Raw genomic sequence first — 43,467 nt, 5'->3', positions numbered from 1 at the left:
CGCCCGTCGATCTTCCGGGGGAAGAGCGCAATGCCCTTGTTCGTGGCGCTGCTGCCGTTGAGTGTGGCGACCCGAAACGAGACGAAGTCGTGGGTCTCGATCAGCTGCGGCAGGATCTTGTAACCGTCGTAGGCGGTGTAGGTGGCAAAGTACGTCACGCTGCCGTCGTCGTCGGTGAAGCGCACGAAGCGGGCGTCTTCCATGCCATGACTCTCGGTCGGTCCAGCGGGAAACAGGACCCGCTCGGAGATGTGGGAGCTGGCGTCGAAGGTGCTCTGGTAGTTCGAGCTCGCCAACCAATGAATGGTTCGCGTGGCTTGCAGCATGCCCTGGTCCTTGCCATGGGCAGCCTCGACCTCCCGAACCGCCTGCTCGAGCGCCTCCAGGCTGAAGCGTTCGGGCAGGAGCTCCAACACCTGCCTCGACGTATCGGTGAACGCCTGAATTTCCCGAAGCTTGGTGATGAAGACCCCTCGGTGATAGATGGGCGCGTTGCGACGGGCGGTCGTGACCCGGGGACTCGTCGGTTCCATGGTCACCCTTCCGTGCGCGTCGACGACTCCGGAGCGGAACTGAATCGACGAGACGTGGCCTTCCCCGATCGCCCGCAGGCTCATCACGAAGCGCTGCTCGCCCGGGGCCAGGCGCGATTGGTCTGGTGCGGCGACCATCGAAGGGTTGCTCAAGGCCGCGGCGTCCACTGAATACTCGTGAGTGAAGTAGGCGCCGATCAGTCGCCGGCGTTCGGTGGACAAGTCACCTGGCGTTGCGAAGTGATGCGCGACCGAGGCGAATCCCTGCTCGAGCACGGCGGTCAAGTCCGAGTGCCTCGACGAAAAGCGGCCGTAGGTCCCGGCCAGGGTCGACTCGACCGTCGCGTCCGACAGCTGAGAGATCCGCTCCAAGATCCCCTCGATGCGCGACCTCCCGTTGGGTTCGACGCCGGCTGGCAGGAACGGTTTGGTGATCACGCGCCGCGGATCCGGGCGAAAGGTGAGCTCGGTCTTCACGACGGAAATTGGGAGCATGGGTTCAACTTGCTCTAGCACCCGCCCGGGAACCGCGTTGCCTTCAACGCACTGACCCAGGGAATGACGGGCAAAGAGCCTGCCTGGCACGACGGCGCGCCAGAGCCAGGGCGAACGCTGCAGCGAACGCGGTGAGCACGCCGCGCGTGTGTGCGCTCACGGACAGCTCGTCCCGGCGGGAAGACAGGTCGTGTCGCCGAGCACCGTGCAGCAGACGGGCATCGTGTTGCCGTTGCCGCATTCCCAGCAGCCGGCGGCGTAGAGGAAACTCTTGCAGCTGCCACCCGCGCAGACCTTGCCGGCTCCGCAGGAATTTCCGCAGCTGCCGCAGTGCTCTGGGTTCGTCTTGACGTCCACGCAGGCGAACCCCGACAACACGTTCCCGCAAGCCTGGAGGCCCGCCGAGCACGCAGACTTGCAGGCACCGCCTTCGCAGCGATTGTTCGAGCCGAGGCATCCGCTTCCGCACCCGCCGCAGTGTCCAGGATTGGTCTTGGGGTTGACGCAGCCCGAGAGCCCGCACTTGCTCATCCCGAGCGCGCAGTCGTCAGGCGAACAAGCGCCGCCGCTACACCTGCCTCCGTTGCCGCAGCTCTTCCCGCAGCTGCCGCAGTGCTGCGGATCCAGCGTCGGGTTCACACAGGCGGCCCCGTTCGGAGTCGGGCATTGACTGGTCGTCGGCGAGCTGCACGTCACGTTGCAGTTTCCGCCGCCGCATCCGCGCGAGCCGGTCGATGCTCCCGAGACGGGTCCGGGGCAACTGGTGCCACAGGCACCGCAATGATCGACGTCGACCTGCAAATCGAAACATCCGGTGGGAGGACACGATGCGGGGAAGCTGGGACTGTCGCAGGCGAAACCACACGAACCCGCGGAGCACACCGGCGTGCCGTTCTGGGCAGCCGGGCACTGGTTGCCGCACGAGCCGCAGTTCTTGGGGTCGCCGTCCAGCTTCACGCACTCGGTGCCACACTGCGCGTAACCCGAGTCGCAAACGAAACCGCACGAGCCGTTGCTGCAGAGCGCGGCTCCGTGCGCGGGCACCGGGCAAGCCTTGCCGCAGCCGCCGCAGTTCAGCACGTCCGTCTGGGTGCCGACGCACGCTGCGCCACACTTCACGAACCCACCGTTGCACGTGAACGCGCAGCTGCCCGCGAGACAGACCGGGCTGGCGTTCGCAGGCGCCGTGCAGACGCTGCCGCACCCACCGCAGTTCGAGGAGTCCGCCTTGACATCGACGCAAGAGCCGCCGCAGTTGGTCGTGCCAGACGGACACGATGTCGTGCATACACCAGCGGCGCACACCTGATTCACGCCGCAAGCACTGCCACAGGCGCCGCAGTGTGCGGTGTTGCTCGCCAGGTTGACGCACGCAGCACCGCACTCGGTGTAGCCGCCGTTACAGGCCAAGGCGCACTGCCCGTTGCTGCACGCTGCCGTGCCGTTGCTTGGCGACGGGCATTGGTTGGTGCAGGTGCCACAATGATTCGGATCGCTGGTCGTGTTCAAACACACACCGGAGCACGCGGAGTAGCCGCTGTCGCAGCTGACGCCGCAGACTCCCGCGGCGCAAAGAGCCCCACCGTTGGCTGGGTCGGCGCATCCAAACCCGCAGCTTGCACAGTGACTGGGGTCGGTCTGGGTGTCGACGCATTGACCGCCGCAGCTCGTCTGCCCACCCGAGCACGAGCTCGAGCAGTTACCCGCGGAACATACCTGCCCCAAGGCGCAGCTCACGCCGCAGCCACCGCAGTGCTTGGGACTCGACGAGAGATCCACACACTGACCTCCGCACTTGACGAATCCGGGTTTGCACGCGACGCCACACTGTCCAAGGCCACAGGTCGCCATACCGTTGGCTGGTGTCGCACAAGCAGCGCCGCAGCTGCCACAGTTGGCCGGGTCCGACTGATTGTCCACGCAGCTGCTGCCGCATTTTGCAAGGCCGGTCTTGCACTCGAAACCGCAGCTGCCGCTGGTACATTTGCTGGTGGCGTTCGGAAGGACGGGGCAGGCGTCGTTGCACGCGGAGCAGTGCTCGGGGTTCGTGCTCAGATCGACACAACTTTGCCCGCAAGCCGTCATGCCCGACGGACACGAATCCGAGCAAATTCCCAACGCGCACAGCTTGCCCGGCGCACAGGTCGTGCCACAACCTCCGCAGTTCTTCGGGTCGGTCTTGGAGTTCGTGCACACGCCGCCGCACTCCGTGAATTCCGTTCCGCAGTCCACGCCGCACGCGCCGGACACACACGAGGCCGACCCGACCGTGGGGATCGGGCAGGCGTTGCCACAGGCACCACAATTGGAGGGATCGGAGTCGAGCCCGACGCAGGCCCCTCCGCAGGCCTTCTTGCCGGCATCACACCCGAAGGAGCACTGGCCGGACACACAGGTCGGCGACCCGCCCGCCGGTGCGCTGCACGGTGAGTCACAACCTCCGCAGTGAGAAGTGTCGACCTGGGTGTCGACACATTGGCCGCCGCAACTCGTCAGTCCGGCATCGCAGCTGCTGCCGTCCGCGTCCGCCGAAGCGTCGGCGTCCGAGCCGCCATCACTGCCGGCGCTGCCGCTGGCCCCACCCGCGCCGCCAGTTCCCGAGTTGCCACCGGTACCAGCGGTGCCGCCCGAAGCGTCGGGACTGGCGTCGCTCTGATGTGATGCGCTCACGCAACGCCGGAGCGCCGGATCACACACGTAGCCAGCGAGGCACTCTCCGTTCGGACCACAAGCCTTGCCCGCACCATCGGCATCCAGGTCGCTCGCGCAGCTCGCGCCGAGCAGCCAGCACACGACGAAAACCAGCGGCATGAATAGGCGGCGCATCAGAAGCTCCCTCGTGCCGAGACGGCGCAGTCGGTGGCTCCACACGCCAAGAGCACTCGGGTGCGATGCGCTGCTCTCTTCCGGTTCCGAGTGAGGTCGAAGTAGAGGAGCACCCCACCGGCGGTGACCCCAACGGCGCCTACCGCAGTCAGCACGCGCGCCGTCGTCTGCCGGCTCTTCATCGTGTCGTAGCGCTCGCGGTGCTCGAGCTGCGTGGAGGCGTCACGGGCGTCGCGCTCGGCACTCGCCCGCGCCAACTCGAAACCGAGCCCGGTGCCCAACCCCACCACGCCAACGCCGAGGGCGGCCCAGGTGATCAGCCCAACCTGAGCGGGGCTGCCGGTGTCCGCGCTCGCCTCGGCGCTGGTTCCGCGTGGCTCTGAGCCTGGCTGACCGCGGGCGGAACGCGCCGGAGTGGCGCTGCCTTTGCCGAGAGAGATGTCGAGCTCGAGCGATTGCTCCGCGCTGAGCAAGAACTCCTTGGTGAGGTCCGGCAGACCCGGCTGACGCAACACGATGACGTGACGGCCGGGTGCGATCTCTGCGCTCCAAGGTGTCTTGCCGGCCGGTTTGCCGTCGAGCTCGACCTCGGCTGCCGAAGGGGTCGAGAAGACGCTCACTTGTTGCACGCCCTGCTGGCGCAGGCGCCCCTCCAAATTTTTCACGCGCAGCTCGACCGTCGGGCGATCGTCGGCATCGGGTGAGAGCCGAAGAAACCGCCGGTACGACCGGAGCGCATTGGGCACGTCTCCCGCCTTTTCGTAGGCCTGCGCGGCGTTGTAGATGAGCGCGGGCTGACGGTCTTCCTCGTAGGCCTCGAGGAAGTGCCGGACTGCGTCTGGGTATCGTCCTTCCCGGTACGCCTGGGCTCCAGCCTCGAAGGCTTTTTTCGCGGCCGTCGTGTCGGCGTTCGCAGGCCCGTGCCAGAGCGAGAGCAGCAGCAGTGCAAGAATGGACACTGTCAGTCGGATCGTCATCGGTACTCCTTCAGATCCTCGTCGAGCGAGTAATTCGGCGGCGGTTCGGGCGGGCTGGCGTTCGTGCTCGGAGCACCGCTCAGCCGGCGAGCGCGCGTCTTGGTCTTGACCGGCTCGGGGAGCACGGTCGGTGGTGGCGCTTCGCGCGTGGACGGCTCGGGGAGCCCGGCGCCATCTCGGGTCGTGGCCGGGGAGGTTTCACCGAGCGCGCTCGTGGCGGGCCGAGCGAGCACTGGAGGCTCGGCCGGCGTGGGTTGCCTCTGACGGGTCAGCAAGAACCCGAACGCCAAGAGGGCCACCGCGCCGCAAAACACGCCGACGCCAACCGCGCGACGTCGGTTGACGACCGGGAGGACCGGTTCGTCGTCGGGAATGAGTCCGCGCCAGAGCTCATCGCAAAATTCAGCTACCGTCGTGAAGCGGGCCGCCGGATCTTTCTGCAACGCGCGCATGACGGCTCGCTCGAGCTTCACCGGCACGCCGCGAACGCGGCTGCCCAGCGGGTCCGGCAGATCGGCAAGGTGGCGCGCGACGAGGGCTTCCCAGGTCGGTGCCGAAAACGGCGGACTGCCGCAGAGCATCCAGTACATCAAGACGCCGAGCGCGTAGACGTCGGCGCGTACGTCCGGCTCCGCGCCGTAAGCGAGCTCGGGGCAGAGCGCCTCTGGAGTGCCGTAGAAGACGGCGGGGCGCTCGCGCTTTGCGGCGCCGGCGAGCCCGAGCAGCGTGCGCCGGGCGTTCGCATCTTTCTCGACGTCAGAGAAGGCCATGGGCATCGCCATGCCCACACCGATCAGCTTGATGTCGCGTCCGCCGCCGTGATTCGGCACGAGGAAGACCCCGCTGACGCTCAGGTTGTTGTGGACGATGCCCTCGGCGTGGAGCGCACCGAGCGCCGAACCAATGGACGCTCCAATCTCGACGGCCTCGGCGGGCGTGAGCGGCCCGTCCTTCAGCAACCGTCGCAGGCTGATTCCGCTGAGCAGCTCCATCGCGACGAAGTTGAAGCCCGAGTCAGTGACGGCGTGTTCGTACATCTCCGCGACTCCGCGGTGCCGCACCTTCACTGCGCGATGGACCGTACGCGCAAGTCGCTGACCGAGCTCGGGGAACTCACTGGACCGAAGTGCCAGCAACTTGACCGCGACGTCGCGATCGAGATCGAGCTGCTTCGCACGGAACACCACACTGCGCGGACCCTCTGCCATGATCCCCGTGAGCTGATAGCGTCCCTTGAGGTAGCGCCCCAGAAGTGACGCTCCGAATTTGGATTCGTCTTCCACGCCCGCTCAGCATGACCGGCGGACAACTCCGGCGTGAGCGTCGGGTTCCGACGGGGGCGTCGGATAACGACGCTCACGCCGATCGGAGTTTGTCTTCAAGCTTGGCAGTGAGGTGACGAATGAAAAACTACTTTCCAGTCTTGATGTTCGTTGGTTGCGCGCTCTGCGTGGGCTGCGGGGGCAGCGACGACACGGAGTTCTCGAGCGGCGGCTCGGGTGGCAAAGGCGGGAGCGGTGGCACCAAGGACAGCGGCGCGGGTGGCGCCGGCGCCAAGGATGCAGGGAGTGACGCCGCGGGCGGCGTCGCGGGTGCAGGCGGAGTCGCCGGTTCGGCCGGTGCGGACGCCGGCGACGGCGCGGCGGGCGACGCAAACGTCGGCGGCGCGAGCAGCGGCGGAACCGGCGGAGCTGCCGGCGCGGGCGGTACCGGCACCGGTGGGACCGCCGCGGGCGGGAGCGGCGGGAGCACCTCGTGCCCGAAGCCGTGCGACTGCGATAACGACGGCCACAACGCGAAGGGAGGCACGTGCGGCGGGGATGACTGCGACGACACGGACGCCGACGTTCACCCCGGTCAGACCGCGTACTTCACCAAGCAAACCAAGAATGGCGGCTTCGACTACGACTGTAGCAGCAAGACCGAGCCGCAGTTCTCGACGGTGCTGAACTGTGTTGTGGCGCTGTGTCCGAGCGGTCAGGGATATTTCGGCAGCGCTCCGGCGTGCGGCTCGGCCGCCGACTTCGGGGTCTGCACCGGCGCGCTCTGCAGCAAACAGGTCCTCGAGCAGAAGACCCAAGGCTGTCACTGACGCGACCCGCGCACGGAGCTCGGGCCGCTCCAAGGTCGATCAGCGCTTTTTGGGCGTCTTCGCGGGCTCAGGGGCGGGTGGGTCGCCCAGCATCAGCCCCTGCCAGCGCCGCCTGAGCGGTGTGCTCGATCGCAGCTCGGGAACCAAGGCTCCGGCCATCGAGATCCCGGTCACGAACGCCGCCGCGCTGACCGCATCCGGCGAGAGTGCTCCGGCGCCATCACCCAGCCGTCGCAGACGGCCGAGCACCTCTCGCGCTTCGGTGCGGATGGCCGTCAGCTCGGCGGTGGCAAACACCGGTTTCGGGTTTACTGAAGCATCGAACAACAGCGCGAACGCGGCGGGGCGTGACTGAGCGAGCCGCACCGGCACATCGAGGGACTCGGCCAGCCCTGGCGCCGCTGCGAGCCGGGTCTGAAGCTCGTCGAGCGCCTCCTGCGCGAGGACGTGCACCAGGACGTCCAAATTCTCGAAATAACCGTAGACCGTTGCGCGGCCCAGCTCCGCGCGGGACGCCACTCGCTCGACGCTGAACACCGCCCAACCGAGCTCTTCGGCGACCTGCCAAGCGGCGTCCAAGATCGCACGTCGTCGATCCTCACGTTCACGCTGGCGGCGCTCGTTGATTCCCACCGTGTGATCGAACGCCAAGAAGCAGACGGGGTCAAGCAGCCTACTTGACGTAGGGATTGGCTTTTGTGACCTCGTCCGGGGGCTTCGGCGTGCCACCGGTCGCTGGTTGGCTCGACGGCACCGAGCGTGGCAGCGGCTCGCTCGGGCGCGAGGGTGTTGGCCTCCGCGTCGGCGGAACGACGCTGGGAGTTGCGGAAGCCGACGGGGCGGCGGTGGCGCTCGGCTCGGGTTCAATCACGCTGACCGGCGTCGTCGGGGTCGCGGCGGCGGTCGACGCGGTCGACGCGGCCGGCGCAGCGGCCGACGCGGGCAGCTCACTCGGCAGCGCTCTACGCAGCGCGTACACCACCAGACCCAACGCGAGCGCTGCGAAGAGCAGCACGCCCGGGACCATCAACTTGCGCCGCGGCTCGACCAAAGACTCGGCTACGACTGCCGTGTTCGAACCGTCCGCACCCAGAGCCGCGTCACCAACCAGCTCCGCGACGCGTGCGCGACGCGCCGCCATGTCTCGCCCGCACAGATCTTCGACGAGCTCAGCCACCTCCGCGTGACTCGCGAGCCATCCGGTCTCTCTTGCGATGCGCTCGATGTCCGCGGCCATCTCCCGCGCGCTCAGGTAGCGAGCCGCGACGTCCTTGGCGCAGGCCTTGGCTACCAGCTGTTCGATTTGCGGAGGGATGGTGAGCGCGCCGCTGGAAATGGGCGGCAGGGGATCCGTCAAGATGTGAGCCAAGAGTTGGGCATCGCTGGCCCCGGCCCACAGCTCGCGGCCAGACAAGACCAACCACAACGTGACACCGAGCGCGTACACGTCGAGTCGCGCGTCGATCGCGCTTCGGCGCAGATACTCCGGGGCCATGTAGAGCAATTTGCCCACCAGGTAACGATCATCCGTGACAACGGAGCCGAGCGCGCTCTTCGCGATGCCGAAATCGGCGATGCGCGAGACGCCGTCGCGGCCGACCAGGACATTTTGCAGCGTCACGTCGCGATGCAACATGCGTAGCTCGCGAGCCTTGGCATCACTAGCGGTGTGCACCGCCTCGAGACCCGCCAACGCGTCGAGCACGATTCGTAACGCGATGGGCAGCGGAAACGCTCGCCCTCGTAGCGCCTGGCGATCGACCAAACCTTCGAGGCTCGACCCTTCGACGTAGTCGAGCACCAGATACGGACCCAGCGCGTCGCGCCCGACGTGCTGCGTACCCACGACGTTTGCGTGATGGACGTGCGCGGCCAGTCTGGCCTCGTCGAGAAATCGTTCGAGGGCTTGGGGCACTTCGACGAGGTGCTCCTGCAACCGCTTCACGACGACCAGACGCTCGAACCGGTCGGCACCCTTAGCTCGCGCCAGGTACGCGGTCCCCATGCCTCCCCGACCGAGCTCCAGCAGAGCGTCAGGAGCCGCGCCGGCGCGCGTACCCGGCATCAGAAACGCCCGACCGCGGCAACACCCAGCGACGCGGTCTCCGGGCTGCTCCCGCCAAAGTCGGCCCAGAATACGCCGACGAGGCCCGTGCCGGCCGCGAGCACGAGCGTCCCCGCGAGCAGGTAGTCCGTCCTGCGGATCTTGGAACGAACGCGATCCACCTCCGCGCCGGTGGGCTCGTTCGGCAGCTCGTCGCGCGCGGAGAGTGTGTCGATGCCAGACCATGCGGTGACCGCCCCGAGCGCAACGGTTGCCACGGCGCCCACGTAAAAGACACTCGCCGGCAGCGGCCGATGCATCCCGCGCGCCCCGGAGGTCGAAGGACGTGGAGCAGGCGGCCGTGCGCGGGGTTTTGCGGCCGGCTCCACGACTCGAAGCACGATTCGATAGGTCGCCCCGGGCTCCAGAACCAGCTCGCGCACTTCCCTCTGCTTCTCGTGCCGCGCGACGATGCGCCGAGTGCCGGGCAGCACCCAGTGTTCGCCGGCAGGGGCGAGCTCTTCGTCCACTCGCAGCTCACACGGCGCGGGCTCACAACTCAGCTGCAGCCGCCCCAGGTGTGGCCCGGCTTGCGACAGGGCCTCTCTGGCCGCTGCGAGCAACTCCGCGCCCGTCGTCTGGCGTTCGATGGCTCGACGGCTGGCACGCGCGACCAGGAGATGGTCGCTGGCTTTGCGCCCAGCGGCGATGGCGTTTCGCAAGGCATCTTCGCTGGGCGCGAGCTTGTCGGCTCGCAGGAATGCCTGCGCGGCATTGGCGTAGTCGGCTCGCTCGTACAGCTTCAAACCCAGCTCGAACTCCGCCGCCGCTCGCACCCGTGGTTCGTCCGCGTGCGCCGCCCGAGGGAAAAGTGTCAGGGCCAGGACGAGACCAAAAACGACCCGAAGCAGAGCGCTCTGTGCGGTCACTTGGGCTACCATGAGGTCATGAAAGGCCGCACCTCGGTGAGCGTCGGTCTCGGGGCGTTGCTCGGGATCCAAGGGTGCGCGCTGTTGGTCGATCTACCCGAGGGCAGCGACTCCGTGAACACGGGCGGTGCTGCCTCGGGCGGGGCCGCGTCCGGTGGGGCCGCGTCGGGCGGAAGTGCAGGAACGAGCGCAGGGTGCAAGGTCGCCTGCGACTGCGACGACGACGGTGCCAAGAGTGAGTCTTGTGCCGGCACGGACTGCGCTGACGATGACTCGGAAGTGCATCCAGGTCAATCGGCCTACATGCTCACACCGAGCAAGAATCCCAAGATCGGTTTCGATTTCGACTGCTCCGGTTCTGCTGATCGTGAGTTCACCACGCCGCTCGAGTGCGTAGGACTCTCGCTGACCAAGTGCGACTCCGTCTCGCAGGGGTTTCTAGAGTCACTGCCCGAGTGTGGCCAGCAGGGCGAATGGGGGACTTGCAAAGCGGGTAGCGTGGTCTGCGAGAAGGACGTGCTGCAGATGAAGACGATGGCGTGCAAGTGAGCGACCGTCTCTCGCTGGCGCCATCCGACCGCCAGTGAGTTTCGGGCCGGGCGACGAGCTCGAGGGCGAAGCTCGAGTGACCGTGTGTCAGCAGACATGTCAGACACCGGGGCGAGCACAAACGGCTTGCAACTGGCTGGTCTCTCCGCGCGAGGGTGTCGGTGGCATACGGCGAAGCGCGGCGATCTCAGGAGCAAGACGTCCTGGAACGAGAGCTGCAAGTGCGTCCACTCGGAGGTCTGCTCATGCCGCTTCGCTGCCCGTCTCGTGGTTCGTCATCGTGGTTCGCCGGTCGGATAGCCGGCGCACTCTTGGCCTTCTCGTGCTGGGCGCTGACTCCGGCCTGCGCCGTCGAGGCGCTCGACGAACAGGCGTTCGACGCCGAACCAATCGACACGGAGGGATTGGCCGTCGGAGTCGGCTGCGACACGAAGCTCGTCAACTTCCAGCTCGCGGGCAGCTCCCATCAGGTGCACGAAGTCCGGAGCGACTACACCTGGCACAAGGTCAACCCGTGCCTCGAGCAGCTGCAAGGCGCCGCTGGGAAGGACGGCCCCGCGAGCGCGTCCGCCGACCTGCTCTACCAGCAGACGCTGTACCTGCTGTCGAATCCCAATGTCCGCTTCTACAAGCAGGGCAAGACCGACTACCTGAAGCTGAAACACGTGGTGAATGGTAAGGAAAAGCTGGACCTCTCGAAGTTCAACCGCCTGGTCTACTGGAACGAAAAGCACATCGCGTACGACTCCATGTCGCAGGTCGACTTCGGGCTGCGCATGCTGCGGATTTACCGCCTGTTCCTGAAACAGGAGGGCAAGCTCAGCGAGCGCGGGCGCGTGTTCCGTGAGCTCGGACTCGCTGCGCTCGGTGTGATCACCGACCCCATCGCGGACGGTGGGCTGCGCAGCCGGAGTGAGTGTGCACACTGGAAGGGCAAGGCGTGCGCCTGGTTCCACTCGGTGACGCGACGGGACTTCGACGAGACGAACGCGGGCGCGACCTTGAACAAGAGCCTCCATCCCGTGCGCGACATGTACGAAGCCGCGCAAGTGCTCGCCGAGGTCGATGCCCTCGACACGACGACATCCCATTCGTCCCGCATCGACGCGCTGCGCCAGGCGTCGTTCGAAGGGACCTACCAGCTGGTGTACGGCAAGGGGAGCGACGGGAAGGGCTCAGCGCCCAACCTGTTCGACTTCATCGCGACGACCCCCGGGGGGAAACCGATCCAGAGGAGCTGGCTCTACTACGGCTTCAACCCGGAGCTCGGCAAAGCGCATTTCTTGGGCAACAAGGGCAACGACTGGAAGAACTGCGGCTACCACATGCACGTGATGCAGCTGCTCTCGGCCATCTTGCCCCGGCTACCCCAGAGCGAACGCGCCGGATTCACGAAGGTCCGAGCGTCGCTTGGAGTGTCGGTCGTCGACTTCATCGTCAACGCCTACCAGGTGAAAGCCGGTGAGGGTCTGGGCGGCGACTCCAAGACCCAGACCAACGGAGCGTTCGGCAGCTGCGGCGAGAAGGCAAAGACGCCGCTGAGCCCGGCGGTCATCAGCGCGCTCAGCGGTCTGTGAGACCGCCCAAGGAGAATCGGACGGGGCTACGGTACCGTCCAGCTTGTCTCCACGCTCAGCTTGCCGGTCCAGATGTGTGGGATGTCGCCACCGTCGAACAGCGCCTTGGTCGGGCCGTCCAGAGTTTGGACGCCGGCCTCCCAACGCCGGATGGAGTTTTCGTAGGTCCAGCGCAGCGCCACCTTGGCGCCCGCCTCGAAGCCGGGCAGACGCTCGGTGGCGGTGCCCGCGCCGGGTTTCATCGGATCGAGACTGAAGGTCTGCGTGAAGGTCTTCTTCTCGCCGGGGGCGAGCAGCGGAAAGTCATTTTCGGTGACCACGTAACCGTGCGGGCGAGGCTCCGGAATCAAGAGGGTCGTGCCGCTCGGCGCTCGCATCACGATCCCACTGATGCCCCAGCGAAAGGCGTCGGGCGTGGGCAGGTAGATGCGCAGCGGCTCCGCCGTCAGATTCCTGAAATGGAGGCGCGCCGTCCGCATCGGGATGCGATCCATTTTCACTTCGTCCGTGATCTCGAGCTGAACTTGAAGCCGTGAGTCGCTTGCGGCAGCGAGCGGCTGTGGGTGCTTTTTTTCGGCGCTCATGGCGGTCTCCTGGGGCGCATCGACATGGCTCGGTTTGGCGCTGCGGCAACCGGCGATCACGAGGGGCAGGAGGGCGAGCAGCGGGCTCGCCCGTAGCGAGAGAGGCGTGATGGCACGACGGTCCATGGTCTTCACCCAAACGTCCCCCGAAGCTCTCCCCCGGCAGGCCGCCGACCAAGGCTACCTCCAATCCGGACCCGAGGTGAGCAGGGCTGTGCTTCCTGGTAGTCTCGATCGGTTCTTCCCAGGCCGCGCGCGATCGTCCACCGTCAGCTCGGAGCGGCGGCCCGAGCCGAGGCGGGGGAAGGGCTTGCCGGCCGCCTAGGGCGCACGCGCCTCGCCGATGCGCTTCTGCAGCACGCCGATGAGCCTCTGCTCGATGCGTCCCCTTCGAGTCATGATGCGCTCCTCTCTCTCGCTCGCATTCGTGCCCACGACGCTGCCGCTGCCGAGACCACGAGCACCTGCCGGCACACCCTTTGTGGGGGTGTGCCCGGACTGTCTCAGGGCGTGAGCGCGGCGATCGCGGCGCGAAGCAGGGGTTCGGGCCGAGGCTCGACCCCGCGCAGTCGCACCTGCTCGACGGCTTGCCGAGCCTGGGCCCGCTTGAACCCCGAGAGCACCAGCGCCGAGCGCACCTTCTCGAACACCTCGGGCTCGGGCGCGGCCGCGACCGCAGGCGGCGGCACCGGCGGCGTTGGCGACGCGGACTGCACCTCAGGCGTGCGGATCGCTTCGCGGCGAGCTCGAGCCCCCGCGATCTCGTTCTGGATGTGCTCTTCGCCGAAGACCTGTCGCGCTCGGTACGAGTTGTGAGCCGAGCAGAGCAGGCAGCAGTTGTCCACGGTGGTCGGCCCGCCCTTCGCGAAGGGAACGATGTGCTCGATGGTCAGGAAACGGGTCTCTGAGCATCTGCGACCGGCAGCATCGGTGAAGGTGCACCGGTCAGCGTCCCGCTCCCGCACCTCCCGCTGGACATCGACGGGCACGTGCCGTGAGCCCGGCTTCGTCTCGCGACGCTTGCGCGGCTTGCCCGCGCCCGAGCGACGCTGGATCGCGTCCGCGATCAGCAGGTCCAGGCCGAGCTCGAGGAGCGTCGCCAGGTCGCCGCTGGGGATCTCGTGGCTGAGCAGGTTGCGGGCTTGCTCGAGCTTGTCGCGAAACGCGGTCCGAGCGGTGAGCTCCAATCGCACACTCTCCGGCGAGAGGGGCTCGAGACGAGCACGATTCATCGAGGGCCGAGGCGCTGGCACGGAGTTACCTGCCCCAGACACTGTTGGTAACTCCGTCTGCGCGGGCTCGGGCGCCATCGTGGTCAAGGTGGTCGGCACGTCCGGCTGCGGAGACCAGCGGGCGATGAGCTCTTCGAGCTGACGCTTCGACTTCCCGCGCGCTTCGGCCAGGAGCTGCTCGACGTTGTCCTCCGTGAGGTGCCTGGAGAGGAGGAACAGCCCGGTCAGGTGCACCTCACCCGACGCGAGCTCGTCGAGGATCTGAGGAAAGCGCTGTGCCAGGCGGGCAACGCGCACGCGCTTGTTGGCTCCGTCCTCGGAGTACCCCCAGGCGCTCCACGCAGTAAGCGAAGAGTGAGGAACACGCGTCCTCGAGATAGAGCTTACGGCGGTCGAGCTCCGCCAGGTGGAAGACGACGTCCGTCGATGCGGCGCGCTCGGTGCTGACGGCAGCCGAGAGGCGTTCGCGGAGGTCGAGATCGGAGACCGAAGAGAGGAGAGGCATGCTTTCTCGCATACCACGCGATTTTTCGCCCTCACCGCTGCCACCAGGCGCGACGCTCACGACGTGGAACGCTTCGAACGTCATCGCGACGCGCAAAGCGCGCACAGCGCGCATCCTCGTGGCAGGGCGTGAGGGTTTCCTCGTGACTCGTCGCTCGCGCGCGCTGCGTGCTCGAAAACCCGTCAAGAAAAATGTGAATCGAATCGTCGCGCGACCGCTCTTTTCAAGCACGCGCTTCGCCACGGCGCAGAGCTCGGAACCACGCCGCTCGCACCCCTCGAACAAAGAGGGGTGCAAGGATTGCCCTCGGTGGTCTTGGCAGCGGCAGCGTCCTCGAGCTCGCGCGCTCGCGCGGAGTGCGAACCGCTGGCGGTTCCACGCATGCGCCGGCAGTGCGCGACGCACACGGTAACGACGCGCGGTCGCTCGCATGCGCTGACGGCACCCGGCGCGCTCACGCCAGCACGCCGCTCTCCTCGCGGCCCGCGCACCCTATCCCTGCGCCGCGGGGGACCGGCTTCTCTCTCTCTTCCTTGCTCTCTTCTCGCGGCCGCTGGCTTCGCCGACCGCTCGGTCGCCGGCCCATCCCCTCGGCCCGACTGCCAATCGACATGCCTCCTGGTAGAGTTCGCCGGACCGCCGGACCACGACCGAGGCACAGCCTGGCACACGATAGGATGAATCGCATGAGCTCCACGACGACGCGCTTCCTGGGCGCCGCGGCGTTGGTTCTTCTTGGCTCGAGCGCCTGTGGCTCCACCAGCAGCGACAGCGAGGCGACGGGCGGCGCGGCAAGCAGCGGCGGCGCGGGCGGCGGCGGCGGGACCGGCGGCGCTTCCGAGCCCGCGCTCTGCGACGGAAGCGCCAGCATTCGTTTCTCGGCGACGCTCGGCGGCGGCATGGTGATGCCGTCCTACGTCTTCACCAACCCCTATGGTTGGAGCTTCTTCTACGTGACCGGCGGCTGCGAGTACTTCCTGGGCGGGAGCGTGCAGGACGGGGTGAAGAGCGGAAAGTTGGACCCCGCGCGCGCGCAAGAGCTCGCAACCGCGGTCCATCGGAGCAACATCCCCAGTTACTCGAGCTGGCTGGACATGGGCTGCCCAGACGCCGGCAACGTGGCCATCAGCGACGGTACGAGCTCGGCGTATTGCAGCTGCGGTTGTGATCCAGATGCACCCAAAGGACTGGAGTCCGCCATCGACGCCGCATCCCAGTGGAAAGAAAAACTGTGGAACGAAGGCTCGCCCCTCGATGGACCGGTCGCCGCAGCCGCTCAGACGAAGGAAGTCACGGCGCAGCCGGCCAAAGCCTGGCCTCTCAGCTGGCCCATCACCGACCTACCCTTGCCCAACGAGCCGGGGGGCAAGGTCGTCACGGACGCGGGTGACGCGGCGAAGCTCCGGGGTTTGCGCGAAGGCTCGACGTTCGAAGGTGTGCTGATCGACGTCGGCGGTTTGCGCTACGAGCTATTCGTGCGCGACGAGTTCCCGACGCCGTGAAGACCGCCATCGCAGCTTCGAAGTAGCAGCCCACACTCACTTCCCCCGAGCTGCTCCAGCTTGCCGGGTTTGCCGTCTTCGTCCCAGTGCTGCCAGGCGCCGACCGCTTTCCCATCGCGGTACTCGCCTTCCATTTCACGCCGGCCGCTCGAATAAAAGAAGGTCGCGCGCCCGTGCGGTGTGCCATCCGCACGGCTGCACAAGATCACGGGATCTCCTTCTTCGGACGGATCCTTGTTGAGCGTCGAGCCCTCCGGGCAAGCCGCCTCGCCCGCCTCCCACCAGTTCTGCTCCGGCACGGGTGCAGCGGCTGCGGCGCGCGGCGGCGCGCCGCGCGGAAGCTCCTCACACAACCCCGACTTGCGATTGCAATAGCGGCCGGGGGTGCACTGCGCCCAGCAGCCGCCCGTCGTTGCGCGATACACTCCCGCCGTGACCAGCGCCGCCCCGGTCACCACCGCGGCGTCCCGCGTCCGGTTCGGCTTGGAGCCGCAGCCTGCGGTCAGACCCAGAGCCAACCCAACCATGACGAGCCGCGCGAGCAGCGAAGGACTCTTGTTGCCGGCGCTGAGCATGGGGTCCGGGCGAAGCCTAGCGCAGTGGTCGAGAGGGTCACCTCACAACAACAACCAAAGCGCGACGACCCCGCCAATGACCACGAGCATCACGACTGGCACCAGGAATGCCACCGCCGTGATCCAGCCCGCCCGTTTGATGGCGTGGCCCACCTGATCTTGCTGAAACTGCTGGAACTGCTGGAAACCCGGCGACATGGGCGCGCCAAAACCGTAGCCGATCTGCGGCACCTGGCCCGGCGGTAGGCCGGGGTACTGGCCGCGGATCCGGTCGTCGAGCACCTTGTTCACCAGCGCCGCGTGTTCGGCGGCGCGCGCGTGGTGTTTGAGTACGTTCTTGCAGTACGGACAGTTCGGCCGCGTCATGTCGTCGAGCGACAAGGTCGCGCCGCAGGTCTCGCAGTTCACGCCTTGCTCACGGCGTTGGACGGCACCCACTGCTGCGAGCCGTTGTCGAACTGCACCAGGTACTGGTTCGGGGCCGCTTGCATCACGGACGCCGCGTAGTGCTGACCGTCAGACCACGCGACCTTCACCTTGGAGCCGGCGACGATGCCGCCGGTCATGAACGACGCGGCTTGCCCGAGGCCGAACCCTAGCGGGTTCTGCATGATCGACGCGGCGGCGGCCTGCGACTGCTGGTAGGCGGGGTTCATCATCGCGGCCTGCACCGGATCCATCATCGCCTGCTGCTGCAGAGCTTGTGCGTTCGGCGCCGCCATGGCCCCTGCGCTCGTGTCGCGGGTCACCTGAACCTGGCGCGGGCCGCCCCCACCGCGAATGCGGGTCTCTTCTTGCGTGACGAAGTTGTGATGCCCGGCGTACTGCATCATGTTCGCCGACATCTGCCCGGTCCAGTAGCCACCGGCCTCGGTCCAATCACTCATCGAGACGCCCGCCGCCTGAATCGCGGCCTCGAAGCCGTAGATCTTGATCAGCGCGCTGACGTGCACGTAGTCGTCGTAGCTGCAGCGAGCGGCTCCGCCTTTTCGCCGCGCGAGCGCCGCCTGATACATCGGCATGAACGCCGTGGCCACACGACCCATGAGGGACATGTCCTGCATGCGGGCGGTCCAGCCGGCCTTCGCAGCCTCGTAGTCCGCAACCGTGACTCCTTCGCCACGCAGCACCTCCTCGGTCTTCGCCTTGTCCTTGTCGAGACCGTCGAGCGCAGCGCCGAGATCTGCGTAACGTTCCAGCGAAATCCCATTGATGGGGGCGAACGGATCCATGCTCCCTCTCTTTCCGGGCGGAAGGGGGCCAGAACTCGCGCCCGGCGTAAAGAAAAACGAGAAAACCCCGCCGCTGATTGCTCAGCCGCGGGGCTTTTTCATCGCTGGCCCGGTGGGGCGTTGCTCAGAGCGCCTTCTTCTTCGCGGCCTTCTTCTTCGCGCCCTTCTTCCCACCCTTGCTGAGCTTCGTTGCGCCGCCGGCCTTCTTGCCGTGTTTCTTTCCGGACGAGAGCGCCGCGCTCTTCTTGCCAGACTTCTTCTTGTGCTGCTTCGGCTCCGCGTCGGCGCTGGCCACGGCCTTTGCGCCACCCTTCTTGCCCGGCGAGCTGATCAGGAACTCGACCGAGTCCTTCTTCAAGCGGACCTTGTAGCCCGGGATGCCGTCCTTGAACTGGAAGCTGATCTCGGCTCCGCTCGTGCCGTTGCGGGTCTTCACCCGCGCGATGCGATTGTCGCGCTTCATGATCCCGTTCGGTGACTCCATCACCTTCACACCGGGGAGCACCACCGTGAAACCGGTGGCGTTCACGGCGCCCTGGAGCTTCGTCGCCGCCTTGTCGAGGCGCAGCCGGTGAACGACCGGCTCCGAGAGAGTGCCGTGACCCCACGGCGCCGCGCTGCCTGCGCTTCCCTTGCCCTCCTCGTCGTCCGAATCACCGGAGTCACCGGAGTCGCCGAAAGCCTGGTCGTCGACCGCAGCTCCCGCCGCCGCCTTCTCCTTGGCCTCGGCGCCCTTCGCGTCGTCCGCCTCGTCGCCTTCGTCGGCGGAGCCGGGGGCCGAGCCGAGCGGCGCGGGTTCCATGGTCGCCATCGGCGTCGGGCCAAACAGCGGGACGTCCGCGTTGGCACCGGTCGAAGCGGGGGCCGCGGTCGGGTCCGCGCCCTTGGCCGGATCCGCGCCCTTCTTCGGGTCGACGGGGTTGCCCTGCTCGTCGACCTTGATCACGTCGCCAGCGGCGACCGCGACCGCCGCGGGCACATCCTTCTTGCCCTCGGCACCCGGCGGCGCCGTCGGCTTCTTCATGGCGATCACACCCACCGTGAGCAAGAGCACTCCAACGGCGCTCAGCGCGGCGACCTTCTTCGCACGCTTCTTCTTGGCCGCCGGATCGAGCTCGACCTCCGCCGGCATGGCCTCGGCGGTACCCGACTGCGGACGCAGCTTGCGACTGCCAGCCGACATCACACCGGACGGCGGAGCCGCCGCGGTGGTGCGCCTGGGTGCGTTGCCCTGTCTCTTCTGCCGAAGCTCCATCATTTTCGCGCCTGCCCCTTTGAACAGCCTGCCGACGTTGGTCGCCGCCGCCCCACCCAGCTTCGCCATCATCTTTCCACCACGTTTTGCGGCGGCGCCGGCGTCGACCGCCATGTTCGCCACCTTGCCGCGCATGGCTGCGGCCTCCTCGTCCATCTCGGCTCCATCGACGAAGTCGTCGTCACCGAGCGGCGCGTCGTCATCCGTGTGGGCAGCGGCAGCCGTGAAGCCGCCGATGGCCCCAGCATGACCGCCCAGCAGCTCATCACCCTCTTCGGAGTCGATCACACTCGGCTCCGGGGTGTCGTCTGCGCCCCCGTCGTAGCGCAGCGCCACGACCAATTGCGGGACCTGGGTCCGCGGGTCGATGACCACGTCCACGCCGTCGATCTGAGCACCGCGGCGCCCGCCCGCGCCGACGTCTTCGATCTCGAGGTGGCGCCCCACCCTCAGGAACTCGAGGTTCGATGCCACCTCGACCTGCTTCGAGCCGCCAGCTCGGACACATGCTTTCATCGGTGAGCCAAGGCCGTCGATGTGCAGGCGGACTCGCACGCCGGTGCCGCCGGGGGGCTGGCTCTCGTCGGGGTTAGAGTGGGTCTCAGCAGCTGCCTCGGCTGCGGCGCCGATCCCGCACAGCTCCTTCAGCGCCTCCACGCTGCCGCTGTCGAGGGCCGTGAACGCAACGCCGAACTCACCACCGCGGTCGGCCTCGCTTCGCCAGGCGACCTTGCCTTCGACGACGATTTCCTGACCACCGTTCTCGAAGCGACAGACCAATGGCGCGCCGACCTCGGGCAAGTACGCGGTGCGCAGATGCATCCCGCGACCGCTGACGTCGACGCTCTCGGCCTCGAACGCAGGGGCTCCACCGACGTCGCGACCACAAATCTCGACTAGCGCCTGCACGGGCACACGCTGCAATCCGTTGGCGCGCCGTTCCTGTTCGTAGCTCATGCTGCCTCCCGTGAGCCCGCGCCCGAAATACGGAGCGGGGGCCACGCTCGGGAGGTAGGGCCCCCAGCCGACTTTGGCCAAGTTTCGGGGGCGAGAACCGGAAACGTTCACCCGGCAGCGGGTGCGACCAGGCCGCGAGCCGAGAGCGCGACTTCAGCCGATCTCGACGCGATTCCGGCCGCCGTTCTTGGCCGCGTAGAGCGCCGCGTCTGCTGCAGCGAGCAGCTCTGCCCCGTTGGGGAAACGGCGCGCCGCCGTCATCGTCGCGATCCCCAGGCTGGCCGTCACGGGGATCCGTTTGGCTTCCCATTCGATGACCAGGGACTCCAACAGGGCGCGGGCGCGCTCACCGAACTGTCGGGCTTTCTCCGGAGTTATCCCCCGGAGGAGCACCACGAACTCCTCACCACCAAAGCGGGCGAAGACGTCCTCGACCCGCAGCGAACGGCTGATGGCCGAGGAGACCTTCTTCAGCACGAAGTCGCCGGCGGGGTGACCGAAGCCATCATTGATGCGCTTGAAGTGGTCGATGTCGATCATGGCCAGGGTCAGATCCGCCCCGTGCCGCTCGGCGTAGGCGAGCTCACTGGCCAGGCGTTCCTCGAGGTAACGGCGGTTGTGCGCCCGGGTCAGAGGATCCCGAACCGTCGACTCGTACAGGGTGCGCTGCGCTTCTTCTTCCAGCACGTCGAGCAAGGCGAACTTCAAGACGACGTTGCGCCCTAGCCCCACCCGGTCGCCGTCCTTGAGCGCTTTCGGAGCCGAGAGGCGCTCGTCTCCCACGAAGGTGCCGTTGGTGCTGCCCAGATCTTCGACGAAGGTGACCCCGTCCTTGCGAAACGCCCGCGCGTGCCGGCGCGACAGACCGTCGTCCAACAAACGCCCGGCCGCCGTGTCGTCCCGCCCAAAAATAACCTCGCCGTTCTCGAGGGAGAAGATCCGACCGGGCTCCGGCCCGGCGAGCACGGTGAACACGCTGCGGTTCTTCGGCAGTGTCTCGCTGGAAACCGGCCCGAGCCCCGCCTGCTGAACCGTGGTCGAGTGGAGATCCTTGGGCTGGCTCATGAGCCTGCCATGATACGCGCGAGTCGGCGCCATCGGAAGACTTGGACTTCCGACGGGCAAGGGTCAATATCCGCGCGATGGCGCTCACGGTCGTGGTGCGCTCCGGCGATCTGAAGTCGGCGCCAAAGGTGACCTTCGATGCGCCCCGGATCGTGGTCGGTCGCGGGGAGGGCTGCGATGTGCGCCTGCCGGACGCCAGCGTGAGCCACCGGCACGCGTCGATCCAGCAGCGTGGAAGTGAGTACCTGATCGTCGACGAGGGCAGCACCAACGGCACCTTCGTCGGTCCGGTGCGACTGTCGCCTCACTCGCCGCGCGTGATCCGCTCCGGCGACATGTTGCGGGTCGGGCGCATCTGGCTCGAGCTCCGCGTCGAGCACATCGTGCCGACAGCAGCGGCGAACGTTGCCACCAAGGAGATCGCGCTCGGGCTCGTGGCCGAAGCGCTCGAGGCTCAGGGTGATCCTTCGGCGGTCCGTGTCTTCGTCACGGAGGGTCCGGACGCGGGGCGTGAGGTGAGCATCCGTGAAGCCGGTCGGCCCTACGTGCTCGGTCGCGGCCAAGGTGTGGAGCTATCACTCGACGACGCGGACGCGTCGCGCCGTCATGTCGAGATCACCCGCAAGGGTACCCAGCTTCTGGTGCGTGACCTCGGGAGCAAGAACGGCGCGTCGCTGGGCGGCAACAAGCTGGACGCAGGCAAGGACGTGGTGTGGCCCACCGGAGTGCCACTTCAGGTTGGCACCAACGTGCTCAGCTACGAAGATCCAGTGAGCGAAGCGCTGGCCGAGCTCGAGCGCGCCGCGGACGAACGCATGCGCGACGACGATCTCGTGGATGCGCCAAACACGTCACCGGATCCCGGCGCCGCTGAAGGGCCAGACTCCGGGCTCGGTGATGGCCCGCTCCGGCCGGATCTCGTGGGCGGTGCCACGTCACCCATTGCCAAGACACCGGAACGCAAGACCCAGCGTCCGGCAGCGCGGCGACCGGGGTGGGCGCTCGCCGACGTGGTGGTGGCGCTGATTGCCCTGACGGTGCTCGGGTTGAGCATCGTCGGACTGATCTGGCTCTTCAAAGCGACTTGAGCGGTTCACCCCCCCGTGCTTCGGTTGCGCCGCCGAGCGCCGCTCGGCGCCGATTCACCACCGAAACGCGAGGCGACCCATGAAGCTAGAAACCGAACGCGACGCGACACTCTGGCTCTGGTCCGCGAAAGCCCTGGCCGTCGTCTCGGCCTGGAACTCCCTCGGACTTTTTGCGAAGTTGCGCAAGGGGCCGATCTCTCCGGACGAGCTCGGCGTCGACCCGCGCGCGATCGCCACCACCCTGCCGGTGTTGAAGTACATCGGTCTGGTCGCGGGAGACGGCAAGCGCCTCGTGCTCACGGACGCCGGCGCGCGCTTGCTCGACGAGGGTGGCATGCCGACGGAGCGCAACCTCGAGCAATTGCGCGATCTCGGCCGCATGAAGGAGGTGCTGCAGAACGGCGGACCAGTGCTCGACGACAAGGGCAACTCGAAGGCAACCACGGGTGGCACCCGCGCCGACAGTGGCGATCACACGAAGAAGTTCCTGGACATGCTCTACTCGAGCAGCGGCCCCGCCGCTCAGAGCAGCTTCGACTGGCTTGCGCCGCTCCTGCCCAAGGGCGGGCGCGTGCTCGACGTGGGTGGGGGTCACGGGCGCTATGCGCGGGTGTTCGCCGACGCGGGTTTTGTCACCACGTTGTTCGATCTGCCGCACGCGATTGAATACGCAAAGAACAAACACGGCACGGCCCTCGAGTACGGCGAGGGAAACTTTCATCAGACCGAGGATTTCGGCGGGCCCTTCGATCTGATCTTCCTGGCGAACGTGGTGCACGGCGAGTCGCCCGAGGACAACGCGCTGCTCATCGCTCGCATGGCCAGGAACCTGCGCCCGGGCGGCTACGTTGCGCTGAAAGACATGTTCCTGGACGCCCACGGCAAGGGCCCGGAGAACGCCGTCTTCTTCGGCCTGACGATGCTCTACTACACCGAGAAGGGTCGCAGCCCCACGCTGGGCCAGGCCCACGAGTGGTTCCGCCTGGCCGGACTCGAGGGGCCCGAGATCACACTGCTCGACACCCAACAGCTGGTGGTCGGTCGGAAGCCGAGCTGAGGGCGTCCGTCGCGGCTCGGCCCGCCGTGGCGGCAAGGTGCACTGCGCGAGGCTACGGCTCGCTGGAAGTTCCTTGGGAAAATCGAAGCATGCTTGAGCGCGCCGCCCATCGAGCCGTAGACTCGGTCTTGGTCCCTTCATGATGGTCGGCGTGCGCGAGGGCGAGGTGCTCGCCGGCAAGTTCCGGGTGGAGCGTGTGCTCGGCGTGGGCGGCATGGGGGTGGTGGTAGCCGCCCGACACATCCAGCTCGACGAGCGGGTTGCACTCAAGTTCCTGCTGCCCGAAGCGCTGGCAAGCAGCAACGCCGTCGAGCGGTTCATTCGCGAAGCTCGCGCGGCCACCAAGATCAAGAGTGAGCACGTCGCGCGAGTGATGGACGTGGGGACCTTCGAAACCGGCCAGCCGTACATCGTGATGGAGTACCTGGACGGCGTCGACCTGTCGCAGCTGCTCGAGAGTCAGGGGCCACTGCCGCCAAACGAAGTGGCGGACCTGGTGCTCCAGGCCTGTGAGGTCATCGCCGAAGCTCACGCGCTCGGAATCGTCCACCGCGATCTCAAACCAGCCAACTTGTTCCTCACGCGCTTCCTCGACGGTTCGCCGTGTATCAAGGTGCTCGACTTCGGCATCTCCAAGGTCACGCTGCCGGGACAGGACCAGGCAGCCCTGACCAAGACCAGCGCCATGATGGGCTCACCCCTCTACATGTCACCGGAGCAGATGTCGTCGGCACGCAGCGTGGACGCGCGGACCGACATCTGGTCGCTGGGAGCGATCATGTACGAGCTCTTGACCGGTGGCCCTCCGTTTTCAGCCGAGTCGTTGCCCGAGCTGTGCGCGAAGATCCTTCAGGAGGAGCCACCGCCCGTGCTCACGCGACGCGCGGACGTTCCCGCAGCCTTCGCCGCCGTGGTCGAGCGCTGCCTGACGAAGTCGCGAGAGCAGCGTTATCAAACCGTTGGTGACCTGGCGGTGGCGATGGCCGAGTTTTCACCGCAAGGCGGAGAGTCGGTGCGACGCGTCACCCGCATGTCTCGGGTTACCGACTCGGTCCCGAAGCCAGAGCCGAGCATGCTCGCTTCGGCGCCGACCTTGGCGCAGCCTGCCGTGGCAGCTCCGCAGCAGCCGGCATCGACCGGGGTTGCCTGGGGCGAAACGAAGCCCGGTGACAAGCCGAGGCGCGGGCCGCTGTTGATTGCCGCGGCACTGTTCGCTGCGACAGCCCTCGTGAGCGCCGGGGGGCTGGGCCTTTGGCGATTCCGTTCGGTCCAGGCGGAGCCTGCCGCGCAACCATCGACGGTTGCGGTGATGGACTCCGCGCCGCTGCCCGAAGTTGCGGAGGAACCTCCGACCTCGACCAGTGGGCCAACACCGGAGACCTCGACGAGCGCGCCGAGCGCTAGCGCCGAGCTCGCTCCTCCCGCGCGCGACGCCGGCGCGGCCCAAGCCACTGCGCCTTCCGTGCGCACGAAACCGAAACCCAAAGTGGAGGCCCCGCCGCCCGAGCCCAAGGCCGCGCCCAAACCGCCCACCCCACCCGCCGTCGAACCCAAAACGCCGGCGGACAAACCCGGAAAGCAGCTCGGGGGCAGGACTTGAGGGCGTCTCGCTGGCTGGCGCTCGCGGCGCTGATGCACGTGATGCTGTGCGCGCGACAGGTCCCCGCCGGAGCCGCCGAAGTGGCGGCGGCGGTCGCGCTGTATGACGAAGCAGAGAAGTTGATGACGGATGGGAACTACCTGCGAGCCTGCGCGAAGTACGCAGAGAGCCACCGCCTCGACCCTCAACTGGGTGCGCTGCTGCACCTGGCTGATTGTTACGAGAAGGCCGATCTCCTGGCCAGCGCCTGGGCCAGCTGGCGAGATGCGGTGGAGCTGGCGGAGAAGCGGGGTGATCCCAGGAAAGACGTGGCTAGCGAGAGCGCGGCAGCGCTCGAGCCAAAACTCGCCAAGCTGATCGTCCGCGTGCCCGCCAGCTCCGAGCTGATCGACATCGAGGTGCGCCAAGATGGACGCCCGTTGGGGCGCGCGCTCTGGGGTAGCGCCATTCCGGTGGACATCGGCGCCCATGAAATCGAAGCGAGGGCACCCGGCATGCAGACCTGGCGCGGTTGGGTTCGGGTGAAAAAGAACGGGGTCATCGAGACGCTCACGGTGCCGAAGTTGCAACGTGATCCCAATGCAACTGCGGCCGCCGGCCCGCGCTCCAACGGCAGCGCAGGTGCCGCGCCAAACAACGACGGCTCACGACGCGAGTCGAAGAGCGTTCAGTCCAGCCTCGGGTGGGCCAGCGCGGGGCTGGGAGTGATCGGCATCGGCCTCGGCTTCTATTTCGACGCGCAGCGGCGCGGGAAGGTCGAAGACCGCGACGCGATCTGCCCGACGGGCAAGAACTGCGCTGACGGCGACCAAGCCCGGATCAACGGCTTGACGGACGACGCGCGCAACGCGGCGACGGCGGAGACGGTTTCGTTCGTCGCCGGCGGATTGTTCGCGCTCGGCGGGGTCGTGCTTCTGGCAACTTCGCCGTCCACTCAGAAGGCGGCGCGTTCGCACTTCAGCGCCGCACCGCTCGTTTCGAGGAGCAGCGTCGGCGCAGCCGCCGCGGTCAGGTTCTAGTCACTGACACAAGAACGTCAGGGCGATCGCTCCCGGCAGCGCCTTGTCGCGCACTTGTTTGCACAAGGCCGGGCACGCAACGATCTTGGTCGGCGCCTTCGGGTCATCGAAATACCACGCCGTGTCGGTGCCGCAGCTGGAGCTGGAGGACACGTATTGCAGCGACTGCGACTTGCTGGCGACCTGTACCAGCTTCTTGTCGAAACCGGCAGGGGGGTTCGGGATCACCCAATAACAGCCGATGCCCGGCGCGTAGTTGATGGCATTGGCCAGTTTGGCGATGAAACCGTCGGGGTCTTGGCTCACACTCTGGAACGCGGGGCACACATCGCCGAGTACACCTCCGTAGGTGCCAATCAAGCTGGTGTATTCACTCCCGACGGTGCTGCCAGAGCAGGTCGACTGCGCGACCAGCGCCGCATAGATCCAACCGCTGTTCGGTGGTGTCTTCCCCTTCTTCAACCACTCGGTCACGAAGCTCGTCGCACCCAGGGACGAGTTGTCGTCAGCGACGAAAACGAGTGCCCGTGCGACCGCGTTCGGGCGCAGGTAACCCTCGAAAGACGAGAAGTTGTCGAGCACCATCTGGAGCAACTGCGCTCCAACCACCGGCACGGTCAGCGGGTTGTAGGTTGGTGGGTTGGCTCCAGGGCACGACGCCCCAGTGGTGAGCGGGGGCGCCGCACAGAACGCGGGCGTGTGGAGCGCCACGAATCTCAGATCGATCGGGAAATGGTTGAGCTTCTGGAACAGGTTGTTCATGGACCACTGGACCGTGGTGAGCGCGTTCTGGTTCTTGCTCGGCGCCTCGTCGATGGCCCAGACCACGTCCACGGGAGCAACGGTTTCCGCGACGGCCTGCTCCACGGGGACACATCCAGCGTCCGGCGTGGTCCCGCCGGTGCCGCTTGCCCCGCCCACCGCGCTGCCAGCGGAGCCACCGCTGCCGAGGGTGCCGCCTGCGCCGCTCGCCCCGCCGGCGCCGCTGACGCCTCCGCTCGCGCTCGCGCCCCCGGTGGCGAGCGTGCCGCCTGTCGCGCTCGAACCCCCGCCGCCATCGGGTGACGGCGCTTCGACCTCGCGGCGGTCCACGGAGCAGCTCGAGAGGAGCAGCGCGACTCCCCACAACCGATGAGTCTGCCTCGAAACCGCCGGCGAGCTCACGGGGTGAGCTTTCGTGTTGGACATCCGTAGAGCACGCTCAGCTTGCCCTGGGGTTTGTCGCGAATGAACGCGCAAGTGGAGGCGCAGACCTCGATCTTCTCGGGAGTGGTCGGGTTGTCGTAGAACCAACCGCCCTCGATGCCGCAGGCCGCGGCGCTGGCAACTTGTTTCAGCGCGTTGACGACCCCCGCCGTGGGCTCGAACGACAGGTTGATGTCCTGCCAGCCGTACTTCACACCGGACGGGCCGGGCGGAATGCTCCACTTGCAGTCGACGGTGGAGTTCTTGATGATTCCGTCGCCAATCGACGCGAGCACCGGTTTGAAGTCCACGATCGGAACTCCGTTCGCATCGCAGATGTCGCTAGCGGTGCCCTTGGTCTGTGTGACGAGCGCTTCGTAGACCGAACCCACGGCCGCCACTGCAACGCAGGCTTTGCGGCCGAAAATCCCAGAGACTACCCAGTTGGTGGTCCACGGAGAATCGGTGTTGGGCCACTGGGACAGGAAGGCTTGCGCCGACATCACCGAGTTGTCGTCGGTGACGACGATCAGCGTCTTCGACGATTCGACGCGCAGCACCTGCTTCCACTTCGGGTAGCTGGTCATGAACACCTGGAGCGCGTCGACGCTGCCGACCGAGGCCGGCACGTGAGTGTAGCCAGGCGGCTTCGAGTCGGCGCCATTGCTGTCGCAAGGAACGGGCGGCGGAGGGCAGCTGCAGTTGCCGGAGCCCAGAGGACCGGGCAGGCAGACGTAGGGCCCCGGCGCCTTGGTCGCCCCGAGCAACACGACCCGCGCGTCGATGGTCGCCTTCGCCAGATCAGAGACGAGCTGGTTGAGCGCGACCTCCACACCCGTGGCTTCCTCCACCATGCTCGCGGACCCATCGATGATCCAGACGATGTCAGCGGGCTGAAGCTGCTTGTTGATGGACACGGCGGCGCCGACACACGCGCCCCCTGCGCCACTCGCGCCGGCGGCACCGCCCGTCGCCGACGGACCCGCGCTTCCACCGGTCGAGACACCACCCGTCGCGCCCGTGCCCTGAGCGCCTTGCCCACCTTGACCTGCCTGACCACCCGTCGCCGAATGTTCGACGGGGCGTTCGTCCACCGAGCACCCCACGTGGACCGCAGCCAGCACCAACACCCAACGCGCCGGCCTTCGCCCCATCGCGCGATGATATCACCGGACTTGGCCGGCGACATGGTCGCTAACCGGTCAGGGGCACTGAAACGTCACCTTCACCGCTCCGGTGGTCTGGCGGACCTGGTCGCAGGTGCTCGGACAGGCGACGACCTTCTTCTTGACGGTCGTCTCATCGTACCACCAGCCACCGAGGGGGCTGCACTTCGCCGCGCTGGAGACATGCGGGACACTGGTCTTGACGCCGGCCTTGGTGGTGAACTCGACGCCGAAATTCTCGGGGTCGAACTGCGAGCCTTGCGGCGGGTAGGGCACCTGCCATTGACAGCCAGCGTCGTTTGCAAACGCCAGGCCGAGCTTGCTACCAAACCCCGCCGGGTCGGAGCTGGGTTGTGCAAACGCAACACACAAGTCGACCTCCGACCCGCCCGTCGCCGCGATCAGCTTGGAGTACTCCACGCCGACGCCGCCGCTCGAACACTGCGTCTTGGTGACGAGCCCCGAGACCCGCCAGCCCGTCGTGAGGGGTGGGTCCTTCTTGCTCCATGAAGTCTGAAACGTCTGGTAGGGCACGGCCGAGTTGTCATCGCTGATGATCACGAGGTTCTTGGTCACAGCGTCGGGGCGCAACGACGTTTTCCAGGTGTCATACGTCGTGAGGATCTGGTCGAGCGCGTCGTAGTTGTCGATGGCCACGCCGTGGTGCACGTAGCCGTAGAGCAGAGTGTCAGCGTTGTTGTTGCACTGACCCGAACCCAGTGGCTTCGGTACGCAGAACCAGTGCACGGCCAGCACGATGATCTTCGGGTCGACGTGATACTGGGCAAGTGTGCTGGCAAGCACGGGGATGCCGGTCTCGATCTCGTCGAGCAGCTGGACCATGCTGGCTGTGGTGTCGACTGCGATGACGATGTCGACCTTCACGCTCAGCATCGGAACCGACTGGGACGAGACCTGGCACACCTCGGCGTCCGGGGTCGTTCCCCCGCTCCCTCCCACGATGGTGCCGATGCCGCCGGTCGACGAGCCACCGCTCGGGGAACCGCCGGCTGGTGCACCCCCGGACGCTTGGCCGCCCGCCCCAGCGCCGCCGAGTCCGGCCCCCGCCGTTCCAGCCGACGCGTCCGGCGTCGCCGCATCGACCTGGCGACGATCGACGGAGCACGACCAGAGTATGAGCAAGGCCACTCCGCCCAACCGGACCATGCCGGAGCGAGTCATGGAACGAGGTTCTTCGTGGGGCAGCCGTAGAGCACGTTGAGCTCACCCTTGCTGTTGTCTCGGATGTACGTGCAGGTCGTGTTGCAGACGTAGATGCGCGTGGGTGAGGTCGGGTTGTCGTAGTACCAACCGCCTTTGATGCCGCATGCCGTCTGATCAGCGACGTGAAGGATCTCGTCTGACTGCCCCGCCTTCGGAGAAAACGCCAGGTTGATCTCCGACCAGTTGTACTGCACGCCTGGGGGCCCCGGCGGGATGTCCCAGTTGCAGTCGATGTTGGTGTTCGAGATGATGCCGGCGGACAGCGGACCGACCAGCCCCGAGAAGTTGGTCTGCTGCTGGCCGTTGTTGCACAAATCCACCGCCACACCCTGGGTCGACGTGACCAGGCTGTCGTAGACGGGGGCGAGATTGACGCCTGGGCACGCGGATCGCCCGAAGATGCCGGACACGACCCAGCCGACGGTCCACGGCGAATCCTTCTGGGACCAGTTCGCCGAAAAAGTGGCGGCGGGAAGCCCGGAGTCGTCGTCGCTGACGACAACCACGGTCTTGGACGACCCGGCGCGCAAGAGCGACTTCCACTTTGGGTAGCTGTTCATGAAGACCTGCAGCGCGTCGGTGCCACCGACCGTGTCGGGGATGTGGGTATAACCGGGCGGTTTGCTGTCTCCATCCGGCTTGCCGCAGCTTCCAGAGCCTAGCGGTTGCGGAACGCAGATGCCCATCCCTTGTGTGTTCGAGAGCGACCCTCCCAAGAGGATGATCCGAGCGTCAATCGAGCTCTTCCCGATCAGCGTTGCGAACTGGTTCAGGGTCTTCTGAACGGCAGCGGACTCCTCCCCCATGCTGCCCGATCCGTCGACTACCCATACGAGGTCGGCGGGCTGCTGTTTGGGCGTGGCAACGACGGAGCTAGGGCTGCAAACGCCGGCGTCGGAGCCAGCGCTTCCCGCTTGGCCGCCACTGCCGGCCTGGCCGCCGGAGCCCCCTTGTCCCGCGACACCACCGACACCACCGACGCCACCGACACCACCCCCGCCACCCGCGCCGCCCTGGGCAACGCCGCCGGTGCCCGCCGCCCCGGACGAGCCACCGACCGCACCCGCGCCCGCAGCTCCGCCCGTGGATTTGGGCCCAACCTCTCGTTCATTCACGCCGCACGCGCCGAGCAAGAAGCTCAGCAACACCACGGCGCCGCCCCGCCACATTCGTGAAGACATCTCTGGCCCACGATAACCGCGTTGCAGCCTTGAGCGAAGCGAGTTTCGAAGGCAGCGCGGTCGTCCGGTCATTACCCGCCGGTCACGGGGTTGCGACGCGGACCTTCAGCCCCTCAGCACCACTTCACCCTCACCTTGTAGCGGATCTTGGTCTTGCCGTTGGCGGGCACGTTGACGTCGAAGCTGAAGGTGAAGGCGTCCTTCTTGTCGTGTTTGTGGGTGCTCTCGATGATGGTCCAGTCGCCGCCGATGGGTTCGTAGATCTCGACCTGGCTGGCCTTGTCCTTGTGGTTGCGCAGCTCGATCTCCCAAGTGCTCTCCGACGTGCAACCCCCGAGCGTGCGCCACTCCATCTGTTTGCGGTCACCCACCACGTCGAAGGCCTCGCCCATCTTGATGCGGATCTTCTCGTCCCGCGGGGTGTGGTCGATGCTGTCCTCACCGATGAACTGCTTCGCCCCGCTCTTGTCCGCCTTGTAGACGCGCACGGTGCCCTTGGGCAGCGGCATGCCGAGGCCGTTCTGCTTCGAGTTCTCGACGTCGAGGTAGACGCCGACCTTCTGGTTCTTCTGCACCTCGCCGTACTTGCCGCGGTACCAGTACTGCTGCCCGAAGTAGATCAGCTTCTTCTTGACCTTGGCGTTCTTCGCCTCGAGCAGCGTCACCTGCTTCTGCTCGTTCTCGAGCACGTCCGTCGGCTGCTGCAGGGTGTACAGGTGGTACTCGAAGAACCCCTCCTCCTTGAAACGCTCCTCCTTCGAGACGTCCTTCGCGCTCATGGCCTTGCGCCCGTAGCCGGCGGCCATGCGCCCGCTCACCCGCTGCACGTCCCCGGCAACCAGCTTGAGCTTGGCGTTCTTGTAGGTGGCGCCGGACTGGTTGACCAGGGTCACCCAGCCGGTGAGATCTCCCGCCGTGTCCGCGTCATTGATCACGAAGACGTAGTCGCTCTTCCAGTTCAGGTTCTGGGTCAGGTACGTGGCCTCGATCTTCTGCTTGGCCAGCTTGCTGTCGAGCTTCCACACCAGAGTGGGCTTGCTCATCAGGTTGTCCGGCACGCTGGGGAAGGCGATGCGCCCGGGGAAGTTGTAGGTGATCTCGCCGCCGATCTTCATCACGGTCTGGCCACCGGCGACGCTCAGCACCTCGGCGTCGAACGCCTCGTCCTTGCCCAATTTCTCGTTCCAGCGCCAGACCCGCACCTTCTTGCCCACGTGTTTCTCGAGCAACTTCTGGGGCGTGAGCAGGTCGTAGCGGTAGTTCTGCTCGAGCACACTCAGTGAGTCGCCACCGGACAGTGACTTGACGGACACGGTCTCGGGCTGGATGTTCGCCGACACGTCGCGGAACTCCAGTGCAACGGTCCCGGTGCCGACGTCGAGCTCACGGATCTCGCGCACCAGACCGAAGTTCTGGTTGTAGACGGTGATGCTCACCTCCTTGCGCTGCTCGGCGGTGGAGACCTTCTTGGTCTGGGCGAGCGCGCCGGGTGTCAGTGCCGCGAGCACCAGCGCGCCGAGCAGGGCCTGTGAACCGAGTCTGAGCTTCTTCATCGCATTGGCCTCCGCGCGCACGCGAGATCTCGTTCCTAGCACCAGCGCACCCGCACCCGGTACGTGACCTTGGTCTTGCCTCGTGAGGGCACGGCCACGTCGAACGTGAACGTGTGGGCGTCTTTCTTCACGTGAGGGTGGCTCGAACGGACCATCTCCCAGTCCCCACCGATGGGCTCGTAGACCTCGACCTTCTCGGCCGTGTCCTTGTGATTGCGCAGCTCGATTTCCCACGAGCTCTCCGAGACGCAGCTGCTGACGGCGGTCCACTCCATCTGTTTTCGGTCGCCGACGACGTCGAAGGCCTCCCCCATCTTGATGCGGAGCTTCTCGTCGCGGGCGGTGTGGTCGATGCGATCTTCCCCGATGAACTGCTTGGCGCCGCTCTTGTCGGCCTTGTAGACGCGCACCGTTCCCTTCGGCAGCGGCATGCCCAGACGGTTCTTGGCGCTGTTCTCGATGTCGAGATACACACCGACCTTCTGGTTCGAGACGACTTGCCCGTAGTTGCCCCGGTAGTAGTACTCGGCGCCCCAGAAGATCAGCTTCTTGTCGATGCCGATGTCGTGCGCCTCGAGCAGCGTCACCTGTTTCTGCTCCTTGTCGATGAGCGTTGCCGGGCGCTGCAACGTGTACAGGTGGTACTCGAAGAAGCCCTCTTCCTTGAACTGCGGACGCACGCGGATGGTGGCGTCGTTGGGGCCAAAGCCGCCCGCAGGCTCTTCATCGGGCGGCGGCTGGAGGCGCTGCACGTCGCCCGCCACCAGCTTCAGCTCCGCGTTCTCATAGTCCGTGCCGCTGTTGTTGGTCAGCGTGACCCAGCCGTTCAGGTCGCCCGCCTTGTCGTCGGCACCGACCACCATCACGTAGTCCGCAACCCAGTTCAGGTTCTGGCTCAGGTAGCTGACCTCGACGCGCTGTTTGGCCTTCCGGCTGCCGAGCAGCCACACCAGGGATGGTTTTGCGATCAAGTTCGGCGGCACCTCGGGGAAGGCGAACCGCCCCGGAACGCCGTAGGTCACCTCGCCGTCGATCTCCAGCACCGTGCCTTGCTCCACCGCCAGCACCTTGGCCTCTTTCATCTCTTCGCGGCCGAGCTTCTCGTTGTAGCGATAGACCTTGATCTTCTTGTCGACGTACTTCTCGAGCAGCTTCTGCGGGCTCAGCAGGTCGTAGCGATAGTTCTGCTCCATCACGGTCAGCGCGTCGTCCCCGTCCAGCGACTTGATGTGCACCGTCTCGGGCTGGATGTTCGCCGACACGTCGCGATACTCGAGCGAGACCTTGCCCTCGCCGAGGTTGAGCGTGCGGATCTCGCGCACCAGCCCGAAGTTCTGGTTGTAGACGGTGATCGCGACCTGTTGCCGCTCCTTGGCGGTCGATTTGCTTTGTGTGGTCGGGCCGGAGAACTCGCCCCCCTCGGCGAGCTTCGGCTCCTTGCCTGCGCAGGCCGGCAGCGCAAGCGCGCACATCACGAGCGCCGCACGCCAGGCAGGCGCAGATGTTCCGTGGTTCATCGGGAGTCCTCGGGATGCGCCCCGGGAGACGCATCAGAAACAGAAAAGATTTCGACCGAAATCTGAGGGTTCCGGGACGGCAACGCCCCGCGCGGCCGGGAGCTTACAGACGCCGCGCGATTCGGCGCAACCATCGGACTGGACTTGCTTTCGACGGGCAGAACCTCGGAAGCGAACCTCACGCTGATTTCAACCGCGCCGTTCGTGTACTCTGCTCGGCATGCGGGGCATTCCCTTCGTGGCGTGGGTGATGGTTGCAGCAGCGTGTTCGAGCTCGAGCACGAACCAAGCCCCCGGCGGCGGCGGCAGCGGAGCCGTAGGTGGCAGCGCAACGGGCGGCGCGTCGGGCTCTGGGGGTGCGGGCGGCGTGGGCGGACAAGGTGGCGGCGGTGTTGCGGGTTCAGGGGGTGCTTCCGGTGGCAGCGGTGGCGCGGCAGGAGCCGGCGGCGACGCGTCACTCGGCGGAGCGGCGGGGACCGCAGGTGGCGATGCTTCGCTCGGCGGAAGCGCGGGGACGGGTGGCGCAAGTGGCAGCGGCGGAGCCGGTGCAACGGGTGGCACGGGCGGAGCCGGTGCAACGGGCGGCACGGGCGGAACCAGTGCAACGGGCGGAGCGGGTGGTGGAGACGCTTCGGTCGATGGTTCAGCGGGCGACGCGAGCACCGATGCCGCATCCGGTGGGTCGACCGCGGACGCGGGCGGCGACGCTTCGAGCGACGCCCCGAGTGATGCCTCGAACACGGACGCGAGCGATTCCGCGATTGACGCTCCGCCCGCCGACGCGGGCGCCTGTCCACTCGGCGCCACCGGTGGCGACGGGACCGCGCACTACCCGCTCTGGAAGATTGCGGGCGACGCTCGGCCGGACTCGGAGTTCACCACCTCGCTCTCGACCAACGTGGCGCTCGATCACACCACCTGCCTGATGTGGGAACGCTCGGCGGCGACCGGCGGGTCCGACTGGACCACCGCCGATTCGAACTGCGCCGCATCGACCGTTGATGGGTACAGCGATTGGCGCCTACCGACCCGAGCAGAGCTCATCAGCCTGACGGACTTCACTCGCATCTATCCTGCGCTCAATCCGACGGTGTTTCCGGGGGTGTCGAACGCTACCGCCATTGGCGCAAGGTTCTGGAGCTCGACCCTGCTCGCGGGCTCGACCAAACGCTGGGTCGTGGTCCACGGTGGGATCGGGCAGATGTCGTACATCGATACCAGTAGCGCGGACCTGGCTGCCTATCGGTGTGTTCGTGGCACGGGCGCGCCCAGCGGACCGCGCTTCGATTCTTCGACGAACGGCGTGGTCAAGGACAACGAGACTTCGCTGACGTGGGAGGCCGCTCCAACAAACCAGGTCTACACACAGGCCACCGCGACGAGCTATTGCGCTGGGCTCGGTCTCCTCGGCGGGGGCTGGCGCTTGCCGACCATTCGAGAGCTGGCAACCCTTCCGGATCCGACCCTTACGTCGCCAGCGCTTCCGCCCGCCTTCACCTCGGTGAGCACGTGGTACTGGTCGGGAACAGTTGGGTACCAAACGAGCCAGAACTGGGCGGTCCTGATTGGAGCGGGCTTCTCACAGCCCCAGGCGTATACGAACGAGCGAGTGCGCTGCGTGCGCTGAGCGCAGGCGACCCTGTGCTTCTCATTGCGCTGACGGAGAGCGGCGGCGAACGCGCTGCCGGTGAAACGGCGCCCCGGTGTGCGACGCGCGGCCTGCTGGCGGGACGTCCCAACACTTGGCCCATCGATCGATCCTTCGCTACCGCTCGAATCGGGCGGCTCCCCCGAGAGCCGAGGTCGCAAAACGATGAGCTCACAATTCCGGTCGTTCGACGAATACTGGTCCCAGTTCCTGCGCCGAAGCCGCCCACTGGCTCACGGCCAGCTGAGTCTCGGGCGCACGACCCTCGGCCTGGCGCGCGCCGCGCTCGTGACGCTGGCCGCGCGGCAGCCAGCTCAGCGCACCCGCAGGCCGGTGGAGTTGCGTTGGGCCATTGCCGCGACGCTGCTGTCGTGGGGGAAACTCCTGGCGGGGACCTTCGAAGCAGAGCTCGACGACGCACTGCGCGCGGACGCCGCGAACTGGCCCTCCGTCGAAGCCGTCGGCACGCTCGAAGGCCACACGGTCGCGGGAGGGAGCAGCTCGCGTCGGCCGGGCAGCACTCCGCCCGCCGGCAATCCGTGGGCTGTCTGGATGTGACTCGACCCGCAACCAACGCGAACGAGGGCTCTGTAGGTGTGGCATGGCCGCGATCCGGAAACTGATCTACTGCTTCAGCGGCGATGACCTGGGAGCCACCGCTCGGGCCATCGTCGAGCAGGGCTTGACCCCTGTGGGCCTGCCCGAAGAGGTCGAGATCGACATGCAGGCGGTCAGCGTGGACGACGAGTGGGTCGACACACTCGTCGCCGGCATCGGCAGGCGGCCCAGCGCCAGCTGGAACGGCATGGTGGACAGCTTCACCATCGAGCGCGATTGCGTGCGTGGCCTCAACCACAGCTACGAGCTCGACCCGCCATCGCTGGTACGGCGCCTGGGTCGCATTCCGTTCACGGTGGCGTCGTTCGCCACCTTCCACGACTGGAGCTATCGGTCGCCATCGTTCGGCGAGCTGCACTACCGGCTGGGCTGGGGCTGCGCCTTCCAGGGCACCGGCCACGAGCGGCTCGTGTCGCGACGCTGGCTCGCCACCGGACCGTCGCGCATCCTGCGTGGTCCGAACGACACGACGCTGGTCCAGCTGCACGACTTCTCACTCGACCTCGAGGACGCGCTCGCCCAGGCTCAGGGCACCCACTCCGATCTGATGTCGGGTTTCATCACCTTCGCGCACCAGTTCAAGACCCAGCTCGAGGGGTTGCACAAGGGCAACGACCGCTCCCTGGTGTTCGTGGTCCATGGGCGCGTGGTGTCTCGACAGGAGATGCTGGACGCGGCGGCCGCCCGCTTGCTCCAGCCGTTTGGCCCCGACAAGCCCATCGACAAGGTGCTCTATGTCTTCATCGATCGCGCTGCGGCCGAAGCCCAGATGCCGGCGCTGTGGCGCTACGGGCACCACGTTCACCTGATCGGCGACGATGGGGTCGAGCGCCGCATCGACGAAAGGTACGTGCCCAGCGTCGAACGCCCGGCCTGGACCCACAGCGACGCTGCCGAGGAGCTCTCCCCGGCGAAGGTGCCCGTTCAGGGCTGAGAGCCTGCCTCGAAAGAACTGCCAGCGCGGCCAACAACGGGATTTGGGAGTGCCAGCTGGAAGCGATCGAGCTGAGCCAGGCTCTGCGGCTGAAGTTTCAGCGATCTTTCATGCGCGCGCAGTCCTGAAGTCCTCATGCTCACGGCATGAACCTTCAGCGGCTCGGGTCGATGGTGTACGTCGTGGCGGCCTGCACCGCTTGCTCGGCAGCTAACGCGGAAGACTCGGCTGCGCCCGCGGCCGGCGGCAGCTCCGGCGCGAGCACCACCCCCGGAGGGCTGGACGGAGGCCCGTGGGCAAGCGCCGGCAACGCTGGCAACGCTGGAGGTCAGGGGGGCTCCGGCAACGGTGCGCTCGGCGGCAACGCGGGGCAGGCCGTCGAAGCAGGTGCAGCCGGCGCCTCGGGGAGTGGCGGCGGTCAGGGCGGGGGCGCTTCGGGACCGGTATCCAACGGAGCGGTGATCAGCTGCAGCAACACGCCCTGTCAGGCCGGTGCGCAGCATTGCTGCATCACCGGCGAAGGCAGCGGAAATCCGCCCGCGTTCCAGTGCATCCCTGCGAGCGTGAGCTGCGGGCTCTCGGCCCTCACACGACAATGTGATGGGCCAGAGGACTGCGCGAGCGGCGAGCGCTGCTGCGCGAACACGCTGTTTCCCTCGACCCCTGCGGCGTGTCGCGCCCAGTGCTCCGAGGGCGAGCAACCAACCTGCTGGGGCGCCGCCGAGTGCGGCTCGCTGGGGCCGCACTGCTGTTTCTTTGCCGGCCGCCCGGCGGGATTTTGCAAGTCGAGCCCACACCCCGGCGCGACACTCTGCGTACAGTGAGCCGAGCGCGTCGAGCGCACTCCGCGCCGTCGGTCCCGCCGTTACTTGACCGGCGGCAATGAGATGCGCTGGATGTCGGCCCCGCCGGGGTACTGGTAACTCGTGAACGTGCCGTAACCCATCACCTGGATGCCGACGGGTTGGTCAGCGACGAGCACGTGCGCCCCGCCGTTGCCCGGACCGAGCTTCACCCTGAGGACGGCGTACGCAGAGCCAATCGAGTGCTTGTTTGCCGTCACGGGGTTGCCGTCGATCTGAATGCTAGCGCTCTCGGGCGCGACCACGTCGACGTAGCTCACGTCGTAGTCGTCCGGCGCCAAGAACACGTACTTCTTCCGATACTGCTCGACCGGCACGGTGAAGCTCTGGGAAGGGTCACCTTGGTAGTCCTCGTCGCCGGCACTGGTCGGCGGGTCCTGGATCATGCCGCCGAGCATGTAGGTCCCGACACCGAACGCGCTCGAGCCGACCACCTCGAAGTCCTGTTCCACGTGCTCGAGGTCGACGACCTCGCCCGCAGAAATCAGGGTGGGTGCGCCCGCCGGCGTTCCAGACGGATAAGAGAGCTTCGTGCCATCGACGTTGCCGAAGATGCGGACGTGATGCCCCACGACGTTGCCGTGGACGGCCGTGGGCGCGGTGACGAAGTAGCGCGTGCCGAGGGCTTCTGCCGGGAGCACCGTCTCCTCCAGATGATCACAGGCGGGGGTGCCTTGCGGCTCTTGTGTGCAGCGCGCACCGGAGATGACCTGGATCTTCTTGTTGGCCAACACCAGCGAGCCGGCAAAGTCGCGGCCCACGTCGCCAATCAGCTGGACCACATCGCCCGCATCGAGCGTGAGCTCCGCCTGGCTGCCGAGGGCCGTGGCCGCGACGCCGGTGCCCGGCTGAACGTCGGCGTTCTTGGCCAGCTTCACCTGCACGGTGGTGCCGTCTTCGGCCGCGGTGATGGCGATGAAGCTCCCGCTCTTGTAGTTCTTCTGTCCCATGACCCGGTAGGTCGAGGTCCACGCATTGCTCGGGAGCAAGAGCGATGCGTCGTTGGTGAACGAGTAGCAGCCGATGGGTTGGTTGTTGTTGGTGAAACACGGCTGGAGACCAGGGCAAGAATCCCAAACTTTGCCCTCGGGTCCGCCCTGGCCGCGGTACTCGAGCGGGTTGAACTGGTAAGCGGTGACCGCCGAGCTGCTGGTCAGGTGGTACGCCGCGCCAACGGCCCGCACGGACTGCGATATGGACGCAAGCGCGCCGCAGCTGGTCCCGGCCTCCCACTTCAGCTCGGGGACCCAGGGCAAGTAGAACTTGCGGAGCTCTCCGGGCGGGACCTCACCGGTCGTGAGCGGCTGTCCATCCTTCTCGATCTTGATGCTGGCGGTCTCGACGCCAGCATTGGCAACCACCACCGCGAAGTCGAACACCTCCCACACACTGTTGGTGGTCACGGTCGGCCAGAAGTCGCAGCCGACGTACGAGGGGTTGGGGTTGTCGGGGTCACACGGATCACCCAGCAGCGAGCCGTCGCCGCCGGCGTCGATGTTGAGCGCGCCCCCGCTGCCCGCCCCGCCGACGGGCAGAGCACCCCCGCCCGAACCTCCCGTCGGACCCGCACCCCCCACACTTGGGGCGGATACTCCGACCACGTCGTCCGTTGCCGCGCAGCTCACCGCGGTCGCGACGATTGCAGAGCCCAGCAAGATCCGGCTTCCGATCCACATGTTCGCCTCCACCAGTGAAGGTGGCGCCATCTCGCGTACACGGGTGCTGAAAGAACGCTGAAAGACGTGGCGCGCGAGCCGCCCGCCAGGTTTCAGCGGATTTTCAGCGCCCGAAATGGCCAACGCTGGCTACAGAACGGTCATGACCGACCGACGATTGAACCCTCACTTGCACTCGCCGCAGGAGCTCGGATTTCGGCGAACCGCGCTGGCCTTCGCGAGGGTTGTTTGGAGCGCCGCGCTGATTTTCATCGCCGCCTGCTCCGCCGCACCCGGCGGGACGCCTGGTGCGTCGGACTTCGCGACCGATGGCGGTGGCGGTCTGGGTGGCGGTGGCGATGCAGCTCCGAACACGGGCTCAGGGGCGGGCGGCGTGCCGACCCCCGATGCCCGGTCGGGGGAGGGTGGCCGGGCGCCTGACGCAGGGGCTGGAGGCCAGCCGCCCGATCCGGGTCCCGCGACGCCCGAAAAACCTGCTCCTGGCCATTGGCTTCAGCTCCCACCGGGGAGCTACACCGAGGGCGCACCCAAGACCGAGTCGTGCAACGGCACACAGAATCAAGTCTTGCACGCGGTCACCCTCAGCCATCCGTTCGAGCTCTCCGCCACGGAGGTGACCTTCGCTGAATACGCCACCGTCTTCGGAGCGGAGCACCCAGCCTACGCGGGATGCTCGAGCTGCCCCGTGTCACTGGTGAGCTTTCACGGCGCCGCGGCCGTGTGCAACGGCTACTCCAAGTACGCCGGCTTGACCCCTTGTTACTCCTGTCAAACGACCGCGGTCGGCACCGAGTGCGTGGAAGCGCTCTCACCCTACGCCTGCCACGGATACCGTCTGCCGACCGAGGCCGAATGGGAGTACGCCAATCGCGCGGGCACTTCGACGCCTATCTTCAACGGTGACATCGTCAACTGCAGCGGCTTCGACGTGGGCCTCGATCAGATCGCCTGGTACCTGTTCAACGCCTCCGGCGGTGCCCATCCGGTCGCCGGAAAACAGGGCAATGCCTGGGGTTTCTACGACATGAGTGGCAACGTCTGGGAGTGGACACACGACGGCTACGTGAGTGACCGATCGACCCTGCCCACGCTGAACCCCATTGGTGTGAGCAGCGAAGGACTCCGGGTGATGCGCGGCGGCTCCTACAACTGCACGCCAGAGGAAGTCCGTGCCGCACATCGCTCGGGGTTACCCGCGTCGATCGCGGCGTCCAACGTGGGTCTGCGTTGTGCGCGCACGCTGGACTGAGCCCCCGAAAGCAGCTCAGGCGGGGCGCCTCGGTGGTCCGACGCGCACGTCCGGATCCAGGAAGTATCCATCCTCGCGCCGACCGAGAGCGCTGCCCAGACCCAGCTTCCGCAGCGTGGAGATCGCGTTGTGGACCCGCAACACCCCGGAGTGGCGCGAAGGGTTTTCCCCGGGCCAGCCGGCGCGCACCAGCTCCTCGACCGACAAACCGTCGCCGGGGGTCACGAGACGCTGCGCCGCCAGCGCCTCGAGCACGCGACACAGCGCTCGGCGTCGGCTCAGCCGGACAACGGTCGTGTCCGGCAGCTGGAACGAGCTGCCGTCGGCGGCTACCACCGCGAGCACTCCAGACAGATCAGCCGGAGGCGCCGCGTGTTCGTCGAGCTCGGCCGAGAGCGCGAGCTCGAGGCGCCCGCGCGCGATGCGCAGGAGCGGTTCTTCCGGCGAGGTCGCGGCGAGGCACCTGGCCCGGGCGCCAGCGAGCAGCGCGCGCTCGGCGCTCGAATCACCCTGGTCGCGCGCGACGCGCGCTGCCGCCAGCTCGGTATGTCCGCGCTCGATGCTCACGAATGCACGGTCCTTCGCGTCACCGGACACTCGCTCGGCCCCGCCCAGGAGCTCGGACGCGGCGGCTGCGTTTCCGCGGGCTGCCGCGACAGCGCCGAGAGCCGCGAGCAACCTTGCTTCTCCATGCGTGTCACCTCGTTCCTTGGCGAGCTCGAGGGCGGTCCGATACTCGAGCTCGGCGGCGGGCAGCTCGCCGCTGGCTCGCCTGACGTCGCCCAGAAGTCCCCGAGCCAAGCCATCGACCCAGCGGAAGGCGTGCTCGGCATGCAGCTCGAGGGCGCGCTCGAGCTTGGTGCGGGCCTCGCTCACCAGGCCGCGCTCGAGCGCGATCAAGGAGAGTTGAGTGAGTGCGTAGGCCTGCGCCCGCGGATCGGCGAAGCGGCGGCTGATGGCGAGCGCGCGCGTGAGGTCTTGTTCGGCCTCGCCGAGCCTCCCGGCGTACAGACGGAGCTCACCTCGACCGGCGAGCGCGGTGGCGAGGCGGGATGACTCCCGAGAGCTCTGTTCATGGCAGAGGATGGCCTCCTCGACGCTCTGTTCGGCGCGGCGCTTGTCTCCCATGCGGTCGTAGATCGCGCCCAGGTTGTTCAGCATCGTCGCCCGGCGCACGTCTCGCGTTGGATGCGCGTCGAGTGCCCGGCGCATGTCCGCGAGCGCTTGCTGGAGCGTCTCGTGTCGACCCGCGTCCGATTCCGGCAAGAACCCCGAGCGCGCGACCGCGGAGGCCGCGAGCATGCGCGCGGCCATCTCGAGCTCGCCGGCGGCATCGGCAATGGCTTGGGCCTTTTCATAGTCCTCCACCGCCGCGGCGCCTCTCCCGATGAACAACAGCAGAGTGGCGCGCGTCGCGAGCGCAGCGGCTACCAGCCGCGGTGTCGTCATCCGGCCCGACTGCTCGAGTGCACGCGTCAATCGCTCGATGTACCAAGCGACGGGGTCGGAGGTGATCGCGAGCCGCTCGAGGGAGATCAACGTCCGAATGGCGTTCTCCACCGCCTGCGTGCCCCGTGCAACCGCGTCGAGATGGTAATCCGCGGCGGCACGGATGTTGTCCCGCTCTTGGGCCAGACGGTGCACCGCTTCGAGAGCTCGCTCGCCGTCTACCAGCGCCGCCCAACTCGTGGCGAACGCAGTGTAGTACTCAGCGTGCCGTTGGCGCGCGTCGTCGGCATCGGCGGGCCGCTTCGCCGCAGCGACCCGGCGCAGGCTCTCGAGAAGAAAGAAGCGGTGCTCGCCAAATCGCGTCGTCTTGGGCTCCGTCATCAGCATCGACTTTCGACGCAGGGATTCCAGAAGATCCAGGACTGGGGCGAGGTCGCCGCCATCAGCCAGCACGGCCTCGGCCGCGAGTACCCCGAACCCGCCCCGAAACACGCTGGCCCGCGCGAGTGCAGTCTGCTCGACCTGACCGAGCAGGTTCCACGCGGCCTCCAGCGCTGCGAACAGAGGCGGAGCGGTCGAGCGCTCGAGGCGCTCCAGGATCTCGCCGATGCCGAGCACTCCGACTCGCGACGCGCTGAGCTCGATACCGAGGGGCAGGCCATCGACGCGGCGGAGCAGCGCCGCGAGCTGTCGAGCGTCTTCGTCGGCGACGGTGAAGCCGGGGCGCACGGCCCGAGCGCGCTCGATGAACAGCTCGACGGCCGCCGAGTTGGTGAGGTCGGGGCCGTCCGGGAGTGACAGCGGGCGAAGCTCGAGCACTTCTTCAGCATCGAGCATCAGAGGGGACCGCGAGGTGACGACGATCCGCAACTCGGTCGCCGTGGCCAGCAGTCGGGTGATGGCCTCGGCTGCTGCAGCGGCGATCGAGTCCAGTCCGTCAGCCACCAGCACCGCGGGACCGCGAGCTCGGAGCGCCGCTGCCAGTCGATCCAGCGCAGCTTCGGTCGAGCTGGAGCCGGCGACGGAGACGTCCATGGCCCGGGCGCAGGCGGAGATCAGCGCGTCGATGTTACCTGCGTCGCCGAGCTTCAAGAACCAGGAGCGCCCCCGCGGCAGGCCCGCCCAGTAAGCGCGCGCGAGCGCCGTCTTGCCGACGCCGGGCGGCCCGACGACGCACACGAGGTGTGCTTCCGCGACGAGCTGGTCGATCTCCGCTAGCTCCGCGTCGCGTCCGACCAGTCGGGGCCCACGGCGTCGGCTCGTCACCCGGCCATTGTACGGCCACGACCGCCAAGTCGGCGAGCGACAGCACCTCGGCCGCGCAGCGCTCCGCCCGCCGGCCAGCCGTGGGCGGGCTGGAGCCGACTCACTGAGGCGCGTGGTCGGCGGCTGCGACGATCCGAGCAAAACCCGCCGCGTCCAGTGACGCACCCCCGACCAGCGCGCCGTCGATGTTGGGCTGACCCAAGAGGAGGGCCGCGTTGTCGGCCTTCACGCTGCCGCCGTAGAGC

Annotated in this window: 35 protein-coding genes and 1 pseudogene (1 of these 36 cut by a window edge); 13 read left to right on the top strand and 23 right to left on the bottom strand. The window is 67.1% G+C overall.

Features of this window, described 5'->3' with window-relative positions:
• The 4 genes from IPI67_23840 to IPI67_23825 form a co-directional block, all read right to left on the bottom strand.
• Positions 1 to 1,028, bottom strand: a 1,028-nt coding sequence (locus IPI67_23840) for a glycosidase (protein MBK7583217.1), incomplete at its 3' end; no start/stop codon positions are given.
• Positions 1,029 to 1,184: 156 nt separating this feature from the next.
• A complete protein-coding gene (locus IPI67_23835; protein ID MBK7583216.1) occupies positions 1,185 to 3,854 on the bottom strand; it encodes a hypothetical protein in 2,670 nt (889 codons plus the stop codon).
• Complete coding sequence (locus tag IPI67_23830; GenBank protein ID MBK7583215.1) at positions 3,854 to 4,831, bottom strand: PEGA domain-containing protein; 978 nt, start codon at positions 4,829 to 4,831, stop codon at positions 3,854 to 3,856. Before IPI67_23830 ends, IPI67_23835 begins: the two co-directional genes overlap by 1 nt.
• Positions 4,828 to 6,114 (bottom strand): protein kinase, encoded by a 1,287-nt coding sequence (locus tag IPI67_23825; GenBank protein ID MBK7583214.1) that lies wholly within the window; start codon positions 6,112 to 6,114, stop codon positions 4,828 to 4,830. The genes IPI67_23830 and IPI67_23825 overlap by 4 nt, the downstream gene beginning before the upstream one ends.
• 119 nt (positions 6,115 to 6,233) lie before the next feature.
• Here IPI67_23825 and IPI67_23820 point away from each other — a divergent pair, with 119 nt between their 5' ends.
• A complete protein-coding gene (locus IPI67_23820; GenBank protein ID MBK7583213.1) occupies positions 6,234 to 6,923 on the top strand; it encodes a hypothetical protein in 690 nt (229 codons plus the stop codon).
• A gap of 39 nt (positions 6,924 to 6,962) precedes the next feature.
• Here IPI67_23820 and IPI67_23815 read toward each other — a convergent pair whose 3' ends face one another.
• From IPI67_23815 to IPI67_23805, 3 genes are read right to left on the bottom strand one after another with little or no spacing between them, the layout of a single operon-like run.
• Positions 6,963 to 7,556 (bottom strand): TetR/AcrR family transcriptional regulator, encoded by a 594-nt coding sequence (locus IPI67_23815; GenBank protein MBK7583212.1) that lies wholly within the window; start codon positions 7,554 to 7,556, stop codon positions 6,963 to 6,965.
• A gap of 40 nt (positions 7,557 to 7,596) precedes the next feature.
• Positions 7,597 to 8,988, bottom strand: a complete 1,392-nt coding sequence (locus IPI67_23810) for a serine/threonine protein kinase (protein MBK7583211.1) — start codon at positions 8,986 to 8,988, stop codon at positions 7,597 to 7,599.
• Complete coding sequence (locus IPI67_23805; GenBank protein MBK7583210.1) at positions 8,988 to 9,908, bottom strand: hypothetical protein; 921 nt, start codon at positions 9,906 to 9,908, stop codon at positions 8,988 to 8,990. Before IPI67_23805 ends, IPI67_23810 begins: the two co-directional genes overlap by 1 nt.
• A gap of 6 nt (positions 9,909 to 9,914) precedes the next feature.
• Between IPI67_23805 and IPI67_23800 the strand changes: the two genes are divergently transcribed.
• The gene (locus tag IPI67_23800; GenBank protein MBK7583209.1) at positions 9,915 to 10,445 is read left to right on the top strand and encodes a hypothetical protein; all 531 of its coding nucleotides are present in this window, start codon (positions 9,915 to 9,917) and stop codon (positions 10,443 to 10,445) included.
• 245 nt (positions 10,446 to 10,690) lie between these two features.
• Positions 10,691 to 12,022, top strand: coding sequence for a hypothetical protein (locus tag IPI67_23795; protein ID MBK7583208.1), 1,332 nt, complete (start codon positions 10,691 to 10,693; stop codon positions 12,020 to 12,022).
• A 26-nt stretch (positions 12,023 to 12,048) separates the two neighbouring features.
• Here the strand turns inward: IPI67_23795 and IPI67_23790 are convergent, their stop codons facing one another.
• Entirely contained in the window at positions 12,049 to 12,732 is a 684-nt protein-coding gene (locus tag IPI67_23790) for a hypothetical protein (protein ID MBK7583207.1), read from the bottom strand.
• A 377-nt stretch (positions 12,733 to 13,109) separates the two neighbouring features.
• Positions 13,110 to 14,135 carry an HNH endonuclease gene (locus IPI67_23785; protein ID MBK7583206.1) on the bottom strand — a complete coding sequence of 342 codons (1,026 nt, stop codon included), beginning with the start codon at positions 14,133 to 14,135 and terminating at the stop codon, positions 13,110 to 13,112.
• 894 nt (positions 14,136 to 15,029) lie between these two features.
• Between IPI67_23785 and IPI67_23780 the strand changes: the two genes are divergently transcribed.
• A complete protein-coding gene (locus IPI67_23780) occupies positions 15,030 to 15,845 on the top strand; it encodes a hypothetical protein (protein MBK7583205.1) in 816 nt (271 codons plus the stop codon).
• On the opposite strand, the gene IPI67_23775 is transcribed toward IPI67_23780, so the two are convergent.
• From IPI67_23775 to IPI67_23755, 5 genes are all read right to left on the bottom strand, one after another.
• Entirely contained in the window at positions 15,806 to 16,420 is a 615-nt protein-coding gene (locus tag IPI67_23775; GenBank protein ID MBK7583204.1) for a hypothetical protein, read from the bottom strand. The two genes, IPI67_23780 and IPI67_23775, sit on opposite strands and share 40 nt — an antisense overlap.
• A gap of 42 nt (positions 16,421 to 16,462) precedes the next feature.
• The gene (locus IPI67_23770) at positions 16,463 to 16,828 is read right to left on the bottom strand and encodes a hypothetical protein (protein MBK7583203.1); all 366 of its coding nucleotides are present in this window, start codon (positions 16,826 to 16,828) and stop codon (positions 16,463 to 16,465) included.
• On the bottom strand, positions 16,825 to 17,652 hold the full coding sequence (locus tag IPI67_23765) for a hypothetical protein (GenBank protein MBK7583202.1): 828 nt from the start codon (positions 17,650 to 17,652) through the stop codon (positions 16,825 to 16,827). The genes IPI67_23770 and IPI67_23765 overlap by 4 nt, the downstream gene beginning before the upstream one ends.
• Before the next feature lie 124 nt (positions 17,653 to 17,776).
• Positions 17,777 to 19,909 carry a PilZ domain-containing protein gene (locus IPI67_23760; GenBank protein MBK7583201.1) on the bottom strand — a complete coding sequence of 711 codons (2,133 nt, stop codon included), beginning with the start codon at positions 19,907 to 19,909 and terminating at the stop codon, positions 17,777 to 17,779.
• Positions 19,910 to 20,017: 108 nt separating this feature from the next.
• A complete protein-coding gene (locus IPI67_23755) occupies positions 20,018 to 20,929 on the bottom strand; it encodes a diguanylate cyclase (GenBank protein ID MBK7583200.1) in 912 nt (303 codons plus the stop codon).
• Positions 20,930 to 21,006: 77 nt separating this feature from the next.
• On the opposite strand from IPI67_23755, the gene IPI67_23750 reads away from it, so the two are divergent.
• The 4 genes and pseudogenes from IPI67_23750 (at position 21,007) to IPI67_23735 (ending at position 25,693) form a co-directional block, all read left to right on the top strand.
• Entirely contained in the window at positions 21,007 to 22,017 is a 1,011-nt protein-coding gene (locus IPI67_23750; GenBank protein MBK7583199.1) for an FHA domain-containing protein, read from the top strand.
• A gap of 79 nt (positions 22,018 to 22,096) precedes the next feature.
• On the top strand, positions 22,097 to 23,074 hold the full coding sequence (locus IPI67_23745) for a class I SAM-dependent methyltransferase (GenBank protein ID MBK7583198.1): 978 nt from the start codon (positions 22,097 to 22,099) through the stop codon (positions 23,072 to 23,074).
• 166 nt (positions 23,075 to 23,240) lie between these two features.
• Positions 23,241 to 24,071, top strand: a pseudogene (locus tag IPI67_23740) (serine/threonine protein kinase).
• 599 nt (positions 24,072 to 24,670) lie between these two features.
• On the top strand, positions 24,671 to 25,693 hold the full coding sequence (locus IPI67_23735) for a hypothetical protein (protein MBK7583197.1): 1,023 nt from the start codon (positions 24,671 to 24,673) through the stop codon (positions 25,691 to 25,693).
• Here the strand turns inward: IPI67_23735 and IPI67_23730 are convergent, their stop codons facing one another.
• The 6 genes from IPI67_23730 to IPI67_23705 form a co-directional block, all read right to left on the bottom strand.
• Positions 25,694 to 26,881, bottom strand: coding sequence for a hypothetical protein (locus IPI67_23730; GenBank protein MBK7583196.1), 1,188 nt, complete (start codon positions 26,879 to 26,881; stop codon positions 25,694 to 25,696).
• Positions 26,854 to 28,032 (bottom strand): hypothetical protein, encoded by a 1,179-nt coding sequence (locus IPI67_23725; GenBank protein MBK7583195.1) that lies wholly within the window; start codon positions 28,030 to 28,032, stop codon positions 26,854 to 26,856. Before IPI67_23725 ends, IPI67_23730 begins: the two co-directional genes overlap by 28 nt.
• A gap of 48 nt (positions 28,033 to 28,080) precedes the next feature.
• Positions 28,081 to 29,226 (bottom strand): hypothetical protein, encoded by a 1,146-nt coding sequence (locus IPI67_23720; GenBank protein MBK7583194.1) that lies wholly within the window; start codon positions 29,224 to 29,226, stop codon positions 28,081 to 28,083.
• Positions 29,223 to 30,449, bottom strand: coding sequence for a VWA domain-containing protein (locus IPI67_23715; protein MBK7583193.1), 1,227 nt, complete (start codon positions 30,447 to 30,449; stop codon positions 29,223 to 29,225). Before IPI67_23715 ends, IPI67_23720 begins: the two co-directional genes overlap by 4 nt.
• Positions 30,450 to 30,562: 113 nt before the next feature.
• Complete coding sequence (locus IPI67_23710; protein ID MBK7583192.1) at positions 30,563 to 32,002, bottom strand: DUF4139 domain-containing protein; 1,440 nt, start codon at positions 32,000 to 32,002, stop codon at positions 30,563 to 30,565.
• A 35-nt stretch (positions 32,003 to 32,037) separates the two neighbouring features.
• A complete protein-coding gene (locus tag IPI67_23705; protein ID MBK7583191.1) occupies positions 32,038 to 33,519 on the bottom strand; it encodes a DUF4139 domain-containing protein in 1,482 nt (493 codons plus the stop codon).
• 220 nt (positions 33,520 to 33,739) lie between these two features.
• On the opposite strand from IPI67_23705, the gene IPI67_23700 reads away from it, so the two are divergent.
• From IPI67_23700 to IPI67_23685, 4 genes are all read left to right on the top strand, one after another.
• The gene (locus IPI67_23700) at positions 33,740 to 35,146 is read left to right on the top strand and encodes a DUF1566 domain-containing protein (GenBank protein MBK7583190.1); all 1,407 of its coding nucleotides are present in this window, start codon (positions 33,740 to 33,742) and stop codon (positions 35,144 to 35,146) included.
• A 186-nt stretch (positions 35,147 to 35,332) separates the two neighbouring features.
• Complete coding sequence (locus IPI67_23695) at positions 35,333 to 35,725, top strand: hypothetical protein (protein MBK7583189.1); 393 nt, start codon at positions 35,333 to 35,335, stop codon at positions 35,723 to 35,725.
• Between the two features lie 43 nt (positions 35,726 to 35,768).
• A complete protein-coding gene (locus IPI67_23690) occupies positions 35,769 to 36,719 on the top strand; it encodes a hypothetical protein (GenBank protein MBK7583188.1) in 951 nt (316 codons plus the stop codon).
• Positions 36,720 to 36,865: 146 nt separating this feature from the next.
• Entirely contained in the window at positions 36,866 to 37,543 is a 678-nt protein-coding gene (locus IPI67_23685) for a hypothetical protein (GenBank protein ID MBK7583187.1), read from the top strand.
• A gap of 41 nt (positions 37,544 to 37,584) precedes the next feature.
• Here IPI67_23685 and IPI67_23680 read toward each other — a convergent pair whose 3' ends face one another.
• Entirely contained in the window at positions 37,585 to 39,258 is a 1,674-nt protein-coding gene (locus tag IPI67_23680) for an IgGFc-binding protein (GenBank protein MBK7583186.1), read from the bottom strand.
• Positions 39,259 to 39,631: 373 nt separating this feature from the next.
• Here IPI67_23680 and IPI67_23675 point away from each other — a divergent pair, with 373 nt between their 5' ends.
• Positions 39,632 to 40,507 carry a formylglycine-generating enzyme family protein gene (locus IPI67_23675; GenBank protein MBK7583185.1) on the top strand — a complete coding sequence of 292 codons (876 nt, stop codon included), beginning with the start codon at positions 39,632 to 39,634 and terminating at the stop codon, positions 40,505 to 40,507.
• 15 nt (positions 40,508 to 40,522) lie between these two features.
• On the opposite strand, the gene IPI67_23670 is transcribed toward IPI67_23675, so the two are convergent.
• Both IPI67_23670 and IPI67_23665 read right to left on the bottom strand, forming a co-directional pair.
• The gene (locus IPI67_23670; GenBank protein MBK7583184.1) at positions 40,523 to 43,222 is read right to left on the bottom strand and encodes an AAA family ATPase; all 2,700 of its coding nucleotides are present in this window, start codon (positions 43,220 to 43,222) and stop codon (positions 40,523 to 40,525) included.
• 100 nt (positions 43,223 to 43,322) lie between these two features.
• Positions 43,323 to 43,467, bottom strand: the 3' portion of a protein-coding gene (locus tag IPI67_23665; GenBank protein ID MBK7583183.1) for a triose-phosphate isomerase. 638 nt of this gene lie beyond the right edge of the window; 145 of the gene's 783 nt are visible here — the last part of the coding sequence; the start codon falls outside the window, past its right edge — the gene reads right to left on this strand; it ends in the stop codon at positions 43,323 to 43,325.

The sequence above is a fragment of the Myxococcales bacterium genome, from assembly GCA_016706225.1.
GTDB lineage: Bacteria > Myxococcota_A > Polyangia > Polyangiales > Polyangiaceae > JADJKB01.
This window is presented reverse-complemented; position numbering and strand designations above follow the sequence as displayed.

Excerpts from the sequence above, each read along its gene's own strand:
- IPI67_23835 (MBK7583216.1), bottom strand. The coding sequence starts at position 3,854 with ATGCGCCGCCTATTCATGCCGCTGGTTTTCGTCGTGTGCTGGCTGCTC.
- IPI67_23830 (MBK7583215.1), bottom strand. The coding sequence starts at position 4,831 with ATGACGATCCGACTGACAGTGTCCATTCTTGCACTGCTGCTGCTCTCG.
- IPI67_23820 (MBK7583213.1), top strand. The coding sequence starts at position 6,234 with ATGAAAAACTACTTTCCAGTCTTGATGTTCGTTGGTTGCGCGCTCTGC.
- IPI67_23810 (MBK7583211.1), bottom strand. The coding sequence starts at position 8,988 with ATGCCGGGTACGCGCGCCGGCGCGGCTCCTGACGCTCTGCTGGAGCTC.
- IPI67_23805 (MBK7583210.1), bottom strand. The coding sequence starts at position 9,908 with ATGGTAGCCCAAGTGACCGCACAGAGCGCTCTGCTTCGGGTCGTTTTT.
- IPI67_23800 (MBK7583209.1), top strand. The coding sequence starts at position 9,915 with ATGAAAGGCCGCACCTCGGTGAGCGTCGGTCTCGGGGCGTTGCTCGGG.
- IPI67_23795 (MBK7583208.1), top strand. The coding sequence starts at position 10,691 with ATGCCGCTTCGCTGCCCGTCTCGTGGTTCGTCATCGTGGTTCGCCGGT.
- IPI67_23790 (MBK7583207.1), bottom strand. The coding sequence starts at position 12,732 with ATGGACCGTCGTGCCATCACGCCTCTCTCGCTACGGGCGAGCCCGCTG.
- IPI67_23780 (MBK7583205.1), top strand. The coding sequence starts at position 15,030 with ATGAGCTCCACGACGACGCGCTTCCTGGGCGCCGCGGCGTTGGTTCTT.
- IPI67_23775 (MBK7583204.1), bottom strand. The coding sequence starts at position 16,420 with ATGCTCAGCGCCGGCAACAAGAGTCCTTCGCTGCTCGCGCGGCTCGTC.
- IPI67_23765 (MBK7583202.1), bottom strand. The coding sequence starts at position 17,652 with ATGGATCCGTTCGCCCCCATCAATGGGATTTCGCTGGAACGTTACGCA.
- IPI67_23755 (MBK7583200.1), bottom strand. The coding sequence starts at position 20,929 with ATGAGCCAGCCCAAGGATCTCCACTCGACCACGGTTCAGCAGGCGGGG.
- IPI67_23750 (MBK7583199.1), top strand. The coding sequence starts at position 21,007 with ATGGCGCTCACGGTCGTGGTGCGCTCCGGCGATCTGAAGTCGGCGCCA.
- IPI67_23745 (MBK7583198.1), top strand. The coding sequence starts at position 22,097 with ATGAAGCTAGAAACCGAACGCGACGCGACACTCTGGCTCTGGTCCGCG.
- IPI67_23730 (MBK7583196.1), bottom strand. The coding sequence starts at position 26,881 with ATGTCCAACACGAAAGCTCACCCCGTGAGCTCGCCGGCGGTTTCGAGG.
- IPI67_23725 (MBK7583195.1), bottom strand. The coding sequence starts at position 28,032 with ATGGGGCGAAGGCCGGCGCGTTGGGTGTTGGTGCTGGCTGCGGTCCAC.
- IPI67_23720 (MBK7583194.1), bottom strand. The coding sequence starts at position 29,226 with ATGACTCGCTCCGGCATGGTCCGGTTGGGCGGAGTGGCCTTGCTCATA.
- IPI67_23715 (MBK7583193.1), bottom strand. The coding sequence starts at position 30,449 with ATGTCTTCACGAATGTGGCGGGGCGGCGCCGTGGTGTTGCTGAGCTTC.
- IPI67_23710 (MBK7583192.1), bottom strand. The coding sequence starts at position 32,002 with ATGAAGAAGCTCAGACTCGGTTCACAGGCCCTGCTCGGCGCGCTGGTG.
- IPI67_23705 (MBK7583191.1), bottom strand. The coding sequence starts at position 33,519 with ATGAACCACGGAACATCTGCGCCTGCCTGGCGTGCGGCGCTCGTGATG.
- IPI67_23700 (MBK7583190.1), top strand. The coding sequence starts at position 33,740 with ATGCGGGGCATTCCCTTCGTGGCGTGGGTGATGGTTGCAGCAGCGTGT.
- IPI67_23695 (MBK7583189.1), top strand. The coding sequence starts at position 35,333 with ATGAGCTCACAATTCCGGTCGTTCGACGAATACTGGTCCCAGTTCCTG.
- IPI67_23690 (MBK7583188.1), top strand. The coding sequence starts at position 35,769 with ATGGCCGCGATCCGGAAACTGATCTACTGCTTCAGCGGCGATGACCTG.
- IPI67_23685 (MBK7583187.1), top strand. The coding sequence starts at position 36,866 with ATGAACCTTCAGCGGCTCGGGTCGATGGTGTACGTCGTGGCGGCCTGC.
- IPI67_23680 (MBK7583186.1), bottom strand. The coding sequence starts at position 39,258 with ATGTGGATCGGAAGCCGGATCTTGCTGGGCTCTGCAATCGTCGCGACC.